General features: G+C 66.9%; 40 protein-coding genes, 2 pseudogenes and 1 riboswitch (1 of these 43 cut by a window edge). Of the genes and pseudogenes, 23 read left to right on the forward strand and 19 right to left on the reverse strand.

The features are described 5' to 3' along the window. The 4 genes from ACIA5D_RS46890 to ACIA5D_RS46905 all read right to left on the reverse strand — a co-directional run. A protein-coding gene (locus ACIA5D_RS46890) for an RNA polymerase sigma factor (protein ID WP_396037189.1) crosses the window boundary here: on the reverse strand, nt 1-120 show its 5' portion. 1,080 nt of this gene lie to the left of the window's left edge; the window shows 120 of its 1,200 coding nt (coding positions 1-120); its start codon is at nt 118-120; its stop codon lies beyond the left edge, outside the window. Continuing rightward, nucleotides 121-450 carry a YciI family protein gene (locus tag ACIA5D_RS46895; protein ID WP_396037229.1) on the reverse strand — a complete coding sequence of 110 codons (330 nt, stop codon included), beginning with the start codon at nt 448-450 and terminating at the stop codon, nt 121-123. Between the two features lie 65 nt (nt 451-515). Then, entirely contained in the window at nt 516-1,451 is a 936-nt protein-coding gene (locus ACIA5D_RS46900) for a LacI family DNA-binding transcriptional regulator (protein WP_396037190.1), read from the reverse strand. A 59-nt stretch (nt 1,452-1,510) separates the two neighbouring features. Continuing rightward, the gene (locus tag ACIA5D_RS46905; protein WP_396037191.1) at nt 1,511-2,446 is read right to left on the reverse strand and encodes a HAMP domain-containing protein; all 936 of its coding nucleotides are present in this window, start codon (nt 2,444-2,446) and stop codon (nt 1,511-1,513) included. A gap of 69 nt (nt 2,447-2,515) precedes the next feature. Continuing rightward, nucleotides 2,516-2,598: riboswitch (S-adenosyl-L-homocysteine riboswitch) on the forward strand. 17 nt (nt 2,599-2,615) lie between these two features. On the opposite strand from ACIA5D_RS46905, the gene ahcY reads away from it, so the two are divergent. Then, on the forward strand, nt 2,616-4,076 hold the full coding sequence (ahcY, locus tag ACIA5D_RS46910) for an adenosylhomocysteinase (protein WP_396037192.1): 1,461 nt from the start codon (nt 2,616-2,618) through the stop codon (nt 4,074-4,076). 50 nt (nt 4,077-4,126) lie between these two features. Beyond that, nucleotides 4,127-5,767, forward strand: a complete 1,641-nt coding sequence (locus tag ACIA5D_RS46915) for a Na+/H+ antiporter (RefSeq protein WP_396037193.1) — start codon at nt 4,127-4,129, stop codon at nt 5,765-5,767. 50 nt (nt 5,768-5,817) lie between these two features. Here the strand turns inward: ACIA5D_RS46915 and ACIA5D_RS46920 are convergent, their stop codons facing one another. The 6 genes from ACIA5D_RS46920 to ACIA5D_RS46945 all read right to left on the reverse strand — a co-directional run bounded on the left by ACIA5D_RS46920 (nt 5,818) and on the right by ACIA5D_RS46945 (nt 11,952). Next, on the reverse strand, nt 5,818-6,126 hold the full coding sequence (locus ACIA5D_RS46920) for a hypothetical protein (protein ID WP_396037194.1): 309 nt from the start codon (nt 6,124-6,126) through the stop codon (nt 5,818-5,820). A gap of 125 nt (nt 6,127-6,251) precedes the next feature. Beyond that, complete coding sequence (locus tag ACIA5D_RS46925) at nt 6,252-8,165, reverse strand: LamG-like jellyroll fold domain-containing protein (protein WP_396037195.1); 1,914 nt, start codon at nt 8,163-8,165, stop codon at nt 6,252-6,254. Nucleotides 8,166-8,285: 120 nt separating this feature from the next. Further along, nucleotides 8,286-8,741, reverse strand: coding sequence for a hypothetical protein (locus ACIA5D_RS46930; protein ID WP_396037196.1), 456 nt, complete (start codon nt 8,739-8,741; stop codon nt 8,286-8,288). Then, nucleotides 8,738-9,604: a hypothetical protein gene (locus ACIA5D_RS46935; RefSeq protein WP_396037197.1), complete on the reverse strand. Its 867-nt coding sequence runs from the start codon at nt 9,602-9,604 to the stop codon at nt 8,738-8,740. Before ACIA5D_RS46935 ends, ACIA5D_RS46930 begins: the two co-directional genes overlap by 4 nt. A gap of 91 nt (nt 9,605-9,695) precedes the next feature. Next, entirely contained in the window at nt 9,696-10,919 is a 1,224-nt protein-coding gene (locus tag ACIA5D_RS46940) for an EAL and HDOD domain-containing protein (protein ID WP_396037198.1), read from the reverse strand. A 49-nt stretch (nt 10,920-10,968) separates the two neighbouring features. Then, nucleotides 10,969-11,952 (reverse strand): hypothetical protein, encoded by a 984-nt coding sequence (locus tag ACIA5D_RS46945; protein ID WP_396037199.1) that lies wholly within the window; start codon nt 11,950-11,952, stop codon nt 10,969-10,971. A 164-nt stretch (nt 11,953-12,116) separates the two neighbouring features. Between ACIA5D_RS46945 and ACIA5D_RS46950 the strand changes: the two genes are divergently transcribed. The 6 genes from ACIA5D_RS46950 to ACIA5D_RS46975 all read left to right on the forward strand — a co-directional run bounded on the left by ACIA5D_RS46950 (nt 12,117) and on the right by ACIA5D_RS46975 (nt 20,887). After that, complete coding sequence (locus ACIA5D_RS46950; protein ID WP_396037200.1) at nt 12,117-14,081, forward strand: glycosyl hydrolase family 28-related protein; 1,965 nt, start codon at nt 12,117-12,119, stop codon at nt 14,079-14,081. Between the two features lie 93 nt (nt 14,082-14,174). Further along, on the forward strand, nt 14,175-15,083 hold the full coding sequence (locus tag ACIA5D_RS46955; protein ID WP_396037201.1) for an NAD-dependent epimerase/dehydratase family protein: 909 nt from the start codon (nt 14,175-14,177) through the stop codon (nt 15,081-15,083). A 48-nt stretch (nt 15,084-15,131) separates the two neighbouring features. Then, nucleotides 15,132-17,105 (forward strand): ABC1 kinase family protein, encoded by a 1,974-nt coding sequence (locus ACIA5D_RS46960; protein WP_396037202.1) that lies wholly within the window; start codon nt 15,132-15,134, stop codon nt 17,103-17,105. A gap of 16 nt (nt 17,106-17,121) precedes the next feature. Further along, nucleotides 17,122-18,258, forward strand: a complete 1,137-nt coding sequence (locus ACIA5D_RS46965; RefSeq protein ID WP_396037203.1) for a Gfo/Idh/MocA family protein — start codon at nt 17,122-17,124, stop codon at nt 18,256-18,258. A 108-nt stretch (nt 18,259-18,366) separates the two neighbouring features. Next, nucleotides 18,367-19,731, forward strand: a complete 1,365-nt coding sequence (locus ACIA5D_RS46970) for a LuxR C-terminal-related transcriptional regulator (RefSeq protein ID WP_396037204.1) — start codon at nt 18,367-18,369, stop codon at nt 19,729-19,731. Between the two features lie 292 nt (nt 19,732-20,023). After that, complete coding sequence (locus tag ACIA5D_RS46975) at nt 20,024-20,887, forward strand: DUF5753 domain-containing protein (protein ID WP_396037205.1); 864 nt, start codon at nt 20,024-20,026, stop codon at nt 20,885-20,887. Between the two features lie 54 nt (nt 20,888-20,941). On the opposite strand, the gene ACIA5D_RS46980 is transcribed toward ACIA5D_RS46975, so the two are convergent. Both ACIA5D_RS46980 and ACIA5D_RS46985 read right to left on the reverse strand, forming a co-directional pair. Further along, nucleotides 20,942-21,103: a hypothetical protein gene (locus tag ACIA5D_RS46980; protein WP_396037206.1), complete on the reverse strand. Its 162-nt coding sequence runs from the start codon at nt 21,101-21,103 to the stop codon at nt 20,942-20,944. Nucleotides 21,104-21,181: 78 nt separating this feature from the next. Further along, nucleotides 21,182-21,346 (reverse strand): hypothetical protein, encoded by a 165-nt coding sequence (locus tag ACIA5D_RS46985; protein WP_396037207.1) that lies wholly within the window; start codon nt 21,344-21,346, stop codon nt 21,182-21,184. A 330-nt stretch (nt 21,347-21,676) separates the two neighbouring features. On the opposite strand from ACIA5D_RS46985, the gene ACIA5D_RS46990 reads away from it, so the two are divergent. The 4 genes from ACIA5D_RS46990 (at nt 21,677) to ACIA5D_RS47005 (ending at nt 25,688) form a co-directional block, all read left to right on the forward strand. Continuing rightward, nucleotides 21,677-22,516: a helix-turn-helix domain-containing protein gene (locus ACIA5D_RS46990; RefSeq protein ID WP_396037209.1), complete on the forward strand. Its 840-nt coding sequence runs from the start codon at nt 21,677-21,679 to the stop codon at nt 22,514-22,516. Between the two features lie 14 nt (nt 22,517-22,530). Further along, entirely contained in the window at nt 22,531-22,746 is a 216-nt protein-coding gene (locus ACIA5D_RS46995; RefSeq protein ID WP_396037210.1) for a DUF397 domain-containing protein, read from the forward strand. A gap of 292 nt (nt 22,747-23,038) precedes the next feature. Continuing rightward, the gene (locus tag ACIA5D_RS47000; protein WP_396037211.1) at nt 23,039-24,031 is read left to right on the forward strand and encodes a polysaccharide lyase family 1 protein; all 993 of its coding nucleotides are present in this window, start codon (nt 23,039-23,041) and stop codon (nt 24,029-24,031) included. 256 nt (nt 24,032-24,287) lie between these two features. After that, complete coding sequence (locus ACIA5D_RS47005; protein ID WP_396037212.1) at nt 24,288-25,688, forward strand: plasmid pRiA4b ORF-3 family protein; 1,401 nt, start codon at nt 24,288-24,290, stop codon at nt 25,686-25,688. 85 nt (nt 25,689-25,773) lie between these two features. Here the strand turns inward: ACIA5D_RS47005 and ACIA5D_RS47010 are convergent, their stop codons facing one another. Further along, a complete protein-coding gene (locus tag ACIA5D_RS47010) occupies nt 25,774-26,358 on the reverse strand; it encodes a TetR/AcrR family transcriptional regulator (protein ID WP_396037213.1) in 585 nt (194 codons plus the stop codon). 141 nt (nt 26,359-26,499) lie between these two features. Between ACIA5D_RS47010 and ACIA5D_RS47015 the strand changes: the two genes are divergently transcribed. Continuing rightward, nucleotides 26,500-27,336, forward strand: a complete 837-nt coding sequence (locus tag ACIA5D_RS47015) for an alpha/beta fold hydrolase (RefSeq protein WP_396037214.1) — start codon at nt 26,500-26,502, stop codon at nt 27,334-27,336. Here the strand turns inward: ACIA5D_RS47015 and ACIA5D_RS47020 are convergent. Next, nucleotides 27,333-27,479, reverse strand: coding sequence for a hypothetical protein (locus ACIA5D_RS47020; protein WP_396037215.1), 147 nt, complete (start codon nt 27,477-27,479; stop codon nt 27,333-27,335). The genes ACIA5D_RS47015 and ACIA5D_RS47020 overlap by 4 nt on opposite strands. 89 nt (nt 27,480-27,568) lie before the next feature. On the opposite strand from ACIA5D_RS47020, the gene ACIA5D_RS47025 reads away from it, so the two are divergent. Then, nucleotides 27,569-28,177: a response regulator transcription factor gene (locus ACIA5D_RS47025; protein ID WP_396037216.1), complete on the forward strand. Its 609-nt coding sequence runs from the start codon at nt 27,569-27,571 to the stop codon at nt 28,175-28,177. A gap of 502 nt (nt 28,178-28,679) precedes the next feature. On the opposite strand, the pseudogene ACIA5D_RS47030 reads toward ACIA5D_RS47025, so the two are convergent. After that, nucleotides 28,680-28,976, reverse strand: a pseudogene (locus tag ACIA5D_RS47030) (type IV toxin-antitoxin system AbiEi family antitoxin domain-containing protein); the annotation flags it as partial. 22 nt (nt 28,977-28,998) lie between these two features. Between ACIA5D_RS47030 and ACIA5D_RS47035 the strand changes: the two are divergent. After that, a pseudogene (locus tag ACIA5D_RS47035) lies at nt 28,999-29,313 on the forward strand (hypothetical protein); the annotation flags it as partial. A 163-nt stretch (nt 29,314-29,476) separates the two neighbouring features. Here the strand turns inward: ACIA5D_RS47035 and ACIA5D_RS47040 are convergent. The 4 genes from ACIA5D_RS47040 to ACIA5D_RS47055 all read right to left on the reverse strand — a co-directional run bounded on the left by ACIA5D_RS47040 (nt 29,477) and on the right by ACIA5D_RS47055 (nt 32,582). After that, nucleotides 29,477-29,848, reverse strand: coding sequence for a DUF6188 family protein (locus tag ACIA5D_RS47040; RefSeq protein WP_396037217.1), 372 nt, complete (start codon nt 29,846-29,848; stop codon nt 29,477-29,479). 2 nt (nt 29,849-29,850) lie between these two features. After that, nucleotides 29,851-30,993: a WXG100 family type VII secretion target gene (locus tag ACIA5D_RS47045; protein WP_396037218.1), complete on the reverse strand. Its 1,143-nt coding sequence runs from the start codon at nt 30,991-30,993 to the stop codon at nt 29,851-29,853. Then, complete coding sequence (locus ACIA5D_RS47050; protein ID WP_396037219.1) at nt 30,986-31,279, reverse strand: hypothetical protein; 294 nt, start codon at nt 31,277-31,279, stop codon at nt 30,986-30,988. Before ACIA5D_RS47050 ends, ACIA5D_RS47045 begins: the two co-directional genes overlap by 8 nt. Nucleotides 31,280-32,348: 1,069 nt before the next feature. Beyond that, nucleotides 32,349-32,582 (reverse strand): helix-turn-helix domain-containing protein, encoded by a 234-nt coding sequence (locus tag ACIA5D_RS47055; RefSeq protein WP_396037220.1) that lies wholly within the window; start codon nt 32,580-32,582, stop codon nt 32,349-32,351. A 202-nt stretch (nt 32,583-32,784) separates the two neighbouring features. Here ACIA5D_RS47055 and dpdE point away from each other — a divergent pair, with 202 nt between their 5' ends. The 8 genes from dpdE to ACIA5D_RS47095 are packed head-to-tail and all read left to right on the forward strand — an operon-like array spanning nt 32,785 to nt 50,136. Then, the gene (dpdE, locus tag ACIA5D_RS47060; RefSeq protein ID WP_396037221.1) at nt 32,785-36,069 is read left to right on the forward strand and encodes a protein DpdE; all 3,285 of its coding nucleotides are present in this window, start codon (nt 32,785-32,787) and stop codon (nt 36,067-36,069) included. Next, nucleotides 36,059-38,584, forward strand: a complete 2,526-nt coding sequence (dpdF, locus tag ACIA5D_RS47065; RefSeq protein WP_396037222.1) for a protein DpdF — start codon at nt 36,059-36,061, stop codon at nt 38,582-38,584. Before dpdE ends, dpdF begins: the two co-directional genes overlap by 11 nt. Then, on the forward strand, nt 38,584-39,492 hold the full coding sequence (dpdG, locus tag ACIA5D_RS47070; RefSeq protein WP_396037223.1) for a protein DpdG: 909 nt from the start codon (nt 38,584-38,586) through the stop codon (nt 39,490-39,492). Before dpdF ends, dpdG begins: the two co-directional genes overlap by 1 nt. Beyond that, nucleotides 39,485-42,499: a protein DpdH gene (gene dpdH, locus ACIA5D_RS47075; protein WP_396037224.1), complete on the forward strand. Its 3,015-nt coding sequence runs from the start codon at nt 39,485-39,487 to the stop codon at nt 42,497-42,499. Before dpdG ends, dpdH begins: the two co-directional genes overlap by 8 nt. Beyond that, entirely contained in the window at nt 42,469-43,176 is a 708-nt protein-coding gene (locus ACIA5D_RS47080) for a hypothetical protein (protein WP_396037225.1), read from the forward strand. Before dpdH ends, ACIA5D_RS47080 begins: the two co-directional genes overlap by 31 nt. Further along, entirely contained in the window at nt 43,173-47,636 is a 4,464-nt protein-coding gene (gene dpdJ / locus ACIA5D_RS47085; RefSeq protein ID WP_396037226.1) for a protein DpdJ, read from the forward strand. Before ACIA5D_RS47080 ends, dpdJ begins: the two co-directional genes overlap by 4 nt. Before the next feature lie 2 nt (nt 47,637-47,638). After that, entirely contained in the window at nt 47,639-48,154 is a 516-nt protein-coding gene (gene dpdK / locus ACIA5D_RS47090) for a phospholipase D-like domain-containing protein DpdK (RefSeq protein ID WP_396037227.1), read from the forward strand. After that, on the forward strand, nt 48,151-50,136 hold the full coding sequence (locus ACIA5D_RS47095; protein ID WP_396037228.1) for a hypothetical protein: 1,986 nt from the start codon (nt 48,151-48,153) through the stop codon (nt 50,134-50,136). The genes dpdK and ACIA5D_RS47095 overlap by 4 nt, the downstream gene beginning before the upstream one ends. The last annotated feature ends 468 nt before the right edge of the window (nt 50,137-50,604 follow it).

Here is a 50,604-nt window from a genome sequence, read left to right on the forward strand (position 1 = left end):
CATCGCCTCCTGGGCACAGTCCTCCGCAAGGGTCCAATCGCCGGTCACTCTGATGAGAGAGGCGACGATCCTTGCGTACGAGTCCCAGCCGGCGCTGACGGCCGCGGCAACAGAGGTCATCTACAGGTCCGCGTAGGGCCGGATCTCGATGCGGCCGGCGTACGCCATCGGGTGTGCCGCGGCCACCGCGATCGCCTCGTCCAGGTCGGCGCACTCGAGGATGTCGAAGCCCACGATCACCTCCTTGGTCTCGGCGAACGGGCCGTCGGTCAGCAGCACCTCGCCGCCGCGTACCCGGACCGTGGTCGCGGCGGACGGCGGGGCCAGCACGTTTCCGGTCACCCGGCGGCCGTTCGCGTCGTTGTCGGCCACCCAGACCTCGATGTCGGGAATCGAGGACTCGTCGGTCTCGGGCTCGGTGTCGTTGCAGACGAACATCATGTACTTCACGGTGATCTCCCTCTGGTTGGTCTTCACCAGGGTGACGAACGGCCGGACCGGATCCGGACACGCCCTCAGAAATTAAATGGCGTGATCACCCGGATCGCCGAGGGGCTCGGGCGGACCGGCCCGCTGAGCAGGCCTTGCGCCCGGAGAATGGTCAGGCAGGCGTGCCGTACGTCGGCGCGCAGATCTTCGTGCAGCACCGCCGAAAGCTTGTGGGCGCGCAGCAGATCCGCGTGCGAAGCGTCCAAGCCGTGCGCCACGAAGACGTCGTACTTGCGGTGCTCGGCGGCGAACGTCTCGATCACCGCGGTGGTTCCGCCGGGCGCGGGCGCGTAGATCGCCCGCACGGACGGTCCAGGACTCTCCAGCAACCGGCGATTCGGGGCTCGGGCCGCCATTTCAGCTCGGAAACCGGCAGCGCGCTCATCCGCCCCCAAATCGGACGAGGACGGCGTCAGCAGCACATCGCCGGCGCGATCGGCGAGCCATTGTTCGACCAGGTAGGCGGCGGTCGCGCCGGCATCGGGGTGTGAGATTCCGGCGTACGCGATGCGCTTGCTCTCCGGAAGATCGACGCCCAGCGTGACCACCGGCAGGCCGATCTGCCCCACCGCCTCGGCGATCTCGGGGGTGTCCGGCGCGGTGAGGATGACGCCCTGCGAGCGGGAGCGGCCGACCCGGTCGAGGACCGCCACGACGTCCTGGTCGCCGACGTGGAACCGCGGTTTGATCACGGCCGGGCGCAGGTCGGGCAGCTCGGCCTCGAAGGCCTGCCGAAGCGCGGCGGTGAAGCGCGAAGGGCTCAGGGCAACAACATCGACGGGTACGGCGGGTCCGGCCAATCTCGCTTGCGCCTGTTCCCGGTCGAGGGCGGCGATGGCCTGCTGAACCTCGCGGGCGGTGCTCTCGCGAACCCCGCCACGGCCGTGCAGCACCCGATCCACGGTGGCCTCGCTGAGGCCGGCCTGGCGGGCGATCTCCCGAATCCGGTATGGGTGCTTCACGCGTACAGGATGAGGGGTTTTTGAGGTTTTATGGAAGGACCTTGATGTTTGTTAGCACCTTAGCGTGACGTCGCGCGGGTCTCGAGATCGTCCACGAGGGTGACGATGCGCCGGTATTCGGTCTGGATCGACGCGAGGTAGAGGTGGCGCTGGGTGGCCGGCATGTCGGGGTTGTCCAGGAGCTGGTCGAGGCCCTCGCCGAGCTCCGCGAGCGGCGCGCGCAGGTCGGCGGTGACCTTGGTGATCTCGGCAGCGATCTGCTGGGCCAGTTCCTCGGCCTGCCGGCTGAGGGCCGCCTCCGACTCGGGGGCGGCGACGGACTTCGGAGCGGGCGTATCGGTGCCCGCGTAGCGGTCGATCGCGGTGTTGATGGCTTTCCCGAGCTCGGCGACCTCAGGCGGGCTGGTCACGACGGGCAGCCGCACCGTCGGGTCGTCGGGGGTCACGGCCTTCGCGCCCTCGGCCAGCTTGAGCAGCGGCCGTAGCACGAGGCCGCCGACCACCCAGGTCCCCGCCGCGGCGACCACGGCGGCGAGCAGAACAATGAGGTCAATCATCCTTACATTTCTGGAATGTCGCGTTTCGACGTCCTGGAGGTCGATCAAGATCTGGAGCTGAACCCCGGTCTTGAGCTTCTCGGCCCACGAACGCCAGTGTGATCCGTCCTCGGCCGTCACGGTGGAATAGCCGTCTTTTACCGGGATCGAGAATTTCGTCGAGGACCCCGCCTCGGCGCGCACGTCGGTGCCCTGCACGAGGCGTACGACATAGGTCCCGTCGGTCGGCAGCGAGCCGGACTTGGCCGCAGCCGTGCGCACCACCGCCGCTCGCGCGGCGAGCGTGTCGTCCACGTCCTTGAGGTCGCGGTGGTCGGCATACAGCACAACGGCCAGCCCGGCGAGCGCCACGACGAGAGCGACAACGGCCGTGATGGCGAGCGTGAGCTGTACGCGGATGGTCCGGGGCCGAAAAACCCGAGGTAGCGCCTCTGGCACGTCCCTACCCTGCCAGTCGAATCACATGGGGCGGCTAAGAATCCCAGTCTCTTGTTACCCTGTAAAGGCCTGGCCGAGAGGCGCTGCAACGGATCTTCTGCGATCCGCCACGCTCGGCTGGAGCTTGCTGACTGCAAGGGCGCCTCCTGATGAGGGAGGAGCCCTCTGCATGTCTGAAAAATTGCAGGTAGTCAACGGTCTCGAGTTCGCGGTGGCGGACCTCTCGCTCGCGGAGGCCGGTCGTCACCAGCTGCGTCTCGCCGAGCATGAGATGCCCGGCCTGATGTCCCTCCGCAAGGAGTACGCCGAGTCCCAGCCGCTGCGCGGCGCCCGCATCGCCGGCTCGCTGCACATGACCGTGCAGACCGCCGTGCTGATCGAGACGCTGGTCGCGCTCGGCGCCCAGGTCCGCTGGGTGTCCTGCAACATCTTCTCGACGCAGGACGAGGCGGCCGCGGCCACCGTGGTCGGCCCCACCGGAACCGTCGACGCTCCCTCCGGCGTCCCGGTCTTCGCCTGGAAGGGCGAGTCGCTGGAGGAGTACTGGTGGGCCACCATGCGCCTGTTCGACTTCGGCGACGGTGTCGGCCCCAACATGATCCTCGACGACGGCGGTGACGCCACCCTGCTCGTGCACAAGGGCGTCGAGTTCGAGGCGGCCGGCGCGGTCCCGCAGGCGACCGAGGACGACAACCACGAGTACCAGATCATCCTGGGGGCGCTGCGCGCTTCGCTGGCCTCCGACCCGCAGCGGTTCACCCGGGTCGCCGCCGACATCCGCGGCGTCACCGAGGAGACCACCACCGGCGTCGCCCGGCTGTACAAGCTGGCCAAGGAGGGCACGCTGCTCTTCCCGGCGATCAACGTGAACGACTCGGTCACCAAGAGCAAGTTCGACAACAAGTACGGCATCCGGCACTCGCTGGTCGACGGGCTCAACCGGGCCACCGACGTCATGCTCGGCGGCAAGCTCGCCGTGGTCTGCGGGTACGGCGACGTCGGCAAGGGCGCGGCCGAGACGCTGCGCGGCCAGGGCGCTCGGGTGATCGTCACCGAGATCGACCCGATCTGCGCGCTGCAGGCCGCCATGGACGGCATGCAAGTGGCCCGGCTCGAGGACGTCGTCGGCGAGGCGGACATCTTCATCACCACCACCGGCGGCACCGAGATCATCCGGGTCGAGCACCTGACCGCGATGAAGCACAACGCGATCGTCGGCAACGTCGGGCACTTCGACGACGAGATCGACATGGCCGGCCTCGCCAAGGTGCCGGGCGTCGAGAAGATCGAGATCAAGCCGCAGGTGCACGAGTGGCGCTTCGCCGACGGTCACTCGGTGATCGTGCTCTCCGAGGGCCGGCTGATGAACCTGGGCAACGCCACCGGGCACCCCAGCTTCGTCATGTCGAACTCGTTCACCAACCAGGTGATGGCCCAGATCGAGCTCTGGACCAAGCCCGGCGAGTACGAGCTTCAGGTCTACGTGCTGCCCAAGCACCTCGACGAGAAGGTCGCCCGGCTGCACCTCGACGCCCTCGGCGTACGGCTGACGACGCTCACCAAGAAGCAGGCGGAGTACCTCGGCGTGGACGTGGACGGGCCCTACAAGCCCGAGCACTACCGCTACTGAGACGTATCTCTTGAGGGCCGCGCCGTTCGGCGCGGCCCTTTTCCGCAAAGATGGATCTCGTGCATCATCCCGAAGAGATCGTGCTCTTCGTCCTGGCGGCCATGGTCGTCGTCGTGGCAATGCGGTGGGTCGCGCGCCGGACGGGCCTGCCGGCGGCCGCGCTGCTCACGATCGTCGGGATCGTCTACTCGCTGCTGCCCGGGCCGAACATCGACCTCGACCCCGAGCTGATCCTCACGTTCGTGATCCCGCCGCTGCTCTACAGCGCGGCGCTCGACTCGTCACTGCTGGACATCCGGCACAACCTGCGCACCGTGATCAGCCTTTCGGTGCTGCTGGTGCTGGCCACGGCGCTGCTGGTCGGCGTGGGGTTCGAGCTGTGGGTGACCGGCGCGACGCTGGCGGCCGGGGTGGCCCTGGGCGCGGCCGTCGCTCCGCCCGACCCGGTGGCCGCGCTCGCCGTCGGCCGCCGGGCCAGTCTCCCCGGCAACATGATCACCCTCATTCAGGGCGAGGGCCTGCTCAACGACGCGACCGCGCTGACCATCCTGGCCGTCGCGGTCAGCTCGGTCGACGGCGAGGGCTTCTCGTTCCCGACCGCGGTCGGCCAGTTCGTGATCTCGGCATCCGGTGGCGTAGTGGCCGGCGTGCTGGTCGCGTACGTCGTGCGGGCCCTGCGGCATCTGCGCGACGACCCGCTCAGCGCCAACGCGATCTCCCTGATGACGCCGTTCGCCGCCTACCTGCTCGGCGAGCGGCTGCAGGTTTCCGGGGTGCTCGCGGTCGTGGTGGCCGGCCTGATCATCCGGCACGACGCGCCCCGGCACTCCTCCGGCGCCAGCCGGCTGCAGACCACCGCCGTCTGGCGGCTCATCGACTTCGTCCTCGAGGGTCTGGTCTTCCTGCTGATCGGCCAGCAACTGTTCGCCGTCGTCGACCGGCTGGACGAGTACGAGACCAGCACGATCGTGATCGCGGTGTCCGTCACCGTCGGCGTGGTCCTGCTGCTGCGTCCGCTCTGGCTGATGCTCACGCAGTTGCTGCCCGGCCGGATGCACACGCGGCTCGGCGGCACGGATCCCGACGGGCCCGGCCCGCTGGGGCGGGAGGAGAAGGCGCTCAACGCCAAGGAGGTCGTGGCGCTCAGCTGGGCCGGGACCCGGGGCGTCATCACCCTGGCGGCGGTCTTCACCCTGAAGGACAACGTGCCCGACCGCGACCTGATGCAGTTCTGTGCCTTCGTGGTCGTGATCGTCACGCTGATCGGGCAGGGCCTGACGTTCGCTCCGCTGGTGCGGTGGCTGGGGTTGCGCGCCAACAAGAACGACCTGGCCCGCGAGCGCAACGAGGCGCGATCGGCGGCGGTGCAGGCGGCGCTCGACCGGCTCGACGAGATCCGGCACGAGGAGCACGACCACATCGAGGACCGGGCCATCGAGACCATGAGCAAGCAGCTGACGGTACGGCTGGAGCGCTACCGCAAGCGGCTCGACCTGATCGAGAAGGCCGACTCCGACGAGGTGCCGGTGTCACCGCAGTACGAGGCGGCGCTGGCCGTGCGCCGCGAGGTGATCGAGGCGCAGCGCGAGGAGCTGCTGCGCTGGCGCGACAGCGGGAAGCTGACGGACGAGGGGCTGCGGGTTCTGGAACGGGAGCTGGACCACGAGGAGCGGCTGGCCGAGCGCTCCTGAAGCCCGGCCGGTCCGCGGCGCGCTGCCACGGACCGGCCTTGGCGCGAGCCTCAATATCCCGACGAGGCATCGATCCCGAAGGCCGACACGATGCTGGTCACCATGATCGCGATGGCCATCGCCGTGCCGACGAAGACCGCCCCGAGCAGAATGAACAACGCCGTCGTCTTGGAGATCCCGCCGAGCCCGGTGGCGACCGTCTTCCCCAGGCTGGGGTGATCCCAGGTGATCGGCGGATAGTTCCGCGTCCGCACGACGACGGTCGGCGCGGGTTCCGGCGCGGCGACCCGGCGGTGAGCGGGTTGCTCGGTGCGGGCTTGTTCCTGCCGGCGAATGGACTGGCTTCCCTGCAACAACATGATGTCGCCCCCTTCGGCTCCAACACGTCTCTGTGGCCCTAATGATGGACCGCCGGGAACGCCCGGGTAAGTGGCCATTTAGCCGTACCTATTGCCCGTATTCGAGAGTATTTTGGATGCGCCGCTCACTTGCCGATCATGAACTGGTCGACTGGGAGCGGGCGGTTCACGATCCGCACGTCGCCGATCCAGCCGTGGAAGACGTTGTCGACGGCGCCGGCGTACTCGTGGCCGCCGAACAGCCACGGCAGGCCGAGCGAGGCGATGCCGACCGACAACGTGGACGGGTTGTCGACGACGGGGCTGCCCTCGACGTACATGGTGGTGTGTTTGCCGTCGTTGACGACCGCGACGTGCCACCAGACCTCCTCGAAGAGGCCGTGTCCCCAGTTGGTCGTCGGGTAGGTCTGGTTCAGCGGGTAGAAGTTGAACTGCGGCTCGCGGCCGTTGTTCGAGATGTTGAGGCCGGCCAGCGGCTCCTTCGGGTCGGCGTTCTTGCCGCTCTTGCCGGCGTCGCCCGACCGGCCCCGGCGGGTGAGCACCGACATCCACGCGTTGTTGCCCGCGTCCCAATCCAGCGGGATCTTCAGGAACGCCTCGATCGTGTAGCCGCGGTTGAACGTCTCCGCGTTCAGCGGCGCCTTCGCGCCGGTCGTCAGGTACCCGCCGTGCAGCGGGTTGCGGCCGCCGGTGAAGCGCAGGCTCGCGTGGGCCGGCTGGTCGGGGTGATGGTCGCCCGACCAGGTCAACGCCTCGGCGGCGCTGCCCGCCACCGCGGCCACCGTCAGGTCGTTGCCGCGCCCGGACCGGTCCCGGACCGTCTGGCCTGCCGTCACCGGGCTGCCGCTCACGCCGCCGTTGTCGAAACGCCAGTACGCCAGCGTGCCGGGGACCACCAGCATGCCGGACGGGCGGGCGGGGCGTACCGATGCCGGAAAGCGCTTCTCCAGGTCGAGTGGCATCGAGAACTGGTCGACCGGCGTGGTCAGCCGCAGATGCTGGGCGGCCAGCGGGCTGCGCAGCTCCGGATCCTGGGCCAGGAAGTACGGCGCCACCGTCTCGACGTCGATCACGCCGCGGGCCAGGTCGAAGTGGTAGAGCCGGAGCATCGCGGCGCCGCCGAAGTAGCGGTTCTGGTAGTTCGTGATGTGCAGGTGGACGTCGTTGCCCGCCGCGTTCTTGCGGGTGGTACGCCCGGGCGGCCAGTAATGACCGTTGATGGTCAGGAAGATCTGGTCGTTGTTGTCGATCAGCCCGTCCCACAACTGCTGGCCGTAGCCGGAGAGGATCGCATTGTTCTCCGGATCGCCCGACTCGTACGGGTAGACGTTGTCGTCGTACGGCGAACCGACCAGATCATGCGTCGTCACGATCACCGGCAGCCCCGGGTGGTCCTTGATGAACTTGTTCGCCCAGGCGAAGCCCGGCGCCGACATCCGCCAGTCCAGCGCGAGCAGCAGCCACTCCCGGCCGCCGGCGCGGAAGATGTGCGCGGTGTTGTAGCCGGTGGCGTCGGCCCCGGCGAACGTCTTCGAGCACCGGAACCGCTGCGGGCCCATGGTCTGCAGGTACGGCGTCGTGCCGCGGGTGTCGTCGCCGCTCACGTCGTGGTTGCCGGCCAGCACGCTGTACGCGACGCCGTGCGAGTCGAGCAGATCGAACGCCTTGCCGACCGCCTGGAACGAGGTGGCGTCGGCGTCCTGGGTCAGGTCGCCCAGGTGCGCCATGAAGACGATGTTGTCGTCGTCGCTGTCGATGATGTACCGGAACGACTCTTCCTGCGGCGCCGAGTTGATGCTGTTCTGGCTGCCCCAGTACAGGAACTGGGTGTCCGGCATGATCGCCAGCGTGAACTGCGGGCCGGCCGGGTCGGGGTCCCACCGGCCGGCGGAATGCCCCGCGCCGCCGGCGAACGTGGGTGTCACGCTCAGCGGCCCGAAGGCTGCCACGCCCGCGCCCGCGCCCGCCAGCGCCGCGGACCGCAGGAGATCGCGCCGATTCGGTCCCGTCGGCGTGTGACTGTGCTCGTGCTCGAGCATTGCTTCCCCTCCGAAATTCGGAAATCCAGCGAACCGGACGCTACGAGTGGACCTCGTCTGGGGAGAGGCCAACAGGTGACCACCAGCTGATCATCTGTATGGCACAGGAACGCCGCGGGTTCACCAGGTACGGGCCCAATCGGGCGGGGGAACGACCGGCAGGTCCGGTTCGCCGCTGATCGGCTCCAGGGCGTACAGGACGGTCAGCTCGTCGCGGTTGGGATCGGTCTGCACGTGGCCGTAGCTGCCGTCCGCCGCGACCAGGAGCCAGTAGTCCGGGGCGGGACCGCCGTCGTCCAGCAGGGCCCGGGTGCGGGCGACCCGGCAGACGGCCTGAGCGACCTCCAGCTCGGTCGCCTGCGTCAACTCCCGAAGCCGGTCGCCCGCGCTCAGCTCGTGCCCGAACTGCCCGTCGGCGGGGGTGAGCAAAGCGATGGGGTCGGGCCCGGGGTAGTCGTTGAGCCCTTCGTGCGGGCCGATGTAGACCAGGTCGAGCGGTACGCCGTAGACGGCGTGCAGCGCCTGCCGCAGGGCTTCGGCTGATGCCTTGCGATCAAAGTAGATCCCGTACGTCATGCCCCGCCCCCGTAGCTCTTGTGATGCTGAAAGACCGCGAGCGCCGAATGCCAGTCGGCGTCGCCGACGCTCGGGTCCCGGCGCAGCGCGTTCCGTGCCGCGTCGACGTCGCCGCCGGATCCGATCAGCTGCTTGAGGACCTTATATTCGGATCGCGACAGACTCACGAAGCCCGGCCCCGACACGGGGAAGACCGTCCCGGTCGATTCCACCGCGTATGTCCGGCCGTTGACCTCGTAACGGTTGGTCTCGGTATTCCAGGTTCCGCGTCCGGCCGAGATGTCCGCCAGGTCGGCCGCCACGTCGGTGCCGGGCAGCACGACCGTGTTCTTGTTCTTGGCGGGGCTGCCGGGCCGGATGCTGTCGAGATTGTGCCGGGCGTTCGGCGGCTTCAGCGGGATCTGCGCGGCTGGTCCCTGCACCGACGGGCCGCCATGGGCCGACGGGCCGCGATCCGGTCTCGGGCCACCGACCCGGCCCAGTCGGGCACGGCTCGCGATCTGTTCCTGCGCCGCGGAGACGTTGTCCGGACCGTCCGCGCTGTCCGCCGCGGTCTGTCGCTTGGGCGGATCACCGCCGCTACCGTTGCCGCCTCCCGCGGGTTCGGGCGGCGGAGACGAGTCCCCGTGGTGCGGGGTGTGAGGTCTGGCCATGTCGGCCCGATGGTATCGACGGATGTCACGCGAAGCTGTTGGCAACAATTCGCCATGGCAGCGGTGCGGTTTCACGTCAACGAGGTCTTCGACCTGCCGGGCAGGGGTGGGCTGATCGCTGTCGGGTCGGCCCGGGGAGGCACCCTCGTCGGCATTCCGCGTCTGCGGGACGACGCCAGCGGGCGCCCGATTCACGTCCTCGGCGTCCATCACCCGACGCCGCGTACCCAGCGGACGGGCGAGACCATCGTGCCGATGTCCCAGACGCCCTCCATGGTGGTCGCCACGGCTCGCGAGCGGTCTAGGCGGCCGCCAGCTTGCTGGTGGCGTCCAGGGCGCGCGTCGACCACCGCACGGCGTCCATGTACTGACCGGCCAGATCGAAGCTGCCGAACTCACCGTGCTCGTACGCGTCGACCGCGCGCAGCACCCGGCCGAGCTTGCCGGTGCCCTCGGTCAGCGCCGCGACCAGGGCCGGCGCCAGCGGGAACTGCTCGGCCATGCCCTCCGGCGCGACGTCGAGCAGCTGGCCGACGCCGCTGATCACGCCGGCCATGAAGGCGGCGTCCGGCGGCGCGCCGAACCAGGTGGCGATGTTCTCGCAGAGCCGGGCGCGGGTGAGCACGCCGGCCATGTGCTCCTCGGTGCCGCCGCCGACCTCGTCGAGCATCATCAGCAGCGCCCATTGCCGGATGTGCGGCAGTCCGATCATGACGACGGCCTGGCGCACCGAGGAGACCCGGTTGGCGTGGCCGGCCGCGACCGAGTTGCTGGCCCGCAGGACGCGTAGCGACAACGGCGGGTCGCTGGCGATGATGTTGACGATCTTCTGCAGGTCGGGGTCGGCGGCGCTGAGCGCGCCGACCAGCTCGAGCCGGCGCAGCCGGGAGGGTGAGAGGCTGGCGACGGTCAGCACCTGGGGGTGGCTGAGCGCGTAGCCCTGGCGCAGCTCCATGCCGTACCGCTCGGCGATGGCGAGCTGCTCGGCGGTCTCGAGGCGTTCGGCGACGATCTGGATGTTGGGGTACTCGCGGCAGGCGGCGACGACCTCGTCGAGGCGGGACAGGTCACCGTCGAGGAGGTCGAGCTTCACGTACGAGGCGAGCCCGAACAGCACCTCGTGCCCGGATCCCCAGACGAAGTCGTCGAGCGCGATCCGGTACCCGGCCTCGCTGAGCGCGGTGATCCCGGCGACGACCTGGTCGTCCATCCGCACGGTCTCGAGGACCTCGAGCACGACCTGCTCGGGGCCGAACGGCAGCGCGATGTCGCCGATCAGGAACTCGCGGGTGAGGTTGATGAAGCACAGCCGGTCGCCGGCGACCTCGCGGATGCCGAACTCGGTGAACGCGTTCACCATCACGGTGCTGGTCGCGTACGTGTCCTGGCGTCCCGCGGCGACCGCGTCCACGCTTCCGCGGAAGAGCAGCTCGTAGGCGACGACGCCACCCCGCACGTCGAAGATGGGCTGGCGCCCGACGTGAATGAGCTGGGTGCCGTCCGCAGCAGCCGCCGTTGATTTCACACCGCTAGCTATCGGCCGTCGCCCACCCGATCTGACCAAATCCTCTGAGTTACACGGTGGCGATCCAGAGCCGATCGGGCGAGGCCAGCAGCAGGGTGGCGCCACGCCCGGCGACGGCGACCGGCGGGGCCGGCGCGGGAACCGAGCGACCGTCGATGAACAGGCCCCCGCCGACCAGCACCGGCTTGCCGCCGGCAAGAGCCAGCGAGCGTACGCCGGAAGCATCGCCCCCGAAGGTGGGGCCGGCCGTCCAGGCGCCCGCGTGCCACCGCCAGAGCCCGAAGGCGGTTCCGCGCATCCCCGCCGCCAGCAGGTCGTCCCCGTCCGGGACAACCCGCTGAATCTCGTTGAAACCGCCCGAAACCGGCGGATCATCGCGGGACCAGTCCTTGCCGTCGCTCGAGACCCAGGCCGCGGAACGCTGATCAAGCACGCCGCCGGAGCCGCCCACCACGAGCCAGCGTCCGTCCGGAAGGGCAACCACGTCCCTGGCCACGGTCTTGCCGGCCAGTCCGGGTGCGTTCTCGATGAGCCGGAACTCGCGGGCGGAGGGAGGAGCGATCCACGCCGCGCCCCCGGAGGAGCGGTTTCCGGCGATCGCGAAGCCGGACGGCCCCGCGGCCATGGGCCCGACGTCGACCGCCTGGTCGCCGCCGTAGGTCTCGAACGGCGCCGCGTTCTCGACGAGACGTCCGCCGGCGAAGCGCCACGTGCTCACCCGAGGGTTGCCGTGCGCGCCACCGGGCACCGCCCCGATCATCGCGACCCGCTCGCCGGCGCAGGCAACCGAGTTGATCACCTCGCGGGGCCCGTAGTAGCTGGCCGGCAATGGCGAGAACGGCACGGATGACCAGGTGACGCCGTCGACGCTGGTCCAGGCGGCCGGACCGCCCCCGGCCCCGCCGGCCGCCCACCACCGGTCACCGCAATCGGCGACGTCCCGCAGCATGACCGCCCCCGGCAGGGAGACCTCGCGCCAGGAGAGCGAGGACGACGGCTTGCTGCAAGCGCTGACCGAAAGCACCGCCAGCACCGCAGCGATGACGCAAGAAAACGATGGCTTCACGTAACGACCGAGCAATCTGTCGAAAATTTGAGACGAGGCCTTGTGGACTACGTCACAGCAATCTTATGGTCACTCCACCTCCAGGCGTCCGTCCCGCTTGGAGCATCGCTCCCCGATAGAAAGAACTCTCGATGTCGAAAGCTGCCCTAACAGCTGCCATAGCCGCCGGTGTCGCTCTCGCGGTCGGTGCGACCGGAGCTGCGTACGCGCACAAGCCGGAGACCATCAAGGGCACCCGCGCCGCTCTCGACCCGGCGCTTGTCGCCGGCCGCGGCGCCAGTGTCGCCTTCGCCGAGCAGGAAGCCGAGACCGCCGCCACCAACGGCACGGTGATCGGCCCCGACCGGACCGCCTACACCCTGCCCGCCGAGGCCTCCGGCCGCTCCGCGGTCAAGCTCGCCCCCGGGCAGTACGTCGAGTTCACGCTGCCCAAGGCCACCAACGCGATCACCGTGCGGTACAGCATCCCGGACGCGCCGACCGGCGGCGGGATCACCGCGCCGCTCGCCGTCAAGGTCGGCAAGTCCAGCCGGAGCATGACGCTGACCTCGCAGTACTCCTGGCTCTACAACCAATATCCGTTCAGCAACGACCCGAACGCGGGCCTGCTGCACCCGGACTGGTGGATCACCGAGTGCGCCTGCGTGCCGGCCGCGACCACCCCGGCTCCGGTGATCACCACGCCGTTCCGGCCCAACCACTTCTACGACGAGCAGCGCCTGCTGCTGGGCCAGACCTACCAGGCCGGGGAGAAGATCCGGCTGACCGCCTCGAACAAGGCGGCGTGGACCGTGATCGACCTGCTCGACACCGAGCTCGTCGGCGCGCCCAGGATCAACCTGCTGGCCGCGAACGTGCTCTTGTTCGGCGCCGACCCGACCGGCCGCCGGGACTCGGCCCCCGCGTTCGACAAGGCGATCGCGTTCGCCAAGAAGACCAAGCTCAAGGTGTACGTGCCGCCAGGCACGTACCAGGTCAACCGGCACATCGCCGTCGACAACGTGACGATCGAGGGCGCCGGCAACTGGTACACGATCATCAAGGGCTCGCAGACCACGCTGCCGACGCCCGCTCCGGACGGCTCCATCCACACCGGCGTCGGCTTCTACGGTGAAAATTCCAAGAATGTCCATCTGAGCGGCTTCGCCATCGAGGGCGACGTACGGGAGCGCATCGACACCGACCAGGTCAACGGCATCGGCGGCGCGATGAGCGACTCGACCATCGACGGCCTCTACATCCACCACACCAAGGTGGGCCTCTGGTTCGACGGGCCGATGCGCAACGTCAAGGTCACCAACAACGTGATCGTCGACCAGATCGCCGACGGCCTCAACTTCCACATCGGCGTGACCGACTCGATCGTCAAGAACAACTTCGTGCGCAACACCGGCGACGACGCCCTCGCGATGTGGTCGGAGAAGACGGCGAACGCGCGGAACACCTTCGACCACAACACGATCCAGACGCCGGTGCTGGCCAACGGCATCGCGATCTACGGCGGCACCGACAACACCGTCTCCGGCAACCTGATCGCCGACCCGATCCGTGAGGGCAGCGCGCTGCACGCCGGCTCCCGCTTCGGCGCCGAGCCGTTCGCCGGGCATCTCTGGATCACCGACAACACGACCGTCCGGGCCGGCACGTACGAGCTCAACTGGAACATCGGGCTCGGGGCGATCTGGCTCTACGCGCTCGAGAAGAACATCGACGCGGACATCCAGGTCGTCGGCGACACCTTCCTGGACAACACGTACAACGCGATCATGGAGGTCGCGGACTGGCCGGTGAAGGACCTGTACTCGATCACGAATGTGCACTTCAAGAACATCAAGATCGACGGCGCCGGTACGAGTGTGCTCAGCGCCCGCGTCGGCGGCGGCGCCTCCTTCGAGAACGTCGACGCCCGCAACGTCGGCGCGGTCGGCGTGAACAACTGCGGCCGGTTCAACTTCCCGGCCACCGGCTCCGAGTTCTCGGTGACCGACCTGGGTGGCAACGACGGCGGCTGGCTCGCGTCGTGGATGCTGCCCAACACGATCACCTGCGACGACCGGCCACCGGTCGTCGCGCCCCCCGCCCCCACCACCTGGTAAGTCATCCCCACTCGCGGCCCCACTCGTTGATTCGGGTGGGGCCGCACCCTGTTGTAGCCTTGGCGGCCGGGAACCGGAGTCGGAGGATTTTTCGTGAGTCAAACGTTGCTGGTGACCGGTGGCGCCGGATTTGTCGGTACCAACCTCATCAAGGCGCTGCTCACAGACTTTCCGGCGGCCGCGATCGTCTCGGTCGACAACTACTTCACCGGCGTGCCGGAAAACCACGTGAACGACCCCCGGGTGGCGTACCTCGATGGCTCGACCGTCGACATCGCCAAGATCTGGGCCGAGCAGGGTCTGCCGAGCCCCGAGATCATCTTCCACCTCGGCGAGTACTCGCGGATCGTCCAGTCCTTCGACGACCACGACCTGACCTGGGAATTCAACCTCCTCGGCACGATGGAGGTGGTCAAGTTCGCGTCCGCCAACGGGTCGAAACTGATCTACGCCGGCTCGAGCTCGAAGTTCGGCAACGACGGACAGGACGAAAACCTCAATCCGTACGCCTGGACCAAGGCCAAGAACATCGAGTACATCACCAACTACTCGACCTGGTACGGCCTCGACTACGCGATCACGTACTTCTACAACGTGTACGGCCCCGGCCAGATCTCCGCCGGCCGGTACGCCACCGTGATCGGCATCTTCGAGGACCACTACCTGCGCGGCGAGCCGCTGCCGGTGGTCTCGCCCGGCACCCAGACCCGCGACTTCACCCACGTCGACGACATCGTCCGCGGCATCGTGCTGGTCGCGCAGAAGGGCACCGGCGACGGGTACCTGCTCGGCGCCGGCCGCGAGTGGCCGCTGCTCGAGGTCGCGAAACTCTTCCGGGCCGAGTACGAAATGGTCCCGGCGCTGCGCGGCGAGCGGGTGCGCGGGCAGGCCGACACCACCAAGGCCGGCGAGCTCGGCTGGCGCCCGGTCCGCAACCTCGACGAGTACGTCGCCTCGTTCATCACCCGGCACCAGTTCGGCGAGCTGAGTCACCAAGCCTGACGCGACCCGGGCGGCCGGAACGCGCGCCCGCCGATATGGTCGGTCGTTGTGGAACACGCTGCCGGGGTGCTGCTGTTCGTCCCGTTCATCGTCGGGACGGTGCTGGCCTTCGCCGCCGTGATCCGGCGGCTGCTCGGCGTGCGCGTCGGGTGGCTGCGCACGCTGCTGGCCGCCGTGCTGGCGCTGGTGACGACCGCTCCGATCCTGGCGGCCCTCGCGCCCGAAGACCCGACGACGGTCAGCGGCGGCGAAGCGGTGCTGCTCGGTGCGACGGCGGTCGTCGTGTCCGCCCTGCTGGCCATGGCCGCTCTCGTGATCCTCGAGGTGCTGCTGCCGACCGGGTCGCTGCCGGGTCCCGTGGAGATGTGGCGGGGCGCCCGCCGCCGGGCGGCACGCGCCGGCCGGTACTCCACGATCGTGCGCATCGCGCTGCGGCACGGCCTCGGTCGCTTCCTGCGGGGCCGGCCCGGTTCCGGCCCGACGTCGGCGGCGGCCCGGCGCCGGTTGGCCCGGTCGTTGCGCGAGGCGCTCGACGAGGCCGGCGTGACGTTCGTCAAGCTCGGGCAGTTGCTCTCCACCCGCGGCGAGTTGTTGCCGGCCGAGTTCGTCGAGGAGCTGACGGCGCTGCAGGATCGCGCGACGCCGGCGCCGTGGGACGACATCGCCGCAGTGCTCGCCGCCGAGCTCGGACGGCCGGTCGGCGAGGCCTTCCTCGAGATCGACCCGGAGCCGATGGCCGCCGCCTCGGTGGCTCAGGTCCACGCGGCCCGGCTGACGAACGGCACGCCGGTGGTGGTCAAGGTGCAGCGGCCGGGCATCGCCGTGATCGTCGAGCGCGACCTGGACATTCTGGCGCGGCTCGCGGGCACGCTCGAGGACCGGACCTCCTGGGGCCGCTCCTTCGGCGCGCGCCGTCTCGCGCTGGGCTTCGCCGAGGCCCTGCGGGAGGAGCTCGACTTCACGATCGAGCGCGACAACCTGCAGACCATGGCCGCGGCGCTCGACGCCTCCCCGGACCGCGGGGTGCGGGTGCCCACGCCGTTCGTCTCGCTCAGCTCCGAACGCGTGCTCGTGATGCGCCGCCTGCCGGGAACCCCACTGGGCGCGGCCGGGCCTCAGCTCGCGCGGCTGGGCGACGAGCGGCGCGCCACGATCGCGGCGAACCTGCTCGACAGCATGCTCGACCAGATCCTGGTGTACGGGAACTTCCACGTCGACCTGCATCCGGGCAACCTGCTGGTGGACGACGACGGCACGCTCGGCATGCTCGATCTCGGCTCGGTCGGCCGGCTCGACGCCGTCACCAGGACCGCGATCGGGCAACTCCTCGCGGCCGTGGGCCGGGGCGACTCGGTGGCGGCCAGCGACGCGCTGCTGCGGCTGGCCGACCGTCCCGAGGCGCTCGACGAGCGCGAGTTGCAGCGCACGGTGGGCGTCCTGATCGTCCGGTACGCCACGCCGGGCAGCACGGCCGGCGTGGCGGCGGTGGGCGCGCTGCTGCGCACGTTCACCTCGTACGGGCTCGGCGTGCCGGCGCCGGTCGCGGCGGTGTTCCGGGCCTTCGCGACGCTCGAGGGCACGCTGGGACTCCTCCGCCCGGGCTTCGACCTGATCGGCCAGGCCCGGGTGGCCGGCGCCCGGCGGATAGCGGAGACCCTGGCGCCGGAACGCCTGCGGGGGACCCTCGAGGAGGAGCTCGCCGCGCTGCTGCCGATGCTGCGCGGCCTCCCGCGGCGGATCGACCGGATCGGCGAAGCGGTGGAGCACGGCCGGCTTCGCCTCAACGTCCGGCTGTTCGCCGACGACCGGGATCGGCTGCTCGTGACCGGGCTGCTCCACCAGGCGCTGCTGACCATCATCGGCGCGACCTGCGGCGTGATGGCCGTCCTGCTGCTCGGCTCGGGCAACGGCCCGCGGATCAGCACCGGCGTGGCGCTGTTCCCGCTGCTCGGCTACGGCCTGCTGATCGTCGCCGTCGTGCTCGTGCTGCGCGTCCTGGTCGTGATCTTCCGGCGCGATTGAGCGCTACCCTCGATCGATGGTGATCGGGGTCGGCGTGGTCGGGTTCGGCTGGATGGGTCAGGTGCACACGCGGTCGTACCTTCGCGTGCCGCACCACTACGCCGACGCGCCACCCGTCGCGCTGGTGGCGGTCGCCGACGACGTGCCCGGCCGGGCGCCCGCCGCCGCCACGCGGTACGGCTTCCTCGGATCCACCCTCGACTGGCATGACCTCCTCGACGATCCACGCATACAGGCAGTCAGCATCACGCTGCCCAACTTCCTGCACCGGGAAGTCGGCGCCGCCTTCGCCGCCGCCGGCAAGCACATCTGGATCGAGAAGCCGGTGGGTCTGTCGGCGGACGATGCCCGGGCGGTTGTCGGCGCCGGCCAGGTCGCCGTGGGCTTCAACTACCGCAACGCGCCCGCCGTCGAGAAAGCGCGGGAGTTGCTGCACGGCGGACAGATCGGAAAGGTCACCCACGCTCGCTTCCGGCTGCTCAGCGACTACGCCGCCCACCCCGACGGCGCGCTGAGCTGGCGATTCGAGCGGGAGCGCGGCGGCAACGGCGTCCTGGGCGACCTCGGCTCGCACGGCGTCGACCTGGTCCGTTACCTCCTGGGCGAGATCGACGCCGTCTTCGCCGACACCGCGATCTTCCTGCCGACGCGCCCGCGCCCGGCGGCCGCCACCGCCGGGCACGAGCGGGGGAGCGGCGAGCCCGGTCCCGTCGAGAACGACGACTGGCTCGGCGCGCTCCTGCGAATGACGAATGGTGCACGGGTCTCGCTCGAGGCGAGCCGGGTCGCGGTGGCCGAGCAGAACCACTACGGCTTCGAGATCCACGGCACGGCCGGCGCGCTGTTCTGGGACTTCCGGCGGATGGGCGAGCTGGGTGTGAGCACCGGCTCGTCCTATCAGGACGAACCGGTGCGTACCCTCTTCGCCGGCCCCCTCGACGGAGAGTTCGGGGCGTTCCAGCCGGGCTCCGGCATCGCGATGGGCTACGACGATCTCAAGGTCATCGAGGCGTACCGCTTCCTGCGCTCGATCGCCGACGGCCGGCCCCACGGCGCCACCCTCGACGACGCCATCCGCAGCGCCGAGACGCTCGACGCGATGGAACGATCGGTTGCCACCGGCGGCTGGGTCAGCCTTCCCCGGGTTCAATGAACTTTCATGGCTCCGGTTTCCTGAGGCGTCGCGAATCTGTCTGACCAAAGTTTGTTGATCAGCCGACAGTCGATACACCAGGGAAATCCCTAGTCCTAGTGTGGGACGGTGTCCAGCGATCTTGAGGCGGATCGGCTCGTCGCCGAGGCGCTCAAGACCTCCGATCCCCGCCTGCTCTTCTCCGCCTTTCTCGTCCTGAGCCGCAACGCCGGCGCCCGCGACCTGCTGCCACTCGTCGAGAAGATGGCCGGCTTCGCGTCCCAGGAGCCGTTCCTCCACCACGTCCTCACCGGGGTGGCGCTGTCGCGTACCGGCTCGCTTGACGGCGCGGCGCATCTCGAGCGTGCCCTCGAGATCTTCGACTCGCTCGGGCTGCACGACGATCCGCTCTACCTCGAGTGCGCCATCTTCGCGACGCTCACCCTGATCCGCCCGCACGAGGCGCGCCTCAAATACGCCGTACACGTCGATCGCTTGACCTTTGATCCGGCGGCCCGGGCCCGCTTGCTCGCGATGATCGGGCTGGGCGACGCGTGGGCCGGCAATCTCGTCCGCGGTCAGGCCGAAATGTTGGAGGCACGCGACCTCGCCGTGCGGGCCGGGCGGCCGGACGTGCAGGCCGAGGTCACCTCCTGGCTGATCAAATGCGAGGCGCTGCGCGGCGACCTGAAGTCCGCGGCGGCGCACCTGGCCGAGGCGCGGAGGCTCGCCGCCCGCAACGGCTCGGAGTGGGTGGCCGGGCTCATCGTCGAGGGTTCGGCGACGCTGCACCTCGCACAGGGCGACTACGAGGCCTGGGTGGCGATGCTCGAGCTGATGGTCGCCGGCGGGATGGGCGTGGACTCCGGGCTGACCTTCGAGTACCGCTGGGAGCTGGCCACCCACCACGCGCTGCACGACGACCCGGCCGCCGCCGCGGCACTGCTGGCAGATGTGCCGCCGGCGCCGGTGCACCTGCCCGGCGGGCCGGCGATGGCGGCGTGGCGGACGTGGATCGGGCGCCCGGACGACGAGCGGGCGATGCACGAGTTCGAGGCAGCGCTGCCCGAGTTGGTGCAGCCGGCCGAGCGGTTGCCACGGGCGCGGATGGCCTGGCTGCTGGGGGTGCAGCACGGCCGGGCGGGGCTGCGTGCTCCGGCGGTGCGGCTGCTGGAGGCGGCCTGCGCCGGCTACGCCGCGATCGGGGCCGGCGGGTTGTTGGCGCTGGCCGAGGCCGACCTGACGAGGGTCAACGGCGGGCGCCCCGCGTACACGCTGCCGCCGGCGCTGGCCGCGAAGCCGGGGGAGGCGGCGCTGACCGGCGCGGAGATCCGGGTGGCGGTGGCGGTGGCCGACGGGCTGAGCAACAAGGAGGCCGCCGAGCGGCTGTTTGTCTCAGTAAAAACAGTCGAATTTCACTTAGGCAACATATTTCGCAAGCTGGACGTTCGAAATAGAACCGAACTGGCCCGGCGCCGGGACCGCCTCGGCTGATCGATCCTCTGCCCGCGCCATTGCGGCCCACGGAAAGCGTTTTGGCCGGGTCAATTTGTTGCCCTGCGCGATTGTACTCCGATTTCCCAACTGACGATACTGTCCGATTTCGCCCGCGGCGAGATCGAAACCGAGCGTTCCGGCTAATCGCGTTTGCGGTCCTGCTCAGGTTGCTGAATTCGCCTTCTCGATAGGTAGCATGGTGCTGCCAGCATTCACCGATCTTGAGTGATGAGAAGAGGCTTGCCGCCCACGCAGATCCGGTTTCGGAGATCATGAAGGAGCTGATCCCATGACCGCTAGCGCGGATCCGACAGTCCAACGTCTCGCGCTTCGGCGCCGGCTCCGAAAGGCGCGGATTGAGTCGGGATCGGACCGGCAGCAGTTGGCGCAAGCTTTGGGGTGGACGCTGGGCGACTTCATGCGTGTCGAGACGCTCAAGGCGGGCATCGACGATGGTCGCCTACTGGCACTGCTCGACCACTACGGGATCGCCGACGACGTTCAGGTGCGTGAACTGTACGGGGCCACTCGGACTGCGAGCGGGACACCCGCGCCGATGAGCAAGGAAGTGATGCTCCTACTCAAGTACGAGCGAGCGGCTTCCGCCATCCGTTCGTTCGAACCGCTCCTCATCCCGGGACTGTTGCAGACGCGGGAATATGCCGTAGCGGTACTCCGCCTCTTCGCGCCACCAGAGGATGTCGACGCCCTGGTGGAGGCACGCCTTGCTCGGCAGAACCTCCTTGATCGCGACGACGCCCCCGAGGCTTTCTTCATCATCGACGAGTCGGCCCTGCACCGGTGGGCGGGGTCCGCCGGCGCGGAGAAAATGATCATGCGGCGCCAGCTTGCCCGGCTTCGGCAAGTGGGCCGGAGTCAGAGGGTTCACATCCAGATCATGCCGTTCCGCGCCGGCATGCACGAAGGAATAAAGGGCCCGTTTGTCATCCTCGAGTTCGCTGATCCCAGCCAATACGAGTTGCTGTACCTCGAGGATGCGAGAGGCGACTTCCTGGGGCGCGTCGAACCGGAAGACCTTCAGCCCTACGTCGAGCGGTTCTGGTCTTTGAAGAGCAACGCGGCACCTGAACAAGACCTTGATCGCTACGTCGACCGGGCGTTGGAGGCCTTGAACGCGGAACCGGAATCATGAATTGTGCCTATGGCGGCTAGGTCGTCGCGACGGTCACCGCCATAAGTCTGAGATTCACGGAGTGCGTGCGTAATGGGCTATGCCCAGCAGCAGGGCGGTGCTGCCGGCGAAGCCTCCGCCTGCGGTGAGGATTGCGTGCGGGATGCTGCCGTCATCTGCCCACGACAGAAGTCCGGCGACGCCGCCGATAATGATTGCGGCCAGCACGATGACCACGATGCGGAGAATACGGAGGCTTCCGGTTGGGTCGGGTCCGGGGGGAACCCGACGGGGGGATCGGGGGTCGGTCATGGCTCAGGAGAAAAGCGACAGGACGACGAGTGCGAGGGCGGCCAGGGCGAAGAAGACCGCAAGGCTCATGGCCGCCAGCGACCTCAACACCACGTGCAGCGGCTGCAGCGAGCGAGCGAAGGCGCGGATCGCGAAGATGAGAAGGATCGCGGCTCCGACGGCCATCACCCGCGAGGCTCCTTGACCAGGCGGCTGTTGCGAAGACAGCATGAGTACTAGACTTTCCACCGTCTCGTCCTTTCTATCCGTGTGAGTGCGGTCTGGACGATTGCAACAAGCACCTCCGGCGGACTCCGGGGGTGCTTGTCCTGTTTGCGGCTTCGAGAGTCCTCTCGGCCTTACTGACAGTGTGCGCAGCGACACGCCCAGTTGGCAATTGCCAAAGCAGAGGTTGACACACTATGTTTTTCCAGCGCTGCACTTGCCAGCGCGCGCCTTGACATAGAATCGGGTTCGCGGTACAGGGAGGTGCCTGTGGCTCGGCGGAGCAGCCCGACGGTGCGCAACCGTGAACTCGGCGCGCTCTTGAGGGGCTACCGCGAGGCCAGGAACCTGACCGCGGCACAGGTGGCAGCGGATGTGGGCCTATCGCCTGCCGCCATCAGCCGGCTGGAGAACGCGTCGCGGTCATCGCCGCGCTCCGGTCCTCCACACGTTCGCGCATTGTGCAGTTACTACGGGCTGGACGCTCAAACCACGGAGCGGCTGGTCCGACTGGCCAAGGAAGGCTCGCAGCCGGGGTGGTGGCAGCGCTACAACCTGGAGTCGCTCACGGCGACCTACCTGGACCTGGAGAGCGCCGCCGTGTCGATCGAGAACTTCGAGGCTTCGGTCGTGCCTGGCCTTCTTCAAACGAAGGACTACACGATAGAAGTAATCGAGCCGCTGCGGTTGCAATTCTCGGCCGACCAACTGGCCGAGACGGTAGAATCCAGATTCCAGCGCCAGCAGATCCTGCATGGCGAGAATCCATTACTGTTTCATGCGGTGATCGATGAGGCGATCTTACACCGGGTCATCGGAAATCGCGACGTCATGCGTCGGCAGCTGAGTCACGTGAGACGGCTTGCTTCCGATCTTCCCAATGTCACGGTCCAGATATTGCCCTTCTCGGCCGGGTCCAATCCGGGACTTGACGGCACGTTCGCCGTCATGAACTTCGACGAGGATCTTCTGCCGGCGGTGATCTACGCGGAGGGCCAGTTGGGCCAGATCTTCGAGGACGACCCCGAGCAGGTCAAGCGGCTGAAACACGCCTTCACGAGCCTGGCCGGCCTAGCCCTTGACGCGCCCCGGTCGCTGAGCCTGATCGACGAACGAATCCACGCTCTCTCTTAATCCAGGGAAATGAAATGAGCTTCTTGAAAATCGACCGCAACGCTCTCGCGTGGCGCATTGCCACTCGCAGTGCCGGTGGTAACTGCGTCCAGGTCGCTGCCGCGAACAATCTGATCGCTGTACGCAATTCACGAAATCCCGAAGGCGAAGTCATACTCTACACAAAGCCAGAGTTCGCAGCCTTCTTGGATGGTGCCAAGAAGGGCGAGTTCGACGATCTATTGGAATGATTCGCGCTAGGTTCGACGACGTTCGATCGTCTCGGCTTCGGCAGGGCAGTTCGTGGGTGGTAATCGGCCCCGGTTGCCACCCACGCGCGTTTTCGCGATACATGCCTCTCCTGGCGCCCCGACGCCCGCGGAGCCCTTGACCCCAGCCCATCCGTGGGCCAAGGGGCGGCGCAGATCCTTGACTACATCGACACAAGTCGATACGGTGCCGAGTCAGGAATGCGCTTGCCAGCCCCCGTCCTCAGCGGGCCGCTCCCCCGGTCTGGGTGAACAACCACATCGGAGGTCTCTGATGTCCACCCGTTCCTGGCGCACTCCGCTCCTAGCCGCCGGCGTTGCCGCAGCCACCGCGGCCGCCCTGCTCGCCTACGTCCCCGCCGCCTCGGCCGCCACCTTCAACCAGGAGGGCTGGTCGACCCAGGGCGGTGGCACCAGCGGCGGCTCGGCCAGCACCACGGTAACGGTCACCAGCCTGTCGGCGCTCACCACCGCGGCCAAGGCCAGCACCTCGCAGACCATCAGGGTCAGCGGCAACTTCAGCTGCTCCGCCGACGTCACGGTCGCGTCCAACAAGACGATCGTCGGCGTCGGCTCGAGCTCCGGCCTCACCGGTTGCGGCTTCCGGATCAATGACGTCAACAACGTCATCATCCGGAACCTGCGCATTGCGAAGGTCAGGGCCGGCACCGGCAACGGCGACGCGGTCCACATCGACGGCGCCACCCACGTCTGGGTCGACCACAACGACCTGTCCAGCGACACGACCAGCGGCACCGACTACTACGACGGCCTGATCGACATCACGCACGCCGCCGACTACATCACCGTGTCCTGGAACTACGAGCACGACCACATCAAGTGCAACCTGCTCGGCCACTCCGACGGCAACGCCTCCGAGGACACCGGTCACCTGCGGGTCACGTACCACCACAACTACTTCCGCAACTGTGACCAGCGCGGGCCGCGCGTGCGCTTCGGCAACCCGGTGCACGTCTACAACAACTACTACTACAACAGCGGCACGTACGGCGTCGCCACCACCTGCAACGCGGGCGTGTACGTCGAGCGCAACTACTTCGAGAACACCCCGAACACGGTGGTGACCTCGACCGGTTCGTCCCCGGCCGGCAACGTCAAGCTGCTCAACAACTATCTGGTGAACTCGGGCACGCCGGCCACCCGCAACGGAGCCAGCGTGGCCGCGATCCCGTACGCGTACACGGTCGACGCCAACAGCAGCGTGAAGTCGATCGTCACCGCGAGCGCGGGCACCGGCAAGATCTGATCCCCGTCCCCGCAGAAAGCGAGGCCGGGAGGCGGCCACCACGCCTCCCGGCTTCGCCCTGCTTTGCCTTTGCGTTGGGTTAAGCCTTTTGGGTCAGGCCCGGGGGCGAGGGCAGAATGCTCCGATGAGTCCCGTCAGTCGCGGTCGCCGACGCAAGCGTTCAACCAGGTCCGGTCGTCCTGCCCTGGTCGTGGTCGGCGACGCGGCGGATCAGTGCGACTGCCCGTCCTGCTCAGGGGAGGTCGATCCCGCGCAGATGGTCGACCAGCTCGTGGACGGCGCTGCCCACCTCGTCGACTGCGAAGACCCGCTCGATGCCGAGCTGGCCGGGGCGATCTTCGTGACCATGGCGGCGAGCGGCGGGGACGAGACCGCGTCCCTGTTCACCGAGTCGTTGATCCCGGCGATCGAAGCGCGCGCCGACGAGGCTGCCCTGACGTTGCTGACCGCGATCGGCGCCGTCGACGGCGGACCCACGCCCGTGCCCGACGCGGCCTACGCGGCGGCCGAGCGGATGATCTCTGGCGGACTGCCCGCGCCCGCCTGGGCGCGAAAGCTGCACGAGCCGATGGCCGCCGGCCCCTTCACCCGGCTGTACGACACCGACGGGACCATCTCGGTGCTGGCCGGCCCCTTCGAACGCGCCGGGTACGAGCACGCGCTCATCATCATGGTGGATCACGAGGACTGCGGCGCCGCCCAGGACATCATGCTCGTGGACGGCGCGGAACTGCCTGCGGCTCTGGAGAGCCTGCGCGTGAGCGGCCGGCGCGACGGCTTCACCATCAAGTCCCAGAGGCTCAGCGTCCCCGAGTTCCGGTGGTACGCCGAGCAGGCCATGGAAGCGCGGGCCGTCCACGACGCCGAGAACGGCGGGTCCGACCCGACCGTCGACGAAGAGGACGGCGCCGGTTACGACGTGCTGGCGGTGCTGGCTCGTACCCGGCTGGCCGATCTTCCGGAGCCTCTGCAGCCCGAGGGTGTCGTGGCGTTCGGGCACGACAGCGGTGACGAGCTGACGGATCTCACCCCGATCGCCGCCCTCCCGGTGGGCCGGCGAACGCGGCCGGAGAAACTCCCGTCGAAACGCGGGAAAGCAAAGGGCCCCGCGTCGGTGTATCAGCTGAAGGTGAGCCTGCGCGGCGCGAAACCGCCGATCTGGCGCCGGCTGGAGGTACCCGCGGACATCACCCTGGCCGGACTGCACATCACCATCCTCGCGGCATTCGGCTGGAACGGCAGCCACCTCCACGTGTTCGAGACGGCGTACGGCGACTTCGGCAACGCCGACCCCGAGCTGGGCCACCGGGCGGACGGGCTGGTGACGTTGGAGCAGGTGGCGTCGGCCGTGAAGGAAAGGTTCCGCTACACCTACGACTTCGGCGACGACTGGGAACACGAGATCCTGGTCGAGAAGATCCTCACGCCCGACCCGTCGGTCGCCTATCCCCGTTGCACCGGCGGCAAGCGAGCCGCCCCACCCGACGACTGCGGAGGAATCTGGGGGTACGCCGAAATCCTGGACGTCCTGGCCGACCCGGAACACCCCGACCACGAGGAGCGCCTGGAGTGGCTGGGCCTGGACGAGGTGGGCGAGTTCACCCCGGACACCTTCGACCTCCAAGAGGTGAACCGTCGCCTGGGCGTCCGGCATTGAGGGTTATTCAGGGCGGTGGAGACCAAGCCGCCGACGTGCGGCGAGGTGCGGCTCAAGGTGGGCCCTGAATAACCCTCATTGATGCTCAGCCCAAGAGGCGGCGGAGGAACTCTTCGAAGGCATCCTGGGCGCCCGGTAGTGCGGCGGCCGGGTCGGAGGAACGGGCCACCAGGATCGCCGCCTCGTTGACCGCGGCCACCACCAGATGGGCGAAGACGTCCACGTGGCGGGGGTCGAGGCGGCCCATCTCCGCGGCGGCGGCGATCGCCATGCGGAACTGGCCCAGCACGTTCTCCTCGTCGAGCTCGCGCCACCGTTGCCAGCCGAGGACCGCGGGCGCGTCGATCAGCACGATCTGCTGGACCTCGGTGTCGCCGGCCATCCGGATCCACGACAGGCAGGCCACGCCGAGCACCTCGACCGGGTCGGTCTTGCCCTCGACGGAGCCGGCGACCTCGGCGACGACGCGCGCCTCGAGGTCCTGAAGGACCGCCAGGAAGAGCGCCTCCTTGCCGGGGAAGTGGTGGTAGAGCGAGCCACGGCTCGCGCCCGTCTCCTGCAGCACCGCCTCGATCGACGTGCCGTCGTACCCGTGCGCCGCGAAGAGCCGGGTGGCAACCCGGATGAGCTGCTCACGGGTCTCGCGCCCGCGCGCCACGTTCCTGTTCACGCGTTCCTCACGTTGAAGTGGGCGCTTGCCCACTTAAAGTGGGCACGCGCCCACTCGTTGACAGACCGACTGTCGGTCTAGTAGATGTAGACCGACAGTCGGTTTCTGAACCTACCAACCTTCGCACGGGGAGGGAACGACATGGCACAACCACTGATCGCGACCACCGCCCGCGGCCCGGCCGGCTACCTCGACACGGGCGACGGGCCCGGCGAGACCGCCCTCTTCATCCACGGCGTCGGCACCGGCAGCAGCCTCTGGAGCGGCGTCATCGACCGGATCGGCAGCGAGCGGCGCTGTGTCGCCGTCGACCTGCCGCTGCACGGGCGCACGCCGCCGGCCGCCTCCTACGAGCTCGGCGAGACCGCCGACTTCGTGGCCGCCTTCTGCGACGCGCTCGGCCTCACCGGCATCGACCTGGTCGCCAACGACACCGGCGGCGCGATCGCCCAGATCTTCGCGGCCCGCCACCCCGAGCTGCTGCGGTCGTTCACGCTCACCAACTGCGACACCATCGGCAACCTGCCACCTCGGCTGTTCGCGCCCGCGGTGTGGCTGGCCCGGGCGCGGCTGCTCGCCCCGCTCCAGCGCGTGTTCCTGCGCGACCCGCAGCGGGCCCGGCGGGCTCTCTACGGCCCCGGCCTGCAGAACGTCGAGGCGCTGCCGATGGCGACCGTCCGGCAATGGCTGGCGCCGCTCTCCGGCCGTCGTGCCCGCGAGATGGAACGCTGGCTGGCCGCGATCCGCGAACGGGACCTCGTGGCGGTCGAGCCCGCGCTGGCCCGGCTCGACGTGCCGACCCAGATCGTGTGGGGCACCGCTGATCCGTTCTTCGCGGTGCGGTGGGCGTACGGATTGAAGGAATTGATCCCCGGCGTGCGTGACGTGATCGAGGTGCCGGACGCCAAGCTGTTCTTCCCGGTCGAAAGGCCGGCCGATCTCGCCGAGCCCTTGCTGCGCTTCTGGAAGACGCTCTAATTCTCGGATCGGATGCGCAGCTGGGGTGCGCCGCCGGCACAGAACAGCGAGACCTTGACGCGGTCGTGGTTGTCGCTGACGCCGCGGAACTCGCCCTCGCGGTCGTTCTGCTCGTGGATCGCGAAACCCTGCGCGGGGGCCATCGTGAGGATCCCTTCGCAGGTGGCCACGACCGTGCCGCCGCGCGTACCGAAGGATTGCTTGGCTGAATCGGAAATGTCGGTTTTAGGAGATGCCTTGGGCGCGCGGCCACGCCGTGGCGGCGGCGCCCGCGGCCATGGACGGCCTGCAGACCGCGCTGGCCGAGCGACCCGACCTGATCGTCCTCGACCTCGGCCTGCCCGACCTCGACGGCCGCGAGCTGCTGCGGATGCTGCGGGCGGTCAGCACGGTCCCGGTGATCGTCGCGACCGCCCGCGACGAGGAGACCTCGATGGTCCAGCTCCTCGACGCCGACGCCGACGACTACGTGGTCAAGCCGTACACGGCCGCGCAGCTCGACGCCCGGATCCGGGCTGTGCTGCGACGGGTTGGCTCGCCGGCCGAGCCCGAGCTGGTCGTCGGCGGGCTGCGGATCGATCCGCTCGCCCGCACGGTGTTCCTGGACGGCGCCGAGGTGGAGCTCACGCCGCGCGAGTTCGACCTGTTGCACCATCTCGCGGGCAGGGCCGGACAGGTGGTCAGCAAGCGGGAGTTGCTCACCGAGGTGTGGCAGGTGCCGTACGGCAGCACCGACAAGACCGTCGACGTTCATCTGTCGTGGCTGCGGCGCAAGCTGGGGGAGACGGCGCAGGAGCCGCGCTACCTGCATACGGTCCGCTGCGCGTCCCCTTGCCGGTGAGCACCTCGGCGAACTCGCCCGGGTCGGTGTGGCCATACGCGACCGCGTAGGGCTCGACAATGGCGGTGAGCGCCTCATCGCGCAGTAGGCCCAGCATGAGGGCATCCCGTACGACCTGAGCCACCGCGGACTCGTCCTCGCCGTCGGAGAGCAGATCGGTGATGATCGCCGAGACGTTGTGTACCGGCAGCCCGCCCCAGATCTCCCAGCTGTCCGGGGCGATCCTTGACCGGACGCGCAGTTTGATGTCGTCGCGTCGTGGTCGCAGCCGGGCGGTGGCGTAGAACTCGTGCTCGTACGGAATTAGATCACCGAGTCCACGCAGGTGTGCGGCGCTGCGGTGGCTGACGACGAGGCCTGGGGCCGCAGTGCGTTCCTGCCACGACTGGGCGCCGCCGAGTTGTAGCCAGGCCGCGCGTAGCGGGTCGAGGTCAGGGTCTTCGGGCGCGCCTGTGAGCCGGTACACGCGGGTGGCTTGGTCGGCGATGGCCAGGGTGCCGTCATCGACGAGTCGGTTCAGGTCTTGGCGAGATACCCCGAGTCGGCGGGCTTGTCCTGCGGTGACCATGCCCCACTGCTCGCTGGCCACCGGGCTGATCGCGGCTAGCGCAGTCCGTCTCGATATGGAGCGATAGTACCAATAGTGCGACGAACGCTCCAGGACGTGCCACCCACCTGACGAATCCGTACCCAAATGAAGTTGCGCCCCGCCGCCATGACCTCCACCCCTAAAATGGGCGAGTTCGTAGTTATACGGGAAGGAGCCGGCGACACCAGTCTCCTCGACCGCTTCCCGCACGGCGGCAGCGTCAGGATGTTCGGCCGCGATCCGGGCGAACGTCGCAGCCCTGCAGACGAGGTCGAATCACGTGGAGAAAGCCGGCGATGGTCTCGCCGACATCGACCCAGGCGCGTGGACGGGCCAGGCGGCAGAGGACTTCCGAACCCAACAAGTGGTACGTGGCCGCCGACTCGCTCGCGACCGCGACGGACGCCCTCAACACGTACGCGCAGGCGACGACGTCCGCTCGTTCACCAGCATGATCAGCTGCTGTGGCCGCCAGACAGTGCGTTTGCGTACCACTCACCGAGCGACGCCGTGCTGGATTCGTCCTCGTGAGGCGTCTTCGAAGTGAGCGGTGCAGCAGCTTCTTGGCCGCGCGCACGATCAGCACCTGGCCAATTTGTGCCTGTCGAGCTCGCCGTTACCGCGATCGGCTCCTGAGGAGTCATCGCGCCCGCGACAGTGGAGGATCTTGACGACCGCAGCCGAACGCTCGTCACCGCGATGGCGGTTGGTCATGAATCCTGCGGCGACCACACGGACAATTCGCCTCCCGGGCCGCAGACCACTTTGAGGCCGCCGGGTCCGGCCACGGTCCACGCTTCGAAGTTGGTGTCCGGCTCGGCCAGCAGCCGTGCGCCACCGACGAACTCGATGCGTAGCCCGCCGGACTCGTCGGCGGCGGCCAGCGACACGATGCGGCCAGACAGCTGGGTGACAGCCGGAGCGTCGCTGTCGCGCCCGGGTTCGATCTCCAAGTCGAGGCCGTCGATCCGCAGGATGAACGGCGTCTCGACCCGCACCTCGTAACCGCCACTGAATTCCACCGCGACGGTGTATCCGAAATCGGTGCCGATAACCGTCTGGCCGGCGAAACCGAGATCCATCGCTACCACCCCTGCGGTGTCGGGTATGACCCGTCGGCATTGACCGGGATATGCGTGGCCGAGTTCGGGCCAGGCTTTCCGGCAAGGTCGATCGGCTGGCCATGACTGTTGTAATACCGCACGTAGCCGTTGGGGTACTGCGGTGTCGGGTCCATTACGCGGACCATATCAGCGTTCCCGGAAGCCCCCGGTTTCTGATAGACCGTGCCCCTGCCGTTGTCGGCGGCACGTGACGACCAGCCGGACTTCACTCCGGTCGGATTGTCCGCGGTGGAGTCGGCCGCCCCGTCGGCTACACCGTCTCCTTCGGTGTCGACCGGACTGACATGGTCATCACCGCCGGCGTGTGAGGCGATGTCGGCGATCGCCACGGTGGTGATGCTGGCGCCGGTGGCGATGCCGGCCGCCGAGACTACGTTGAGCGGCACCCCGGCGACCGCGCCGATCCCGGTAGCATCGAGAGCCAGGCCCAGCCCTTCACCACCCGCGCTGATCATGGTCAGGCCGATACCGGCGGCGGCCAGCGCGGTGGAACCGGGGTGATGCAGCATGGCGTTGCCGAATGAAGCGACCCCGTTGACCAGGTGGCCGCCCGCGTCATGCAGAAAGTCACCGACTTCATCCAGCCAGCCCGATTTCTCCGGGGCCAGCGAAGCCTTGTCCCGCAGCGTCCCGGATGCGACACGGGCAGCCGAACGCAACTGCTCACGCGCAGCCGCCAACGTGTCTTCGGCCGCTGACCGGCCGGCCTCGCCCGGATCTTGGAACGGTGTCGTCTGCGGTGCCGCCTCGTAATCGGTGCGAGCTCGGGCGGTGGCGGCCTGGCCCGCATTCCACTGCCGTACGGCCTCGGCCGCCTGCCCCTGCACCCAGCGCAGCGTCGCCACGTAGTCGTCGAGCCCGCCAGCCCCGGCCTGCATCGCGTCGGCCGCGGTGAACCAGCGCCCCGGCTCATAGCTGAACTTGTCGTGGAAGCGTTCGGCCGCCGGACCGGTCCAGGCCCCGGTATCGATCGAACGCAAGCCATCACCGGCATTGCCGGCATCGGTCGCCCGCCCACGCAGCGCAACGGCGTTGGCCGCGATCGCGTCCGGGTCGCCCGGGATCAGCGCGCGCGGATCGTCGGTATCGCCCAGTTCAGCCATCGACCGCCCCGGGCGCCGGATCGGATGTGAGTCGAGCTGCCGCGCTCTGGTCGCTGGCCTGGTATGCCTGGGCGACCCGGAACAGAGAGTCGCTGATCGCTTTGGCATCCTTCGTCAGGATGTCAAGGCCATCGCTCCAGCGGTCGCAGTACTCGGCGAGCGCGTCGTGGAGGTCGTCGCCGTACTGTCCCGCATGACCGGGCAGCTTCTTGAGCTCGAAGTGGTCCTGGTCGCCGATGCTGTCGGCGATGCCTTTCGCCGCTTCGGTGACCTTCGCGACGTCCACGTGAAATCCAGGCCCGTCCATGACCTCAAGGTAACCCCGGCATGCACTCCCCAGCCGCGACGCGGCACGGCACTTCGCCACAGCATCGAAAGCTTTGGCGAAGTCGCCGCAGCGTTCCCGCGCGGCGAACGGTCGACACCCTCACTCGGCTCATCCAGAACGCCGCGCGTCGGCGGTGACGCGTACGGCGTCCTCGTCTGGTCCTCGATTTCGAGGAACGTGGGCAGGCCGGGCCAGGTGTCCAGATCGAGAGTCGCCGCACCGAGTTTCCATTCCTCGCGGTAGTTCTCCTGGTATCGCAGCGCTATGAAGCCCCTGGCCTCCAGCAGCGTCTTGGCGGCCTGGCGAACCCGGAACGGCAGAGGGCGACGCGTGAAGATGGTGGTGATCGGGACTCCCGGCGTGCTCGCCAGCCAGATCATGAAGACCTGAGGCGGATCCCGTTCTCGCTTACACTCCGCCGTGATCCCTCGGAAGCCACGCGCCGGGTACCTTGTGCGCGAGGTGCCCGGCGACGCTGCCGCGGGAGGCGCACCCCGCGGTACCGGTGCCCGAACTGTCGCGCGACTCCTCGCGAAGGTCAAGTCGACCGCGGAAGGTGTTTTCCCTGTTCAAGAGACATTGCGACTGCCCCGAATGTGCTCGAGAAGCGGGTAGCACCCAAGATCAGCGCTGGGCACCCGCTGTCACCGTCGGGCATGCTGGGCCGAACGTGCTCCGAATATGTTCCGCGTGTCCTCCGACCAGCGACGGAGCCGCCGTCGGCGCACCCGATGGCACCGTTTGGCACCCCACGGGACGCCGGGGCACTCGTGAGTATCCCCAGGTCGGTACGATGTGGGCCGTAGGCCCTCGTAGCTCAGGGGATAGAGCATCGGTTTCCTAATGTGGACGTGTTCTCGGGTTCTGGGCGGGCTAGCTGCAGAAGCGCTCATCGAGTGCGCCGCTGTTGCGGCATATCCGCTCGATGTGTGCTCGGTGGGTCGAGCGATCGACGGCCGATCCGGAGTCGACCTCTGATCTTCTGATCCATAGTCAGATGCCTAGTGGTCACTAGTCCGCCTACTTATTAGTGCTGTAACGCAGGCCCCGGCGCTCCGTTCGAGGCCAGGGCCCGCTCACCGCCGGCAGCCCAGGCTCGCCGCCACGTGTACGCCGACTTCGTCGAGACCTCCAACGCCGCCGCGACCGCGCAGGCATCCATTCCGTCAGCGAACATCCGTGCCGCCTGAAGCCGTACCTGTTCCCGCTGGTCACGGGCCTGCGCCCGACCCAGCCACCATCGCCGTATCGCATGTCTCATGAAGACACGAGCAACGAACCCCACGGAATCACTCAAAACGGCGATGTGGACCTAGGAAGGTCCCTGATCGTGGAAGGTCGATAAGCTTCCCACCTTGCCCACTCCCACTGACCCATACCCTCCTGGCGGGTACTCGGCGGCGAGGCATACTCGAAATTGCACCCTTCACGCCCGCCGGTCGGTATGGATACGCTCACCGATCGTGGCAACGGAGGACGGCAATCTCGCCATCCCGTACGCCGGCAGGGCGTCGCACCTGTTCCGGTACGGTGATTTCGTGCTGCATCCTCGCATTCCGGGCATCGCCCGCGTCGCTGAAGTCGACGGCGTGCGCCTGAGGGTCGAGTGCTTCGACTCGGTCTCCCGGCCTGTCGCCCTTGATCGATGGGTACTAGCAGCGGCCTGTTCGCCATGCGTGTTGGCGAGAGAGACTCGCGTATTCTGGGCGGATCCAGACACCGCGGAGTGGCGCGCCGGCCGAGTGGTCGGCAACGACGGTAGCGAATACTTCGTGCGCCTGCCCAATACCGAATTCGACCTTCGGGTTCCCGAGGAGCAACTTCGTGTACGGTGGGACAGGCCCGTCACCGATCCGGTGGACGTCCTTATCGCTGGTGGCAACGAGACCGGGTATTTCCGAGACGCACGGTTGCCATTTCTTCAGGATCTTATCGCTCAGCGTGGCGCCTGTGCAGGAATATCCGCTCTACTGTCCTCAGCCGTCGAGATCTACCCGCATCAGGTGGGGGCTGCGCTAACGATCCTGGGCGATCCCGTACAGCGTTACCTCTTGGCGGATGAGGTTGGCTTAGGCAAGACAATCCAGGCCGGGTATGTGATCAGACAGGTACTGACCGACGATCCTGCCGCGCGTGTGGCGGTAATAGCCCCGGATACGCTGCGCCGACAGTGGCAGCGAGAGTTGAGAGAGCGGTTCTTCGTCGACGACTTCACACAGGCTGTACTTCGAATCGGCGCGCACGAGACGCCGGAGCGATGGGCGGACTACCGCGGCTTCGACCTAATGATTGTAGACGAGGCCCATCGTCTCGTCGAGGTGGCAGATCCGAACTCCTCGCCGTATGCAGAACTTGTCTCTGTCGCCCACTCGATCCCACGGGTACTGCTCTTGTCAGCAACGCCGGTAGTGTGGCACGAGCGGGCCTATCTGGCGCTTCTTCACTTGCTCGATCCGGATGTCTATCGTTGGGACGATCTTGCAGGGTTCACGAGTCGCGTCGAGAGTCGGATGGCTCTGGCCACAGCTGTTTTCTCGATGGACTCGACCTTCGAGCAACTGCTATCAACGGCGATCGAGGAGATTACGGCCCTTATCCCCGAGGATCCTCGGTTCCGACAATTAGCCGACTCAGTGCTGGAGTTGCTCGATGGAGCTGGCGATCTGGTCGATCAATCGCGACGTCCGGAGTTGGCGGTCCGGATAGACGGGCTTCGGGCACACATCGGTGAGACCTATCGACTGCATCGAAGGGTAATCCGTAACCGGCGGCAAAGCGTCTTGCGCGAGTCCGATGCCGGCGCGACGCTGCCGTTCAGCGTCACAGGCCGACGCCAACCCGTCATACTTTCCGTTAATGACCCGGCTGCCGAAATCGGTCATGATCTTCTGCTCGCATGGCAGTCGCTAATCGCGAAGAATCTACTTGATCGAGGCGACGAAGGCAATGCGGGACTATATGGCGCGGCGCTAGGCGTGCTTGCATCGCGTGCGGGTGGATCATCGGTCGACTTGAGTAATGCGCTGCGCTTGCGATGGAATGGCGACCTCGATAGCGCTGCTCGGGCGGGCTTGACCGCAGAGGAGCAGGAGGTCCTACTGGCTGCTCCGCTTGTCAACGGTGAGACGGAGTTGGAGGTCAGGGCGTCCGGAGGTGAGGACACTCGGGGTGATGCCGCAATGGCGCGTCTGCTTCATGCCGTTGCCAGGAAGCATCACCATGTCGTGGCGTTTTGCGGGCCTGGCCTGTTAGCCGAGAGACTCACGGGCGTGCTGCGCGAGATCGGCGGCCTCCGCGTCGCGGAACATACCCACGCCGCCGGTGCCGAAAAGTGTGAGACGCAGGTCCGATCGTGGACGGACGATGGCGGCATCCTGGTCGCGGATGACAGCGCGGAAGATGGACTAAATCTCCAGATCGCTGACGCGGTCGTCCACTGCCGTCTGCCTCGGTCGCCGAACCGGCTCGAACAGCGTCTGGGTCGTGTTGATCGTTATAGCAGTTCCGGCAACAGACCCGCACAGCAGATTATTGTGTCCAGCCCGGCGGGCGAGTTCACGTTTCTCGGCGCCTGGACGGAACTCCTGGTGGACGGCTTCGGCATCTTCATCGAGTCTGTCTCGACCCTACAGGCCGGCATCGAACGTGTGCTCCCCGAGCTATGGCGCAACGGCATCGTCGATGGCCCGCGCGGCCTGGTAGCCGCCGTCGACCGGGTTCGTGCAGCGCTCGCCGATGAGCGTCGCGACATCGACACCGTCGACATGCTCGACACCATCTATGAATCGACCTCGGGACTGCGCGACATCGCCAATGCCATCGGTGAACTCGAAGTCGACTGGCGAAAGATGCAGCGTGCCCTGTCCACGTACGCTGGCGATAGCCCCGGCGGTCTGCGCCTATCGGTCCAGGAGTCCTCACCTATGTCGATGGTGCGGTATGGGCGCGGCCCCATCCCACCGCTCATGCCGCCCCGACTGCTGGCGCGGTCCGGAATCGTCGGCCAGCAGACGACGGCCGGGGCATTCAACCGATCGGTGGCGCTTCGGATGCCGGGGACCCGACTGTTTCGGATCGGCAATCCGTTTGTCGACCTGCTCGGGGATGTGATCGGAATCGACGACCGAGGTCATGCCACCGCGTATTGGCGCCGACATTCCGCGGTTGCGCAGGCGTTCTTCGGCTTCGACTACCTGATCGAGGTGGATACTTCGTCGGCGATCGAAGTAGTAGGTGGCGGCGCGCATTCGACGCGCGCGTTGCGCCGCCAAGCCGACCGACTGCTAGCGCCGTTCATAGTGCGGGTGTGGGTACATGCGGCCGGCGGTGTGGTAAGCGATGCGCGCCTCATTGAGACTCTTGACCAACCCTACAGCCAGCGTCGCGACCTCAATATCAACTACCACCGCGCACCAGTTCTTCTGGATCACTTCGGAGGACCACGCCAGTACGCCGCGTCCGCTCGTGCAGCCGATGCTGCGGCGCGCGATTATGTCCTTGCATCGGCAGATCTGGTGGCCCGGTGTTCCGACGCCAGTGCCGCCGCGACCCGCTCATTGGCAATCGCGCGAGCACAGGCGCACGCGCGCAAGGCTGCGGGTCGTTTACTTAGTGACACCGAGAGCATGCTCGCCGACATCGACGTCGCCGCGCGGCTGACCGAAGCGCTGCGCACCCCCGTTGTCAGGGTGGTTTCGGTGACATGCTGCATTGTGGGCCAAATGCCGGCAGGTGTCAGTGCCGGCTGACAACCTGACGACGGCCCAGCGCCTGCTCGACGGTGGCCAAGTCGCCGACGTTGTAGGCACCTGCCGGCGGCTACGGGACGCTCTTGCCGGTATTGGCGACATGACGCCGGCTTGGCGCGATGTCGCCGCCCTCGTTCGTCAGGTCATCCTGGAGCAACAGGCTCACACTGGCACCACGATGCATCTGCGTGCACCGCTACGCGTGGGATTGCCAACCGTTGCCCAGTGGATGGAAGCGGGATGCATCCGCCTCGGACAAGATGCCGATTCGGTCACGATCGCCGCCCGCCCGTGGTGGCCGCGGTCAGACGACGGCGAAGATCCAACGTTGGTTGCACGAGAGTTGACCGATGTCTATCGCAGACGAGCGTTCCAGTTGAGCGCGGTAGCCGCGGATCCCTTCTGGACTGCGACGCTCGGACACGACTCCTACCTGTCGCTCGGTCAGCGGCAAGCCGCCCGCGCGGTGATACTCGCGCCACCAGGAACCACCACGCTGGTCTGTCTGCCAACCGGCCAAGGCAAGACCGACGTCGTTCTTGCGCCCATTCTGGCGGCCGCCGACCAGCCAGGCGTGTCAGTCGTCGTGGTGCCTACAGTTGCCCTTGCCCTTGACATGGAGCGCCGCGTCCGAGACGTCATTGCTCGCATGGGACACCAGGGAAGCCCGAGCGGTTGCTACGCCTACCTCGGTGGCATGCCGGACGAACTCAAGATCCCGATGCGGGAAGCCATCCGGAACGGGCAGCAGAAGGTCGTTTTCGCTGCCCCTGAGTCGGTTGTTCGTGGCATCGGCGCCGCGCTGACCGTTGCCGCAAGTTGCGGCTATCTGAGGTACATCGTCATCGACGAAGCGCACCTAGTCGAACAATGGGGCACCGAGTTCCGGCCGGACTTCCAGGCCCTCGCCACCCAGCGCAGCGAGTGGGATAGCGTCGCGCCTACGGGGCGACGGCCCGCAACCGTGACGATGAGCGCCACCTTGACCGATGACCAGATCAGATACCTTACGGACCTCTTACCAGGCAGGGAAACCGCTGTAGTGTGGGCTTCGGCGCTACGGCCAGAACCGAGTTACTTCATCCGGCGCTTCACGAACGTCCATGACCGAGACGAGTCCGTCTTGGAGGCAGTGAGCTACCTGCCGCGGCCCTTAGCCCTCTACGTGACCCGGCGGGACGACGTCCGGCACTGGGTGGCGATGTTGAACCGCTCTGGTCTTCGGCGCGTCGGACAGATTACCGGTGCGTCAACCGACACCCAGCGGCGCGCCGTGATCGACGGCTGGCGTGGCGGTGACGGTACTCAGCCAACGCTATATGACGTGGTGGTCGGAACCTCAGCATTCGGGCTGGGCATCGACATGCCCGATGTGCGGGCGGTCGTGCACGCTTGCCTTCCTGAAACCGTCGACCGTTTCTACCAAGAGGTCGGACGCGCGGGTCGTGATGGAGCCGCGTCCCTGAGCTTTCTTGCCATTGCGCCCAGCGACGAGCCCATGGCCCGCAGGCTGAACCGAAAAAAGATCATCAAGCCGGACAAGGGCTGGCGCCGCTGGCGCCGCATGGTCACAAATTCCGAGGTCGAGCCACATCTTCACCGGGTCGACCTGGACTGGTTCCCGGCCCACATGGACGAAGGATTCGATCAGAACCGGGCGTGGAACGTCCGTATTCTCAACCTAATGGCCCGCTCAGGTCTCGTCCGTCTGAAACCGTCCCCACCAGCCGGCGGAGAGTCAATAGACCCTGACGAGGAATTCGGCGGAAACATGGTCGATGTCGAAGTGATCACCGGTGAAGCTATGAGCAAGGATTCGTGGTCGGCACGGATTGATAGCCAACGGCAGGTCATCCAAGGCGCCGAACGGCGCGCGTTTGCTGCTATCCAGGCCGCAGCATCGGGCGGCCAGTGCATGGGGTCCGTACTCAGCGGCTACTACACCGCGACGTGGTCTGGCGGCCGGTTGACAACGGAGATCAACTGTCGGGGGTGTCCGCACTGTAGATCCCACCGCACCCCACTTGGGTCGGGGCTATACCGGCAGGGCCTAGATCCGCACCCGGCGGTGCACGCCTGGTATACACGACCACCTGACCCGCTCAAGCGGGCGCGCGCTAGGTCGCCGATGCTCGCGATCACATGGCGTACCGCCCGCGAGCGCCACGATCGTGTTCCGGATCTGTTGGTGCGCCTTGCGCGTCGCGGTATGAGCGTCGTCGGCGGGCCAGGGTTTCTTGGGGACCTTGCCGGACAGCTGCAGCGCGACGCATCGCCCTTTCCGGTGATCGTAGACACCGACCGTGACCTGCTACGTACGTATGATGGGCCTATCATTTGGCTGTTGGGCGGACGTCGGGAGATCGACGCAGAGGTTCGTGAGCGGCTGCAAGCGGACGGGATCACGTATCTCGTTCATTGGGAGCCGTCGATTGAATTCGATGCTTCGCCAGCGCAACGCAGCTACGACGACATCCCGACCCTGTCCGTCGCAATCGCCCTCGGAGCGCTCTGATGACGTTGATCCTCGAAGAGGCGGCGCTTCCAGCGCCGATGTGGGCCACGACACGCGCCCTCCTGTTCATAGGCAAGCCTTTGCTAACAGCGGATGCAAAGGCGATGCTCAGCCCGCCTGCCCTGTTCCCAGGCGAGGCTGATACGCGGGAGACATTCGACCAGGCTGTCCAGAGCCTCACGGAGTACGGCGTATTGACCGTCAACTCCGAATCGCTGACCCTCACTCCCGCGGCGTCCACAATTCGCATTGACGACTACGGCGCATTCTGTGATCTACTGCGTGCCGCCGTGTTTTCTGACGAGCGTAACCAAGGGCTCGGCACCACGCGCGAAGGTCGTGGGCCACGCGAGTTCGTGCGGGCGCTGTGCTGGTTCCTGTGCCGCGAACCCCTCAATGAGCCGATCAGCTGGAACGAGGTCTCTGCCGCGCAATCCCAGCCCGGTATCCCGGCATTGCCGGCACTGCCTGGACTTACGCCAATTAGGAACAGCAACCGGTGGAATCGTTTCGTCTACTGGGCGCTCGCTCTTGGCTTTGCCGAGATTGCCGCGTCAGGCTCAGAGGGACGGCGGATCATCCCTGACTGCACACGCGCCGTCGGCCGTACCATCCGCAAGGGGTGGCCAGTCGGCAAGCAGATCGAAGGCCATGACGTGGTAGCCACGGTGTTGCGGGAGTTGCCAGTGCTACCCGGTGGCGCATATAGCCGCGAGCTCGGCTTCGCCCAACCGGATCGCCTGTCGCCGGCGCTGTCTTTGGCGCTGCTCAGCGCTGCCGACCGTGGCTGGATTGAACTGCAGCAGCCCTCCGATGCCCCTCGCGACGTCTTCGCGGTCGACCCCGATGTTGCCGGAGGCGCGCGGCGCATAACCTACGTTGTCGTGCGGGAGCGCCTCGATGGCTGAATTCAGCCGATACCTTTGCTGGGACCCAGTGGAGGCATCCACCCTCATTAGCACCGAGGCTGTCAGCCCGTCGATATCGGTGTTCTTCGCAACGCATGCCCCGCTGCGGATCTTCCGCGCCCACGTGCAGGCTGGCCATGCCACTGATACCGGTACACCCGTCGACGAGCACGCTGTCCGTCACGACTTCTTGACCCGCCCCGCCGCCAACGGTGTGTTGTTCATGCCAGTGATTGGCGACTCCGGCACTGGCAAGTCTCACCTGGTGCGATGGATCAAGGAGTGCACACCCAGCGACGAGAAGCGGCGGGTCATCTACCTGCCGAAACTTGGCACCAGCCTCAAGTCTGTGGTGACGGCTCTGTTGGACGACGCCCCTGGCGAAGACTTTGACGCGCTGCGCGTTCAAGTCGCGGAAGTGACTGAACAGCGCGACGCTGCCGGTTTGCAGAACCGACTGCTAAACAACCTCCAAGAGGCCATCCTCGCCGCCGAGCCCCCCTCTGGAATGGCCCGCATCCTCGTGGCTCCAACTGGCTTGCCGGCCTTGTTACTCGATCCTCACGTCAGGGCCCACTTGCTCGAGCCCCATCGCCTGGTCCCGCAACTAGTCGCCAAACTCCTGTCCGATCGAGAAGACGGCGAGCCCGAACGACCGCCCAGGTTCACTATCGATGACCTACCAACAACTATCGATGATCCGGGCCAAGCGTCAGCCCAGGCGCGGCACCTACTGGGGATCATCAAGCACCGGCCCGAGTTGCAACAGGCCGCCGTCGACCTTCTCAACGCAAACCTCGACGCGGCGGTCCTCAGCGCTACCGTCGGTATCGGCCGGCTGCAAAGAGCCATGCTCGATATCCGGCGTCTGTATGCCGAGCAGCGAAAAGAGATCATTCTGCTCATCGAAGACTTCGCTTTAGTCCAGGGCCTACAAAGGGATCTGCTGGACGCGATCATCGAGGTCGGATACCGGGACGGCGTGGCGACCCTCGCTCCCATTCGTACCCTAATGGCGGTCACTCCCGGCTATTTCGCGCAACTCGCCGACACCGTGCAGACCCGAGCACGGGCCGCCAGCCCGCACATGTATGACCTCGACAATCAGTTCGACAACACCGATGCCGGCGTAAAGCGTGTACTGGCCTTTGTCGGCAGGTATCTCAACGCTGCCCGACTAGGCCGCGAACGCCTCGATAGCCTTGCTATCCGCACCGGGAAAGGTATCCCGAACGTCTGCGACGAGTGTCCCATGGCCGACTCTTGCCACGCCGGATTCGGCGTGACGGAGGAGGGCCACGGCCTCTACCCTTTCAATCGGACCGCGCTGGTGCGAGCCATCCACTCCACAGCACTGCCGGAAAAGCCAGACGCCATCGTTCCCCGGGCCATCCTCGGCGCAGTGGTCCGCAACGTGCTGCAAGCACATGCAAACAGCCTGGGTGAAGGCACATTCCCTGATGAGCGCTTCCGGGAGGACTATCCGACCGCCAGAGCCGAGACTGCGCTGTCTAGCGCGGTCCAGCATCTGATTGACGAGACAGACCGCGTCGATGCGGCGCGTCGGAAAGTCGTACTCGAATTCTGGGGTAACGCACCCGCCGACCTCGTTAACTTAGCGCCTGAGATCCACACCGGCTTCGCCTTGCCGCAGTTGACCCTCGATACCACTGCGACGGTTGTGGGGCCGGATACGGTGGCGGAGGCAGTTCCCAAGGCCGAGAAGCGCAGCGACCTTAGCCTATCCCAATTGCGATCCGTGCAACGCATCGAGGAATGGCAAACGAGGAGCGTCAATCTGCACCAAGCAACCGCAAACGAACTGCGCGGACTTGTCAGCGACGCGGTCCTACGAAGGTGCGACTGGACCGATCCGATCGGCGCAGAGCCCTCGGCTGCCGAACTCCGCGAGGCATGGCCTGCCAATTCAACGACCGTGTCGATCACAGGAGCGGATGCAGAAAATCTACCTGGCACGCCTCACGCCCCTATCAAGTTCGCGCGAACCCCCGCCAACGCACAGTTTCTGATCGGCCTCATCGCCATCAGCGCCGGCCGGATCGCCGGCAACGGTGCCCACATGCGTCGGCTGTACGCCCTGGCCGACGAACGAGCACCAACGCTGAAGCAGCGAATCCGCGGTTTACGAGAATTCACGGATCCTCAGTTGGTCCTCGGATTGCGAGCAGCGCTGATCGGTGCCCTACTCGGTGGACGCGCGTATCCGGGCCAGCCCCAGGCGTCCCTGGTCAACGCCGTCTTCGACGACGGAGACGGATGGCAACTCGACGACCGGGCGACTCGTACACCCGGCTGGCTCGACGCGCTGGCAGCACATCTGGAAGCCAGACGTGACCTGACGGTGGCCCTGCGGCGGGCGTTCGGCTACGGTCAAGGCGCCACCATCCGGATGATCGACATCGCGCACGTGCTGCCGCTGCTACGAGAGGCCAGCGAGGCCTGGACATGGACGCCCTCAGGGGTTGTGCCCGTACCCAAGTGGGCCCGGCCGGCGGTGCGCGGATTCAACCGGCTCCCTGTCTTAGTTAGCGAGCAGATGACGCTGCTGCAGAACCAGTTATTCATGCTGCGCCGGCTGCTACCGCCTGGTATAAGAGGCAGAGACATGGTCAAGGCCGTAACCGAAGCCCACAATGCTGGCTTCATCATCGGTGAGGTTCCATCCGATGGTGGCGACTTCACGCGCATGCTCGGCACTGCCGCTGAGATCGACTGGAACTCGATCGACCGGCTGGAACAACAAATCATGAAGTGGTATGGCACACCGGACGGTCCGACGAAGAGCGACTATTCGCTGGCGATCGTCGGACAGGATCATGGTCGGGCACTCGCCGACGCTACGCTTTTCCTGCAGCGCACCGACCAGTGGCTTACCACGGCACTCGACTCAGTCGCCAGCCGAGCGGGTGCCGCGTTCAGTGACGCCCGCGAAGAGATCCAGGGGGTGGTGGACGAGTGGACGAAGATCCGAAGCCAGAACCAGTAGCCACCGTGACCATGCTGGATAAGGCAAATCAGTTTCGCACGAAGGCCGTTTTGATCGAAGCACAGCAGTCCGACACCGATGAACTTGCCCGACTCACCCACCGGGTTGCCGCTGTCAAGGCCGCCTTGCAGAAACTCGACCGTGCCATGACAGCCGCACGAATCGTGTCTGACCTACCTGACTCACCCACGATCAATATGGCAGTCGACGATGGCTATCACGATTTCAGACGAAATGTCGAGACCAGCAACTTCAACGATACCGTCTTCCGCGCGGCCACGCGAAAGCTGGAAGCGGCATCGACTCAGTTTGATACCGATGCCCAGCAAGTCTGGAAGACCTGGGCGGCCCAACGCCTAGGTAGCCTCCGGTGGGAACGGATCGCGGTTCTGCCTGCCGCCGAGCGCCGGAGCGTGCGAGAACGCTGGACACGACTCGACCGCATCGCCGCGTCATCGCCGGACAAGAGCTCGGTAACCGAGTTCGTGACGACTTACGCCAATATGCGAGAGTTGCTCGACGACCTACCGGATCTGCCCAGCCAACTCGTCGACCTCCTAGACCGCCTGTCGCAGAAGACGCCACTGACCATCGCCGACCTCAGCGAAGAGGATCTTCGCATCCTGCGCGAGTCGGAGGTCGGCTCACAGATCGAGCTGCGACGGAGAGAGTCATGACCCAGCCGCCGCCGCTCGCGATGCTGTCAGAAGTGCTCGACGCCCTCGAAGACCGGGAACTGCCGCTGCTGTCGTGGGGTGTCACCACCGGGGCGCTCGCTCACGACGAAGTGACCGCACTGATCGACGACATGATCGACGCCGGCCGGGTCGACGCGTTGCGGGCGGCGGACGTCATCCAACAACTGGTCACCGGCGGCCTGCTGATGCGTGTGCCGAACACTTCGCCACCGCGCTACCGGACTCGCCTAGCCGAGACGCTGCGACTGACAACGCAGCTGCGTCAACTGTTCGTGCCGCAGAACATCGCGAGCCCGCCTACTCGGTGGTGGGACCGCGGTAGGCCTTTGGTCGCCGACTACCGCCTGCATGTCGCTGCTCGCCGATACCCCATGCGTAACATTCCGCTGGACGACGTCCTAGCCGAACTCAATCGCGAAGCTGGCTGGTCGACCTTCCAAACTGCGGTCGCGGCAGCACAGATCAACGGCCGAGATCTATCTCGCTTCCAAGTACAGGCCACGACAGCAGTCTCGCGGGCCCTGGCCTCGGGCACTAGCCGCGGCGTAATCGTTGGGGCGGGTACGGGCAGTGGAAAGACGCTGGCCTTCTATTTGCCTGCGATGGCCGTGATCGCCGAGTCCGCGCAACCAGGTCGCCACCACCTGTACGCGGTCGCGGTCTACCCCCGCAACGAACTGCTGCGCGACCAGTTGCGCGAAGCCATCGTGACGGCCGAGCAGATCAACGACGTCCTGCGCCAGCACGGTCGCCGACCGCTGCGGATCGGCGCCCTGTATGGGGACACGCCCTATCATCCAGGCGACCGCCGTCTCACGGGACAGGGCGCCAGCGGCGGCTGGCTGCGTGGCGCCGACGGCGCAATCTGCCCATACCTCAAGTGTCCGCGCTGCGGCGGAGACCTCGTGTGGCCCGACGCCGAGCGGACGAGGCGACAGCCGCGAGAGATCCTGGTCTGTGCCGCATGCAGGCACCGCATTGACGGTCAGATCGCGCTAACCCGAAAGTCGCTGACCGACCAACCTCCGGACATCTTGTTCACCACCACCGAGATGCTCAACCGCAACGGCAGTGACCGCCAACTCGGTCGCCTTCTCGGTTGGCAGGGTGTTCCGGCTCCATCCCTTGTGCTCTTGGACGAGGTGCACACTTACACCGGAGTACACGGCGCCCAGGTCGCGCTGCTGCTGCGCCGGTGGCGCCAGGCCGTTCGGCGGCCCGTCACCTTCGTCGGCCTCAGCGCCACACTGCGTAACGCCGGCGCGTTCTTCGCCGAGCTGACCGGCCTGGATGAGATCGCCATCGATTACATTGAGCCACAACCGGCGGACCTGGAGGACCTGGGACGACAATATGCAGTCGCCCTGCGGGGTGACCCCGTTTCCGGCGTCAGTCTGCTGTCAGTGTCAATCCAGACGATAATGCTTTACGCACGCGTGTTGAACATGCCCGGCCGCGAGGGGCTCTTCGGTTCGCGCGCATTCGTCTTCACCGACGATCTCGATGTGAACAACCGTCTCTACGACGACCTCCGCGACGCCGAGGGCATCGCGCGGAGGTTCGGCCGTGGTCGCGGCGTCAGCCAGGTGCTAGCCGGCTTACGGTCCCCGGATGCACCGTACTGGGCGGACCGGTTCGCCGACGGCCAGTCATGGGACCTGGTTCGCCAAATCGGCCACCCGATGTCGCCTACTGCCGACGCGAACGGGCTGCGGGTGGGTCGCACCACCTCTCAGGACACCGGGGTCGATCGCGACGCAGACGTCGTTGTCGCGACTGCGTCGTTGGAGGTCGGCTTCAACGACGAACGTGTCGGTCTCGTCATGCAGCACAAGGCGCCGCGCGACCCCGCGGCATTCATCCAACGGCAAGGGCGCGCCGGCCGGCGGCGAGAGATGCGCCCGATCACCGTCGTCACGTTGTCAGACTTTGGCCGCGACCGGCTGGCCTACCAGGCATACGACACGCTGTTCATGCCGGAGATCACGCCACGGCATCTGCCGACCGGTAACCGGTACGTGCTTCGCATCCAGGCGGCGCAAGCTCTGATGGATTGGCTCGGTCGCAAGCTGGCTGGCAGCGGGGTGTATGTAGATCCTCGGCAAGCGCTAACCGCGCCGGCGCCGGGCAATCTGCCACGCCAAACCAGAGAAGAGAAGGCGCTCGTCGACCTCCTGGCAGCGCTGCTCGACAGCTCTGGTTTGCAGGATGAACTCGCCAACCACCTGCGGTTCGCTCTTCGCATCAGCAGCAACGAATCGACCGCATTGCTCTGGGAGCAGCCACGTGCGCTACTGCTCGGCGTCGTACCGACAGCGCTACGGCGACTACGCAGCGAATGGACACCAAGCGTCGCTGATCCAGGTGCCAATGGCGGCGACCTACTTCCCGAGTACCTAACATCGACACTGTTCAAAGCCCTCAACGTGCCCGAAGTGAGGCTGACGCTGCCGTTTCCGGGCGCTACGCCGGAAACGATGTCCATCGAAGCGGCCCTTCGCGAGGCTGTCCCGGGGCGAGTCAGCCGCCGGTTCGGGTTTCGGGCTCAAGGCGACCGGACCTGGGTACCCCTGCAAGATCCAAACGCAGGCGGGCTCCAGATCATCGATATTGCCTCATTCGTGCCCGCGCCGATCCGGCAGGGGCAATGGAATGGCCCATCTGGTCCGATCACCGTCTTGCGCCCGCAGACCATCGACCTGAGACAGCCGCTAAACAACGTCTCCGACCAGTCCCAAAGCATTCCCGAGTGGATGTCCGAGGTTCGGCCCCCTCGCGCACCGATGATCCCTGGGTCGGTCCCCACGCCGTCCACGTGGGCTGAGCACGTCACATCCGTAGGGTTCGCCACACACGCAGCAGGCAATCCGGCCGAGGTTCGCCGCATGACATACGGCGCCCAATGCGACACCCGCCTCACGAGCGGCCAGCAGATCGCGACCTCGGTGCGCTACCAGTTTGAAGGGACTCCTGCAGCTCTTGGCTTCAGCCTGGCCGTCGACGGAATCCAATTCACCCTCGGCCTGCTGGACCTCGCCGAACCGCGCGTCGCGGCGCATCTGGCATCGCCAGCCTGGCGGCGGATCGCATTCGCCACTGCGCTGCGAGAGGATCCGAGCTTGGACGACGTTGCCAACATCTTTCAACGCGACTGGATCATCTCGGTCTACCTGGCCGCGTTCGTACTGACCGGCGTCGACAGCGGCCAGGAGCCGATGCTGGTCCACAAGCAGCTCACCAACGGCGCGTGGGCCGCTGATGTCGATCGCATGCTGCAGGCTCTCTACCGAGACACCAACCAGTCCGGCACGCTCAACCCACCACAGAAGCTGATCACGACGCTTCAGGACCTCAGCGCCGACCCACGCGTACGTGCCTGCGTCGACCGGCACGCCGAGTTGTTGTGGTGCGGCGACGTAGCCGCTCGCACGCAGGATCTCGCCGAGCGAAGCTACCGCGACACCGTCGCCGCTGCACTACTCGCGGCCTGTCAGCGCGCATGCCCGGATACCCAGGACACGGATCTCATTGTCGACATCGTTGCCCCGGATGCCGTCAATCAGCACAGCCGGATCTGGCTCTCCGAAACCACCATCGGCGGCCTCGGCGTCGTCGAACAACTCGCCAGCCAGTACGCTCAGGACCCACGCCGGTTCTGGAGCCTTGTCGACAGCGCATTGGCACCGGGCGACCTTGAGTACATCGACGCCACCCTCACCACGCTGATCCGCCACATCGTGGACGAAGCAACTGGTGACATCGCTACCGCCGTACGACGCCTGCGCAATGCCCCGAGCGCGGTCGATGCCGACACCGCCCTGGCCGATCTCCGCAGTGCATGGGCAGCGCTGGACGGCAGCCCTCGGCACGCCGCAGTTGCCGCCCTATCCACTCGCCTGTTGCGGCCGGGCAGCGGTGACGACACCGATCAAACGACGCACGCGATCATGCAAGCCTGGACAGATCTTGAGGAACGGCTCGGATTGGAGATCGACCCGCAGATCATCGCGTACGCGGTGGCCGAAGGTCGCGTTTCCGGTATTGCGGCCGGCGCGATGACCGCCGATCAGGTATTCAGCGTGCTCTGGCCACGTGGCAACCGTGCCCGCACAGCCCACCTAGACCACCACCAGCCATATGCTCAACGGCCGATCCTCGACCGACTCCTCGCCGCCGCCGTCCACACCCAAATGCTTCCAACCGTCGACGTCACCGTCGATGGCTGGCCTGACACCTACCGCGCGGCTCTGACCCTGCATGACGCAGTCGAACTGATGGCATCCACTGCCGCTGCAGCGTTGCTGGCAATTGCCGTGCGGGATGTGCCGTGTATTGCCATCGAGCGGGACGTCCTGCGCGTTTACGGTGAGGTCAACGGGGTCCGACGGATGGGCACCGAGTTGCGTGTCCGCGTCGACCTGCGAGAGGCGGTGCAATAGAGATGGCTGATCGGATCATCCGAACAAGCGGCGCCACCGGTATCACGGCCGAAGCGATCGTCACCACCGTGCTGGCCGGTGAACTCCTCGCACCGAGCCCCGAACTATGGCTCGTCTCTCCGTGGATCAGCGACGTTCCGGGGATCGACAATACGCGCGGCGACTTTGACGCTCTGTTCCTCGACCCGGTCGCCCGGGTATATCCGCTGTCTCAGGTGCTTGCCCAGTTGACGCAGGCCGGATCCCAGGTCACCGTGGTAACCCGACCCAACGATCAAAACCGCACGTTTGTTGGCCGTGTCGGGCGTCAGGCCGACGCAGCCCATTACACCACGGTCTGGTACGAGGACGTACACGAGAAGACAATGTGCGGACAACGCTGGCTGCTGATGGGCTCCATGAACTTCACCGCACGTGGCATGACGCTCAACGACGAAGCTGTGACCTACCGAACCGACCCGGCTGCCGCCGCCAGTACTCGGATGGACTTCAACCACCGATGGAAAGGCCAGCCGTGATAGAGCCCACCTCCGACCAGATCGAATCATTCCTGGCCGCATTCTTCGGGCCGGGAAACAGCGTGCCGCTCACCGAGAACCCGACCAGCCCGCTTGGCCAATGGCTAGCACCATTCCTGCAGGCGGCTCGCCGGCCGTCCGATGTACCCGTCGTTCTCCCCCGGCGCACGCCGACCCAGCCGGACCGACGGCTGGCCTACGTGATCGCATGGGACCAGGCACACGCGACGCTGGTAGCGGAACTTCTCACCGCGTTCGTTGGCCCCACCTACAGCTACTTCAACGGTCTACCTGCCGCGCTCGACTCAGACGACCCTGTCGAGCGCGCCATCATCGACCTCGTCGGACTCGACACCACGTTCGTCCTACGTAGTCCGACGACCGAGCACGAGAGCGGCGCTTGGCGCGCCCTGCGCCAGATGCAGCGCACCCTCGATCAACGGCCGGTCCGCAACTGGCAGATCCCCAAACCTGTGGGGCGGCTGCTCGGCGAGTTCGAAGTCGCCCTCGGAGCTGGGGACAACACCGCCTCAGCCACAGTCCTCGAACAGTTAGCAGCCACGGGCGGGCTCGGCGGCGCCAACCTCAACAACCTGCGCATCAAGCGACTCGCGCGACTGGGCCGCGACATCGACCTGCTCGGACTACCCTCACTCGCCGATGTCGTCGCGGCCGACCCGCCCACGCCAGTCCGAGATGCCATATTCGCCGCCTTGTATAACCACAGCGTTGCCACTGCGCTCGACGACCATGACTACGACACCGCGCGCAGCCGCCTGATTGCCGACGGGACAGCAGTCCCGGCCGACCTTCGCCCCGGCCTGACCGAACTGAGCACTGATGCACTGTGGGTGGTGCTTCTCGCGGCTGACCTACGCAACGACCAAGCCGTTCTGTCCGAGTTGCTCGGCGACCCGGATCTACGCCGCCGTCTCGACCGGTACCCGGACCTGGTTGCCTCCATCGAACAAGGACGCCCCAGGTCCGCTGCTCCGGCGCCCACGACCGCAGGCGCTCGTCCCGTCATCGCCTCCTGGGTTGAGCTCGCGCTCGCACACGCCGCGGCCGAGCCTGCCGCGATCGCTGCGCTTAGGCAGGAGACTTGGCGCGAGTGGCCCAAGCCGCACACCGTTGATCAAGAACTCGCCACTGCCATAGCTGCCCTCGATTATGTCCAAGGCGAGCGGATCTGGCAGCTGCTCGGCCCATTCCTCGATGCCGACGAGTATGGCCTGCCCGCACGACGCACCGCGACCGAGTTTCTCCAACTGGCACTCGTGCACAACTGGTTCAGCCCCGCTGACCTCGCCGGGATCGTCGCTCTCACCGAGACGATCCTGAGATCTAGCCCCGACCGCGCAACATATGCATCGCTCTTGGACGATCTCGCATCCGAAGCCGATCGGTGGATCAGCCCCGATCGATCGCTCGTTGTTCTCGACGTCGCGGACCTGCTAGTCCGGATGCCCTGCCCCGACAACGAGGCACGGCTGCAACTCGGAATTCGGCTGCTCACGCCGTTGGCCAGCCATGCCGGGCGCCTGGATGACGAAGTGCGCCGATTCGCGCAGCAACTCGACGACGAACTAGGCACCGACCTGACGTGGCCACAGCCGGTCGATGATGACCAGCGATTGTCCGGCCCGAAGCTAGCCGATCTGCCGGCGCTGAAGGTCATGCTTTATTCGCTCGACGAAGCCGCGCTAAATCGCACTCGTACGGTTCTTAGCCGGCTCGTACCGCGGCTTAACATCCACACCACGTCTGACCATGTCGGATCGCCCCAACTGAAGCAGCACTCTCAGCGCTCGGACATCGTCATCCTGGCGACCCGCTGCGCTACTCATGCCGCCACTGGATTTATCCGCGCCCATCTCGCCCCCGATGCGATCATCGATGAGGCTGACGGCTGCGGCTCTGCATCCCTTCTGCGCGCGGCGACGGCGGCTCTTCAGACATGGCTGTTGCTGCACCCTTCGTGAAGGCTGCCGGGACACGACGACCTTGGCATCCCCTGCGGTGCCTCCGGCCCACTCGGGTCTGTGGCACAGTCCTTTGCGATGAACGCCGTCAAGGCAGAACGCCGGTGGCTGTGTCAACCCAGAAGTGAATCAGAGTGCTTCGGCCAACGCCGGTATGGCAGGAGTGTCGACCCGATAGCTCGACTTTATCGGCCCCGGTCCGGGAGGTCATCGGTCCCGGGAGAATTCGCTGATGAGCCGGCCGCACGTGTTACCTCTGTCCGCAGCGGTCGTGGCGGCTCTCTTCGGGTTGCGGCACACAACATCTGTCCGCGGCGAGTGAAAGATCCCCATAGGCGGCCATTTCTCGTGCCCCGTCGGCGGCCGGGGTTCTCCCCAATGCCGCGTAGCCTAGTTTGATCTTGGTGGATGTCGGCGTGGTGTGGTGACTTGCGGGGTGGCGCGGACTTGGCTTGTGTGTCATGTCCT

The sequence above is a fragment of the Actinoplanes sp. NPDC051513 genome (assembly GCF_044454685.1).
Classification (GTDB): Bacteria; Actinomycetota; Actinomycetes; order Mycobacteriales; family Micromonosporaceae; genus Actinoplanes.

Bases quoted from the DNA above. Each gene is read 5' to 3' on its own strand.
- ahcY (WP_396037192.1), top strand. From the start codon at position 2,616: ATGTCTGAAAAATTGCAGGTAGTCAACGGTCTCGAGTTCGCGGTGGCG.
- ACIA5D_RS46915 (WP_396037193.1), top strand. From the start codon at position 4,127: ATGGATCTCGTGCATCATCCCGAAGAGATCGTGCTCTTCGTCCTGGCG.
- ACIA5D_RS46920 (WP_396037194.1), bottom strand. From the start codon at position 6,126: ATGTTGTTGCAGGGAAGCCAGTCCATTCGCCGGCAGGAACAAGCCCGC.
- ACIA5D_RS46925 (WP_396037195.1), bottom strand. From the start codon at position 8,165: ATGCTCGAGCACGAGCACAGTCACACGCCGACGGGACCGAATCGGCGC.
- ACIA5D_RS46930 (WP_396037196.1), bottom strand. From the start codon at position 8,741: ATGACGTACGGGATCTACTTTGATCGCAAGGCATCAGCCGAAGCCCTG.
- ACIA5D_RS46935 (WP_396037197.1), bottom strand. From the start codon at position 9,604: ATGGACGCCGAGGACGTGAATCGGGCGCCCGCTGGCGTCGTCCCGCAG.
- ACIA5D_RS46950 (WP_396037200.1), top strand. From the start codon at position 12,117: ATGTCGAAAGCTGCCCTAACAGCTGCCATAGCCGCCGGTGTCGCTCTC.
- ACIA5D_RS46965 (WP_396037203.1), top strand. From the start codon at position 17,122: ATGGTGATCGGGGTCGGCGTGGTCGGGTTCGGCTGGATGGGTCAGGTG.
- ACIA5D_RS46975 (WP_396037205.1), top strand. From the start codon at position 20,024: ATGACCGCTAGCGCGGATCCGACAGTCCAACGTCTCGCGCTTCGGCGC.
- ACIA5D_RS46995 (WP_396037210.1), top strand. From the start codon at position 22,531: ATGAGCTTCTTGAAAATCGACCGCAACGCTCTCGCGTGGCGCATTGCC.
- ACIA5D_RS47000 (WP_396037211.1), top strand. From the start codon at position 23,039: ATGTCCACCCGTTCCTGGCGCACTCCGCTCCTAGCCGCCGGCGTTGCC.
- ACIA5D_RS47005 (WP_396037212.1), top strand. From the start codon at position 24,288: ATGGTCGACCAGCTCGTGGACGGCGCTGCCCACCTCGTCGACTGCGAA.
- ACIA5D_RS47015 (WP_396037214.1), top strand. From the start codon at position 26,500: ATGGCACAACCACTGATCGCGACCACCGCCCGCGGCCCGGCCGGCTAC.
- ACIA5D_RS47020 (WP_396037215.1), bottom strand. From the start codon at position 27,479: ATGGCCCCCGCGCAGGGTTTCGCGATCCACGAGCAGAACGACCGCGAG.
- ACIA5D_RS47025 (WP_396037216.1), top strand. From the start codon at position 27,569: ATGCCTTGGGCGCGCGGCCACGCCGTGGCGGCGGCGCCCGCGGCCATG.
- ACIA5D_RS47040 (WP_396037217.1), bottom strand. From the start codon at position 29,848: ATGGATCTCGGTTTCGCCGGCCAGACGGTTATCGGCACCGATTTCGGA.
- ACIA5D_RS47045 (WP_396037218.1), bottom strand. From the start codon at position 30,993: ATGGCTGAACTGGGCGATACCGACGATCCGCGCGCGCTGATCCCGGGC.
- ACIA5D_RS47055 (WP_396037220.1), bottom strand. From the start codon at position 32,582: ATGAGACATGCGATACGGCGATGGTGGCTGGGTCGGGCGCAGGCCCGT.
- dpdG (WP_396037223.1), top strand. From the start codon at position 38,584: ATGACGTTGATCCTCGAAGAGGCGGCGCTTCCAGCGCCGATGTGGGCC.
- dpdH (WP_396037224.1), top strand. From the start codon at position 39,485: ATGGCTGAATTCAGCCGATACCTTTGCTGGGACCCAGTGGAGGCATCC.
- dpdJ (WP_396037226.1), top strand. From the start codon at position 43,173: ATGACCCAGCCGCCGCCGCTCGCGATGCTGTCAGAAGTGCTCGACGCC.
- dpdK (WP_396037227.1), top strand. From the start codon at position 47,639: ATGGCTGATCGGATCATCCGAACAAGCGGCGCCACCGGTATCACGGCC.